The sequence below is a fragment of the Paenibacillus sp. JT22N12 genome, assembly GCF_056269365.1.
Map to the genome: position 1 here is coordinate 1,093,577 of NZ_JBWDNU010000001.1, position 57,671 is coordinate 1,151,247.

At 49.7% G+C, this 57,671-nt stretch carries 43 protein-coding genes and 1 pseudogene (2 of these 44 running past the window's edge); 3 read left to right on the top strand and 41 right to left on the bottom strand.

Annotated features, from left to right (window positions below):
• From AC0YOA_RS04520 to AC0YOA_RS04560, 9 genes are all read right to left on the bottom strand, one after another.
• Positions 1–141 carry the 5' portion of an amidohydrolase family protein gene (locus tag AC0YOA_RS04520; RefSeq protein WP_475785594.1) on the bottom strand. It extends 915 nt beyond the left edge of the window, so 141 of the gene's 1,056 nt are visible here — the first part of the coding sequence; its start codon is at positions 139–141; its stop codon lies beyond the left edge, outside the window.
• A gap of 499 nt (positions 142–640) precedes the next feature.
• Entirely contained in the window at positions 641–2,881 is a 2,241-nt protein-coding gene (locus tag AC0YOA_RS04525) for a helix-turn-helix domain-containing protein (protein ID WP_475785595.1), read from the bottom strand.
• Positions 2,882–3,299: 418 nt separating this feature from the next.
• On the bottom strand, positions 3,300–4,091 hold the full coding sequence (locus AC0YOA_RS04530; protein WP_475785596.1) for an endonuclease/exonuclease/phosphatase family protein: 792 nt from the start codon (positions 4,089–4,091) through the stop codon (positions 3,300–3,302).
• Between the two features lie 133 nt (positions 4,092–4,224).
• Positions 4,225–4,962, bottom strand: coding sequence for a tyrosine-protein phosphatase (locus AC0YOA_RS04535; RefSeq protein ID WP_475785597.1), 738 nt, complete (start codon positions 4,960–4,962; stop codon positions 4,225–4,227).
• 37 nt (positions 4,963–4,999) lie between these two features.
• Positions 5,000–5,878: an MBL fold metallo-hydrolase gene (locus tag AC0YOA_RS04540; protein WP_475785598.1), complete on the bottom strand. Its 879-nt coding sequence runs from the start codon at positions 5,876–5,878 to the stop codon at positions 5,000–5,002.
• Between the two features lie 77 nt (positions 5,879–5,955).
• Complete coding sequence (locus AC0YOA_RS04545) at positions 5,956–7,506, bottom strand: extracellular solute-binding protein (protein ID WP_475785599.1); 1,551 nt, start codon at positions 7,504–7,506, stop codon at positions 5,956–5,958.
• A gap of 49 nt (positions 7,507–7,555) precedes the next feature.
• On the bottom strand, positions 7,556–8,431 hold the full coding sequence (locus AC0YOA_RS04550) for a carbohydrate ABC transporter permease (RefSeq protein ID WP_475785600.1): 876 nt from the start codon (positions 8,429–8,431) through the stop codon (positions 7,556–7,558).
• Between the two features lies 1 nt (position 8,432).
• On the bottom strand, positions 8,433–9,263 hold the full coding sequence (locus tag AC0YOA_RS04555; RefSeq protein ID WP_210039489.1) for an ABC transporter permease: 831 nt from the start codon (positions 9,261–9,263) through the stop codon (positions 8,433–8,435).
• 417 nt (positions 9,264–9,680) lie between these two features.
• Positions 9,681–12,008, bottom strand: coding sequence for a helix-turn-helix domain-containing protein (locus tag AC0YOA_RS04560; RefSeq protein WP_475785601.1), 2,328 nt, complete (start codon positions 12,006–12,008; stop codon positions 9,681–9,683).
• Positions 12,009–12,230: 222 nt separating this feature from the next.
• On the opposite strand from AC0YOA_RS04560, the pseudogene AC0YOA_RS04565 reads away from it, so the two are divergent.
• A pseudogene (locus tag AC0YOA_RS04565) lies at positions 12,231–12,410 on the top strand (arginase family protein); the annotation flags it as partial.
• Positions 12,411–12,524: 114 nt separating this feature from the next.
• On the opposite strand, the gene AC0YOA_RS04570 reads toward AC0YOA_RS04565, so the two are convergent.
• From AC0YOA_RS04570 to AC0YOA_RS04610, 9 genes are all read right to left on the bottom strand, one after another.
• The gene (locus AC0YOA_RS04570; RefSeq protein WP_475785602.1) at positions 12,525–13,397 is read right to left on the bottom strand and encodes a sugar phosphate isomerase/epimerase family protein; all 873 of its coding nucleotides are present in this window, start codon (positions 13,395–13,397) and stop codon (positions 12,525–12,527) included.
• Positions 13,398–13,464: 67 nt separating this feature from the next.
• Positions 13,465–14,508 carry a glycoside hydrolase family 18 protein gene (locus tag AC0YOA_RS04575; RefSeq protein WP_475785804.1) on the bottom strand — a complete coding sequence of 348 codons (1,044 nt, stop codon included), beginning with the start codon at positions 14,506–14,508 and terminating at the stop codon, positions 13,465–13,467.
• 122 nt (positions 14,509–14,630) lie between these two features.
• Complete coding sequence (locus AC0YOA_RS04580) at positions 14,631–16,844, bottom strand: helix-turn-helix domain-containing protein (protein ID WP_475785603.1); 2,214 nt, start codon at positions 16,842–16,844, stop codon at positions 14,631–14,633.
• Positions 16,845–17,014: 170 nt separating this feature from the next.
• A complete protein-coding gene (locus AC0YOA_RS04585) occupies positions 17,015–18,661 on the bottom strand; it encodes a type 2 periplasmic-binding domain-containing protein (RefSeq protein ID WP_475785604.1) in 1,647 nt (548 codons plus the stop codon).
• A gap of 225 nt (positions 18,662–18,886) precedes the next feature.
• Positions 18,887–19,786, bottom strand: a complete 900-nt coding sequence (locus AC0YOA_RS04590) for a carbohydrate ABC transporter permease (protein ID WP_475785605.1) — start codon at positions 19,784–19,786, stop codon at positions 18,887–18,889.
• A gap of 14 nt (positions 19,787–19,800) precedes the next feature.
• Positions 19,801–20,781 carry an ABC transporter permease gene (locus AC0YOA_RS04595; protein ID WP_475785606.1) on the bottom strand — a complete coding sequence of 327 codons (981 nt, stop codon included), beginning with the start codon at positions 20,779–20,781 and terminating at the stop codon, positions 19,801–19,803.
• Positions 20,782–21,120: 339 nt separating this feature from the next.
• Entirely contained in the window at positions 21,121–22,524 is a 1,404-nt protein-coding gene (locus tag AC0YOA_RS04600; RefSeq protein ID WP_475785607.1) for an alpha-L-fucosidase, read from the bottom strand.
• Between the two features lie 208 nt (positions 22,525–22,732).
• On the bottom strand, positions 22,733–23,284 hold the full coding sequence (locus AC0YOA_RS04605; RefSeq protein WP_475785608.1) for a DUF5412 family protein: 552 nt from the start codon (positions 23,282–23,284) through the stop codon (positions 22,733–22,735).
• A 177-nt stretch (positions 23,285–23,461) separates the two neighbouring features.
• Positions 23,462–23,905, bottom strand: coding sequence for an Lrp/AsnC family transcriptional regulator (locus tag AC0YOA_RS04610; RefSeq protein WP_475785609.1), 444 nt, complete (start codon positions 23,903–23,905; stop codon positions 23,462–23,464).
• Between the two features lie 148 nt (positions 23,906–24,053).
• Between AC0YOA_RS04610 and AC0YOA_RS04615 the strand changes: the two genes are divergently transcribed.
• Positions 24,054–24,881, top strand: a complete 828-nt coding sequence (locus AC0YOA_RS04615) for an alpha/beta fold hydrolase (RefSeq protein ID WP_475785610.1) — start codon at positions 24,054–24,056, stop codon at positions 24,879–24,881.
• A 101-nt stretch (positions 24,882–24,982) separates the two neighbouring features.
• On the opposite strand, the gene AC0YOA_RS04620 is transcribed toward AC0YOA_RS04615, so the two are convergent.
• From AC0YOA_RS04620 to AC0YOA_RS04640, 5 genes are all read right to left on the bottom strand, one after another.
• Positions 24,983–25,609 carry a hypothetical protein gene (locus tag AC0YOA_RS04620; protein ID WP_475785611.1) on the bottom strand — a complete coding sequence of 209 codons (627 nt, stop codon included), beginning with the start codon at positions 25,607–25,609 and terminating at the stop codon, positions 24,983–24,985.
• A gap of 245 nt (positions 25,610–25,854) precedes the next feature.
• Positions 25,855–28,161, bottom strand: coding sequence for a helix-turn-helix domain-containing protein (locus AC0YOA_RS04625; protein WP_475785612.1), 2,307 nt, complete (start codon positions 28,159–28,161; stop codon positions 25,855–25,857).
• A 142-nt stretch (positions 28,162–28,303) separates the two neighbouring features.
• Positions 28,304–29,182 carry a carbohydrate ABC transporter permease gene (locus tag AC0YOA_RS04630; protein WP_475785613.1) on the bottom strand — a complete coding sequence of 293 codons (879 nt, stop codon included), beginning with the start codon at positions 29,180–29,182 and terminating at the stop codon, positions 28,304–28,306.
• A gap of 12 nt (positions 29,183–29,194) precedes the next feature.
• A complete protein-coding gene (locus tag AC0YOA_RS04635; RefSeq protein WP_475785805.1) occupies positions 29,195–30,151 on the bottom strand; it encodes an ABC transporter permease in 957 nt (318 codons plus the stop codon).
• Positions 30,152–30,254: 103 nt separating this feature from the next.
• Positions 30,255–31,856, bottom strand: a complete 1,602-nt coding sequence (locus AC0YOA_RS04640) for a type 2 periplasmic-binding domain-containing protein (RefSeq protein WP_475785614.1) — start codon at positions 31,854–31,856, stop codon at positions 30,255–30,257.
• Positions 31,857–32,340: 484 nt separating this feature from the next.
• Here AC0YOA_RS04640 and AC0YOA_RS04645 point away from each other — a divergent pair, with 484 nt between their 5' ends.
• A complete protein-coding gene (locus AC0YOA_RS04645) occupies positions 32,341–33,243 on the top strand; it encodes a manganese catalase family protein (RefSeq protein WP_475785615.1) in 903 nt (300 codons plus the stop codon).
• A gap of 229 nt (positions 33,244–33,472) precedes the next feature.
• Here the strand turns inward: AC0YOA_RS04645 and ppsA are convergent, their stop codons facing one another.
• The 18 genes from ppsA to AC0YOA_RS04735 all read right to left on the bottom strand — a co-directional run.
• Positions 33,473–36,067: a phosphoenolpyruvate synthase gene (gene ppsA / locus AC0YOA_RS04650; protein WP_475785616.1), complete on the bottom strand. Its 2,595-nt coding sequence runs from the start codon at positions 36,065–36,067 to the stop codon at positions 33,473–33,475.
• Between the two features lie 322 nt (positions 36,068–36,389).
• Positions 36,390–36,983, bottom strand: coding sequence for a YdeI/OmpD-associated family protein (locus AC0YOA_RS04655; protein WP_475785617.1), 594 nt, complete (start codon positions 36,981–36,983; stop codon positions 36,390–36,392).
• Between the two features lie 314 nt (positions 36,984–37,297).
• Positions 37,298–37,720: a DoxX family protein gene (locus AC0YOA_RS04660; RefSeq protein WP_475785618.1), complete on the bottom strand. Its 423-nt coding sequence runs from the start codon at positions 37,718–37,720 to the stop codon at positions 37,298–37,300.
• A 275-nt stretch (positions 37,721–37,995) separates the two neighbouring features.
• On the bottom strand, positions 37,996–38,907 hold the full coding sequence (locus AC0YOA_RS04665; protein ID WP_475785619.1) for an aminoglycoside phosphotransferase family protein: 912 nt from the start codon (positions 38,905–38,907) through the stop codon (positions 37,996–37,998).
• Positions 38,908–38,981: 74 nt separating this feature from the next.
• Complete coding sequence (locus tag AC0YOA_RS04670; protein WP_475785620.1) at positions 38,982–40,394, bottom strand: sensor histidine kinase; 1,413 nt, start codon at positions 40,392–40,394, stop codon at positions 38,982–38,984.
• A 3-nt stretch (positions 40,395–40,397) separates the two neighbouring features.
• Positions 40,398–41,105, bottom strand: a complete 708-nt coding sequence (locus AC0YOA_RS04675; protein ID WP_475785621.1) for a response regulator transcription factor — start codon at positions 41,103–41,105, stop codon at positions 40,398–40,400.
• A 126-nt stretch (positions 41,106–41,231) separates the two neighbouring features.
• Positions 41,232–43,415, bottom strand: a complete 2,184-nt coding sequence (locus AC0YOA_RS04680; protein ID WP_475785622.1) for a M1 family metallopeptidase — start codon at positions 43,413–43,415, stop codon at positions 41,232–41,234.
• Positions 43,416–43,446: 31 nt separating this feature from the next.
• Positions 43,447–43,806, bottom strand: a complete 360-nt coding sequence (locus AC0YOA_RS04685; RefSeq protein ID WP_475785623.1) for a YxeA family protein — start codon at positions 43,804–43,806, stop codon at positions 43,447–43,449.
• A gap of 14 nt (positions 43,807–43,820) precedes the next feature.
• On the bottom strand, positions 43,821–45,752 hold the full coding sequence (locus AC0YOA_RS04690; protein WP_475785624.1) for an FtsX-like permease family protein: 1,932 nt from the start codon (positions 45,750–45,752) through the stop codon (positions 43,821–43,823).
• Positions 45,739–46,506: an ABC transporter ATP-binding protein gene (locus AC0YOA_RS04695; protein WP_475785625.1), complete on the bottom strand. Its 768-nt coding sequence runs from the start codon at positions 46,504–46,506 to the stop codon at positions 45,739–45,741. Before AC0YOA_RS04695 ends, AC0YOA_RS04690 begins: the two co-directional genes overlap by 14 nt.
• 302 nt (positions 46,507–46,808) lie before the next feature.
• Positions 46,809–47,909: a protein kinase family protein gene (locus AC0YOA_RS04700; protein ID WP_475785626.1), complete on the bottom strand. Its 1,101-nt coding sequence runs from the start codon at positions 47,907–47,909 to the stop codon at positions 46,809–46,811.
• Positions 47,910–48,040: 131 nt separating this feature from the next.
• Positions 48,041–48,688 (bottom strand): nucleotidyltransferase domain-containing protein, encoded by a 648-nt coding sequence (locus AC0YOA_RS04705; protein ID WP_475785627.1) that lies wholly within the window; start codon positions 48,686–48,688, stop codon positions 48,041–48,043.
• Between the two features lie 373 nt (positions 48,689–49,061).
• Entirely contained in the window at positions 49,062–49,787 is a 726-nt protein-coding gene (locus tag AC0YOA_RS04710) for a Stf0 family sulfotransferase (protein ID WP_475785628.1), read from the bottom strand.
• 184 nt (positions 49,788–49,971) lie between these two features.
• Positions 49,972–52,104, bottom strand: a complete 2,133-nt coding sequence (locus AC0YOA_RS04715; protein WP_475785629.1) for a GMC family oxidoreductase — start codon at positions 52,102–52,104, stop codon at positions 49,972–49,974.
• A gap of 208 nt (positions 52,105–52,312) precedes the next feature.
• On the bottom strand, positions 52,313–53,050 hold the full coding sequence (gene pyrH, locus AC0YOA_RS04720) for a UMP kinase (RefSeq protein ID WP_210039652.1): 738 nt from the start codon (positions 53,048–53,050) through the stop codon (positions 52,313–52,315).
• A 212-nt stretch (positions 53,051–53,262) separates the two neighbouring features.
• The gene (locus AC0YOA_RS04725) at positions 53,263–54,099 is read right to left on the bottom strand and encodes a nucleotidyltransferase domain-containing protein (RefSeq protein ID WP_475785630.1); all 837 of its coding nucleotides are present in this window, start codon (positions 54,097–54,099) and stop codon (positions 53,263–53,265) included.
• 314 nt (positions 54,100–54,413) lie between these two features.
• Positions 54,414–56,207, bottom strand: coding sequence for an ABC transporter ATP-binding protein (locus AC0YOA_RS04730; protein ID WP_475785631.1), 1,794 nt, complete (start codon positions 56,205–56,207; stop codon positions 54,414–54,416).
• Positions 56,204–57,671, bottom strand: the 3' portion of a protein-coding gene (locus tag AC0YOA_RS04735) for an ABC transporter ATP-binding protein (RefSeq protein WP_475785632.1). Its footprint extends 284 nt past the window's final position; the window shows 1,468 of its 1,752 coding nt (coding positions 285–1,752); its start codon lies beyond the right edge, outside the window; its stop codon occupies positions 56,204–56,206. Before AC0YOA_RS04735 ends, AC0YOA_RS04730 begins: the two co-directional genes overlap by 4 nt.

The window sequence follows — 57,671 nt, forward strand, 5'->3', positions numbered from 1 at the left end:
GTTGCCGTACGCGCGACTCAGAGGACGATACCAGTCCTGCCATGGCTGCGGCAAATACTTATTCAATTCCTCTCTTGATTTGGGATACACATGTACATCACAGTCAATAATACCTTTCTTCACTGCAGTCTCTTTTGTCACTTGAATTTCCTCCTTAAATGACTTCATCTGCTACATCGTTAACGTCTCTGAGCTCAGTGTCCCTTTCTGTATTTGTGAATTTTGTGTGAACGCATCTACAATGTAAACATACGAACATTCAAATGCAATAAACATGTTTCCGGCCATGCACCCTTATGCAGCCCGGCAGCACCATGTGCTGATCCACATTTATGCTGAATGCACAGTATTTTATAACGACGCTCACTGCTTGCCCCGCCGGCAGCATCGTTCCTCATGAATAATCCTCAAAAGTGTCCAGCCACACGATACACAATTCATGTGTAATACACCATTACAGCAGTCCATATGCCGTTGGTGCATGATAAGCTGCAGCAGCGAATCCTCCGGAGGCAAACCGCTCGTCAACGAAAAAAAGCCCAATACGTCCTTAATTTCCAGACGAAATTGAGCTTTGACCGGTATAATGTGAAGGCAGCGTCCATCATCGTATGTCAATAGACAAAGGATACGGCTCGCCTTATTTGCGGAAATCACCAGGAGTCACTCCAACCACTTTCTTAAATACCCGAATAAAGGAAAACGGATGCACATAACCAACCTTTACAGCGATATCCTGGACGGGCTCCATCGTACTTTGCAGAAGCTCCTTAGCCCGAGTCAAACGAATTCGAACCAGGTAGTCAACGAATTTTTCCCCATACTCTTTCTTAAACAATTCGCTTAAAGCGCGGGCATTGATATTAAATTCATCGCTCAAGTACGCAAGGGAAAGATCGGGATTCGCATAACACTCTTCAATATATTTTTTAACTTCGTGAATCAGTTGGTAGTTGGCCCTGCTTTCCCTCAGAGAACGCAGCTCCATCTCGAACGCTTTCATGATTTGATGGGTACGGGTTTGAAGCTCATCGAGCATCTCAACTTTCTGCAGCATTAAGGTCAAATCAGACAACGCGGTTTTTGTCCAAATGCTCTGAACCTCCAATGAAACCGCATTCATTTCTTTGTCCAAATAAAAGATGAAGTAATTCATTAAGCTTGTTATATCCTTATTCGAAAGTAAGGCCATCTTCATTTCTTCAAAAAAACGCAAGAATAAAGCGTCCCATTCCTCACCCATACGATAAGCCTTGACGATCTGATGGACAAGCTGTAAATGAGTGAATATGTCCTGTTTGGGTTTGAGAATAATATCCGAACTGTTAATAACCCGTTGATTCCCCAATATCGCTTTGTAATTGAGATTATCCGATGCCTTTTCAAGCAGCCCGGGCAAATCAGCAAGATTGTTAGTGTAGCCTGACATGCCAATCGTAACCGTAAAATCCAAATTATCATTGACCCAGGCAATCGCTGTGCCGCACATTTGCGGGATGGAGCTGCTCAATTGCTCTTCAAATTGTTCATGCTTATTGTTCAAGAAATATAAAATGCCCAACCTTGAAAGGGTAATCCACTCGCACCATATAGAGATGAAATGATTCTGAGCCATTTCATTAACCATGCTCTGAATGACAAATTTAAGCAAATATTGGTCCCGATCCGAATACTGGACTGAAAATTCTGGATATTTATCAATCTCTAATATGCCGAAGGATACCTCATCAAAGTTTTCCTCCTGCCCAAGCCGTCTCATGTTCGTTTTCCATTCTTCAAGTGTAAAAGCGCGATGCCCGCTCATCAGCTCCATAAAGAGATGCCGGCGTATGTGAATAAGATCTTCGGCGTATTGGTTTTGAAAAATATTGGATTGTTCCAGAAGATTATCGATGGCCATAGAGATAAATCTCATCTCGTCCGGTTTGCCTTTTCCAAAAATATCATAGTTTTTATTGAGGAAGAACTCATTGATCCGATTCATAATCGATTCGATAGGCTTGTAGTTTTTTCGGGTCACATAAACAATCCAGAGTACGCCGACCAGCAGCGTTAAAAAGCAGGTAGCGACCCAAAAATAAGCAAAGCCCGAAAAGAAACTAAAGCTTTCCGCGTTTTTAATTCCACTGCTTATTATCCAATTGGTAAAATCGGATTTTACTTTTACGATTTCTTTGCCTTTGGCGGTATCTTCCTTGCCTTGTTCAACCGCCGTGCTGAAAATCAGATTTCCTGCTCTATCGTACAGATTGACAAAATTGATATTGTGGCTGGACATATTCATAACCAGGCTTCGAATCGTACTCACGCTTATATTCACGACAACGATCCCCTGATCTCCGGTCAGAAAGGGAACTTTTCTTACCAGTGACACGACATCGCTGGATTTTCTTGCTTTCTGGTCGTAGTACATTCGTTTCTCCGACCAGGAAGCGGTCAGATTCTGATTTAACTGCAATAAGATGAAATCCTTGTCAGCGAACTGATTTAAATCCGAATACATATTTTCACTCAATACCATATGGTCGGCTTGACGAAAAACATAAACGGAGTCAATATCCGGAAAATCCAATGAAAGACTTCTTAATTTTTGAACAATTTCATAATTTTCATATGTTCCATATTTGTGATCTTTGAAATATTGGATGAAGGTCGTGTCAACCAATATTTCTTTAGTCACCATTCTTTCAATCGGCTGCAAAAAATTCTCCAAAACCTGGCTAACCTGTTCGCTGAATACATAAGTGGATTTAACTGTCGTTTTTTTAATATTTTCACTAATTGCCAGAAAGCTGATCAAGAACAATACGCAAGACAGCAAGAAAAACGCAGGAAGGTACGAAAATAGCATTTTGTAAAACCAAGATCTGGTCTTTTTCATGTTCATCTCCTCCCCATAACTAAATTTATCACTGCAACTACGGTTTCCAATATGTCCCACTCTCATGGTATTCTTCAGCCTGCCTACCGTCAAGTTCATTTTACCGCCGAAAATAAAGTTCAGCGGCGGCCTAAAAACGTTCGTTTCCCTTATTAATCGTACCGGGGGATGCGGCGGCTAACTCAAGCTGACTACGGGGGCCATACCCTGGAAAAGCTCAGCTCCCCCGCATTTGACCATGATCGCCATTTACTGAGCAGGCAGCATTCTATTATGCACGACTACAAGATTTGAGAAAAAAAAAGCCCCTTGGTATGATTTATGGTCCCAGGCGCTGACTAGCTGCCGGTCCAAAAACAAACCAAGGAGACTGCAAGATGCATTCTGCTTAAAAAAATTAATTAACAATAAATACCATTCATGTAATCTGCAGACGCGCCGTTACCGGATAATGATCCGAAGGAAACATGCCGTCGATCCGGCGGCGGTCAATCACGGCGGAGAGCACCTTCACCTCGGGAGTAACGAAAATATAATCGATCACGCCTCCCTCCAGATTACCGGAGAATTGATGGTTGGCCGAAGTGCCGATCGGGCCGTCTATGGCCGCATATACGTCCTTCATCTCTACCATGCCGTCCGCCGCAGGGACTTCTCCGCGCATGATCTGCACGACGAGCTCATCCGGCGTAGAATTGAAATCGCCCATCAGCATCGCTGGAAGCTGCTTCCTGGCGCGGATTTCGCGAATTCGGCTCCAGATCAGCTCGATCCCTTTCACTCTTGCCGTCCGGCCTTTGTGATCCAGGTGCGTATTGAACACGAGGAATTCGGTGCCATCCGCTTTATGACGGACATGTGCCCAGGTACAGATGCGAGGCAGTGAGCTGTCCCAGCCTTTGCTGGATTCCACTTCCGGATTCTCCGACAGCCAGAAGGTATGGTGCTCGATGAGCTCGAGCTCGTCCTTCTTATAGAAGATCGCGCAATGCTCGTCCTCATTGCCCCCGCGGCGTCCCGTTCCGACCCAGCCGTATTCATCAAGCCGCAGCTCCTCGAGCATATGAGCGCGGGCTTCCTGCGTCCCGAGGATGGCCGGAGCGTGATCTCGAATCATTCGGGCTGCCTTGTCACAGCGGTAGACCCAGGCATGGTCGCCGTCGCTCGCCGTACTCGTCCGCAGGTTGAATGTCATCACTGTCATTTCCATCTGATATCACTTCTCCTTTTTTATATAAGCCCTGCGAAAGATCAATTACATGCGGTCGACAGGGGCTTCCACTCGATGTTCCAACTCCCCTGCCGACTTTTCCGCAACTTCTTCACCGGCCTTCTGCAAGTCTTCAGCCTTCAACCAGCCGCTGCTTCAGCGCCTGAATCTGTTCGGGCTTAAGACCGATCGACAGCAAGTAGCCCTCGGCATCCCCGTAGGCCGACTTTATATGGTTCAGCAGCACGATCATATTGTCTGGCGGAGAACCGAGATGAATTTCGTACTGTTCCGGGCTCACTGTCATTGGACGGCCTTTGCGCAGTTCCTCCATCAAGGGAGCGAGACATACAGCCGTGAGGGCATAGTCCTCCGCAATGATCTCGTGCGGCACGCCTGCCAGATCAAGCAGCAGAGCCGCGACTATGCCGGTGCGGTCCTTGCCCGCCTTGCAGTGAAACAAAGTCGCCCCGCTCCCGGTGGAGCTGGCCAGGAGCGAGAATACGCGAAGCATCGGTTCCCCGGAGCCTTCAATAATATCGATATAGAGCTCTCCCAGGCCGCGCAGATAGTCGCCCTGATCGGCATGAATCAGACTGATATTATGATAGGCCGCATCTCCCGAATCAGCGAATACGTCCCGCTGCTCGGCCAGCTCGCTGCTATACCTCAGGTCAATGACCGTAGAGACTCCTCTGTTCACGAGGTTTTCCCGGCTTTTCTCGCTAAGCCCGTGCAGGCCGTCCGCTCTGTACAGCAAGCCCCAGCGGGTCATCCTGCCTTCCTTCGTCTTGTATCCGCCGAGATCCCTCACATTATAGGCGCCTTCTAATTGAAGAATGCGCTGTTGACCTGCCAATTGCATATCCATGAATGATAACCGCCTTTATTGAGATTCATATTGCACATCAAGCGCCCTCTTCGTCGATGGACAGCCCGTCATACGCAACGACGACACGGTGACCGGTGCGGTCGAATTCCTCCTGCATCTCGTCGTGCAGCAATTGATGGGCCGTATTAATATGCGTCGCCCATACAGGCGTCCGCTCGTTCACTAGTCCGATCTCCTTCATGCGCTCAAGCATCAGCACATAATTGGGAATGTCCAGATGGGAGCCCGCATATTTCGGATATCCTTCGCGATTGCCGAACGTGCACTCCATAATGAGCAAATCCACCGACTTTCCCTCAAGAAATCGCCACGTCTCCTCGGTGTACCAGCCGGTATCCGATGCATACAGCAGCTTCCTGCCGTCCGGCAGAGCAATGAGATAATTGATGGCCATTTCGTTCCGGCCCATGGCGTAATGATTGCCGGGCACGGTCGTTACCCTCAGCCTGCCGGCCTCATAGCTTTCGAAATAACGAAGCGGGTGAACGATAAAGCGGCCGCCCCAGTCCGACCTGCCGGGAGCCGCGTCCAGACCGTACACGTCGAGCAATTTCCGGCTCCACTCGGCCGCGGGCTCGCTCAAGTAGATATGCAGCGGCTTATGGTTATGCTCGATCCGGTTCAGCTTGGACATGATCTCCCCAACGTCAAAATGATCCTTATGGGTATGCGTGACGAGCAGATGCTCCAAATCGAACACATCAAGTCCGAGCTTGGTCATCTGATAGAAAATATCCGGGCTAAAATCGATCTGATGCTGCGCATCGATGCGAAACGAGGAACGGCTGCGGATATTGGGGCCGCCCACCTCCCTGATTCTGCTGCACAACTGGCAGCGGCAGAAGTATGACGGCGCGCCTTCGGCCGCGCCCGTCCCCAGAAATGTCATGTTCATTCGCTTGGTCCCCCATGAAGCGGCGTCCGCCGCAAGCCGCCTGCACCATCAAGCGGCAGGCAGCGCGGCAGGCGCCTTTATTTGGCGAAGCGTTCGTTATAAGCCGCATTCATTTCCGTAATAATCTGCTGGTACCTGGCATCCGCCTTCAATTCATTCACATGCTTGTCCCATGCCTCGATCGGCTGCTTGCCCATGATGACCTGGATTTTCAAGTCCTGAATCTTCTTCATAAACTCCGGTCCCACTTGATTAAACGTTTCGCTCTGCAAGCCGACGGCAGGGCTGCCAATGCTGTACTGCTCGCGGTCATCGATCAGTTTCTGCATATCCGCATACTGCTTGCAGGTGACGAACGATCCCGCCGCAGGCACACGGCCGTACTTGTCGTATCCGTTGAAAATTTGTCCGATGTCGCCAAAGTTGTCGGTCTTCTTCTGCGGCAAATCCTCGTATCCGCATTCGGCTTCCTTGATGTGAACGCCAAGCAGCCCCTTCTTCAGCATCAGCCCGTCCGGTGAAGAGCCGTAGTCCAGCATGGCCAGTATCTTCTTCAGCTTCTCCTCGGAAACGGTCTTCTTCGGAATAACCAGTCCGCCGGTCATCCCCGTGCCCCGAATCGACATTTTCGCTTCGTTCGGGCTGATCATATACAGCGGCGACATCAATTGCGCATCAGGCGCTATCTTGACCAGATCGACCCCGATGTTGTTGATATTGTTGAGCGTGTTGTTGAAGCTGCCCGCCTTGTTGGATTTCAATTGATCCTCGTGCTGCGACGTCTTCATAATGGCAAAATCCTTCGGAATCAATCCCTCGGCGAACGCCTTGTTCAGGTACACCAGCATATCGCGGGTGCCCGGCAGCAGATCGGTATCGACGAGCTTGTCGCCGTCCAGCTTCCATTTGCCGTTGGCGTTGTTGAACAGGTTCTGGAAGATGACAAAGTTGCCCATTGAATCCGAGTCCACGCTTCCCGTAAACCCGTACGTATCCTTCTGTCCGTCGCCGTCCGGGTCCTTCTCCGTGAAAGCCTTCATCACGTTATAAAAATCGTCCAGCGTCTGCGGCACCGGCAGCCCGAGCTTGTCCAGCCAATCCTGACGGATGATCGGGAAGCTGTCGCCGTCCAGCGCGCGCACCCGCGGGATCATGTAGTTCTTGCCCTTGACCTTCGTATTGTTCCATACGTCGGGCGGGTAAGCCGCCAGATTCGGGTAGTCCTTGATGTAAGGCGTAAGATCCCAGAAGGCGCCCTGCTCCATCATGGTAAGCACGTTCGGGGTGAAGGGGTCCGTCAGCACCATCAGATCCGGAATGTCTCCGGATGCCAGCGTGACGTTGGCCTTCTCCTCGTAATTGTTGCTGGAAATGAGGGTTACGTCCATCTTCATGTTCGTACGCTTCTCGTATTCCTTCTTGATCACGTTATCGTCGGTAAACGGCTCAGGCTGATAGTACGGCGACATGACAGATATTTCGGTGATCTCTTGCGGAGCATCCGAAGCAGCAGCACCTGAAGCGGTGGTGCTGGAAGCTGCATCATTCGCAGCTTCCTTGCCGCAGCCCGCCGCCGCAAGCACAAGCGCCAGAAGCGGAAGCAGCCATTTCTTTCCCATCAATTTCATGAATATCCTCCTTAGTATTGAATCTCATTTATAATAAAAGGCTTGCGGGCTATTCCTTTACCGAGCCCAGCATGACGCCTTTGGTAAAATGCTTCTGCAGGAACGGATAGACGAACAGGATCGGCACGGTCGCCACAATAACGGCAGCCATCTTCAGCATTTCTGGGGGCATCCGCTTCTGCAGGCTCATCTCGGACGCGTCGCCTCCCATGGCCGTAGACGAGTCGATCAGCATGTTCTGGAGGAGCACCTGCAGCGGGTATTTGCCGGCGTCGTTGATATACAGCACCGCGTTAAAAAACGTGTTCCAGTAGCCCACCGCATAAAACAGGCCGACTGCGGCGATCGACGGAAGCGAGAGCGGCAGTATAATTCTCGCCCATACGCCGATGTCCGAGCTGCCGTCGATTTTCGCCGCCTCTTCGAGACTGGCCGGCACGCTGTCGAAGAACCCTTTCATCAGGAAAATATACCAACCGCTGGTGAGCGAAGGAATGATGAGCGACCACAGGCTGTTCACCAATCCAAGATCGCGGACCAGCAAATATTGCGGAATGATGCCCGGATTGAGCAGCGTGGTCAGCAGTACGAGCAGCAGCAGCGCCTTTCTGCCCGGCATCCGCTTGCGGGACAGCGCATAGGCAAACGATGAGGTCACCACCAGGCTGCACGCCGTCCCCGCAGTCGCGAGAAACGCGCTGACTCCAGCCGCTCTGACAAAAGCGCCGGTCGAAAGCAGATACCGGTAGGAATCGAGCGTCCACCTCTCCGGAAACAGGATAAGGCCGCCGCGGTAATATTGCTCCGGAGTGACGAAGGAAATGACGAACACGTAATAGATCGGGAATATCGTAACCGCCGCAAGGACGGCAAGCACGATCAGATTGCCCGCGTTGAACGCCCTGCTTCCCCATAACTCTCTCATCTTAGTACACCCCCTCTTCCCCGAAACGCTTGGACAAGCTGTTGGCGACGATCACCAAGATGAATCCGATCACGGATTTGAACATGCCGACGGCCGATGTGAAGCTGAACTGGCTCTGCTGGATGCCCAGCCGGTATACATACGTATCGAATACATCCGCCACGTCGGCGACGGCTCCGTTCGCCATCAGGTACACCTGCTCGAAGCCGACGTCCATGATATGGCCTATCCGCAGGATGAACAGGATGACGATGACATTGCGGATAGCCGGCAGCGTAATATGCCACGCCTGCCGCAGCCGGCCTGCGCCGTCGATCTTCGCCGCCTCGTACAGTCCCGGATCGATCCCCGCGATCGCCGCAAGGAAGATAATCGTGCCCCATCCCGCTTCCTTCCATATCGATTGCGCCGTAAGCACGACCCAGAACAGCTTGGGATTGGTCAGAAAGTCGACCGGCTGCATGCCTGAAGCCATGATCAGCCTGTTGATCACGCCCTCCGAACCGAGCAGCAGGAAGCACAGCCCGGCAATAATCACCCATGACAGAAAATGCGGAAGGTACACAATTGACTGCACGATACGTTTGAACACGTTGTTCCGCACTTCATTCAACAGCAGCGACAGGACGATTGGCAGCGGGAAGAAGAAGATCAGACTGAGCAGGTTGATTCCCATCGTGTTCCGAAACAGAACGATAAAATCCGAGTCCGCGAAAAACCGCCGGAAATGCTCCAGTCCCACCCACTCGCTGTGCAGAATTCCCAAATAAGGCGAGTAATCCATAAAGGCGATAATCAAGCCCCACAGCGGCACGTATTTAAACAGAATCATAAATGCCAGCCCCGGAAGAGCGAGTACAATCAGCTGCCGTTCGCGAACGATCCGGCTGAGGACAATTTTCCGGCTCGTCCGACTTTGCTGAGCCTGCCCGGCTGCGTTAGATATTGAATTTGAATCGTTGATCGCACCTCTCCTCCTTTCATCGGGTTTATTGTAAGCAGAGGCGCTGTTTCCGGCAATGAGACATATTTTCCCCGCCGTTCACGCCCGGGAAGCCCTCTGTTATGCGGGTTTTGACCCCCTCTTCGCCTTTACAATTCCAACAGAATATTTGTCCCATTGCCGGAAAAACAGGTATGGAGCGGCAAGCCGCTTCCGACAGCTCCCGGCGCGGCGGGAGAACGGTCAATAAAACAAAAAACCGCAGGCTGCCCACAAGCCAGCCCGCAGTTTTTAGTTGTGATCCGTTTATTGTCCCAACGCGCCGCGGTACTGGCCAGGCGTCTTTCCTTCGTACTTTTTGAAGATGCGCGTAAAATATGACGGCTGGTAGCCTACCTGCTCGGCGATGTCGTGGATCTTGCTGTCGGTCTCCCGCAGCAGCTCCTTCGCCTTGTCCAGGCGAACCTTGGTCAAATAATCGATAAAATTCATGCCCGTAATCTGCTTGAAGCCGAGGCTCAGCTTTTTCATATAGGTGCCCTGCAAATCGGCGCATGACTCAAGCGTAATGTCCGTCATATAATCGCGGTGAATGACCGTGACCACCTTCTCCACCAGCTGCTTCAGCTTGATGCCCTGCGTCTCCTCGACCCACTGCATATACGGCTCGATCAGCCTGGAGCGGCACCATGTCAGAACCTCCCCCAAATTGCGCAGCCCGGCGAGCTCCTCGTACAGATTGACGCCGCCGTAAATCTCGTGAAGATTGCAGCCGGATTGGATCAGCGTATGGTGAATGCTGCCCAGCAGTTGATGCATCCCCTGCAGTACGTAGAATTCCTTGGTGGAATTATGATGAAGCTCCGCAATGAACGCTTCGATCAGGCGCATCGTTTCCTCAATTCCGCCCATCCGCAAGGCCTGCAAAATCTCCTTCTCGGCCGTGACCGGATAAGTAAAACCGTCATAATCGATATCCGACCAGCCATCCAAATCGAGAATCTGATTGACCGCCTCCAGGTCGCGGTATCTGTGCGCCTTCCTCGCCTGCGCGTACAAATCCGGAATCGACTTCAGCTGGTCGGTCAGCTTCCCCGCGCCAATCGTCACATTCACCTTCAGCATCGTGTGCAGATAGTGGATGATGTCTTCGGAAAGCTGCATAAGCTTCGTCTTCGTCCGTTCCTTGTCCCCGTCGCACGCGAAGGATAAAAACACGCCCAGCAGCATGCCCTGGAAGCTGACGACACTCACCTCCACGTCCCGGCTGCGCACCAGCTCCTCCACAATGTTGGCCGCGGCGAAGGCCACCGACTGCTTGTCCCCCTCGGAAAATCCGCTCTCCCGGCCGGCCAGGTCGAACAGCTCGATGGTGGAGAACGAAAAGCTCCTGCCATCGACATCCCAACCGTACGATTCCATCCGCTCCCGGATTTCCTGCTCGGACATGGAATAATAATGCCCATCCACGAACTGAATCAAGAATGCATTGCGGAGCGCCGGCAGGCTGTTCTCGAACCGCGTCTGGAACTCCCGGCTCTCGTACGTCAGATGCCGCCACTGCTTCTCGATAAATGCAAGCTCGTCCCGGCTGTCGTGCGGTCCCGCTCCGATCCGCCTGCCGCGAAACAGTCCGACGATCCTGCTGATCGGCCGGTACAGCTGATTCGTCGCGACCCAGGATAACAGGAATGCGATGACCAGTCCGAAGAAGCTGGCAGCAAGCATCAGCCGGGACGTAATGATGATTGGCCGGCTCAGCAGACTAAGCGGCGTCGCCGTCACGAATGTCAAGCCGACCTTGGACATCTCATACTGCCCTACTGCATATTTTTGACCGTCCCAGTCGAACTTGAACGCTTCGCCTATTTTCCCCTTCGCAATCTCCTCCCGCAATGCGGCGGCAAGGGGACTGATCTCCGTCTCCTTCGACGCGCCGTTTGCGACCCAATTCATGCTGTCGTTCAAGATAAATGCCGCTCCCGAATTCTCGGGATTTAATACGCGCAGAAGGCTGTTCATTTCCTCGGGGTCAAGGTCGATAATGAACGCGCCGTACGGATTCGCGCTGATCACCGGCAGCTTGTGAATGAGCGTCATCGAAGACAGCGGAGCCCCGCGGTCCGAAGTAACGCCGAATTTCCAGAAGAACCCGTCGCCGGACCGCAGCAGCGCGGCATACTTCTCCTGCTCCTGCCGATCCGTAATGGCCATCGCGCCTTGATAGGGCGAGATCAGCGCGTTGTTCCGTTTGACGTACAGCTGAACCCGCTTGATCATCCGGTCGGCGGAGTTGAGGCGCGTAAGCAGCTCGAACATATTTTGCGCCAGACGAAAATTATCGTTATACGAATCCTCGTTCAGCTGATTCTGAAACAAATCCTGCTGCGCATACTGGTTCGCAATGATTTCCACTTGAGAGAATTGCTCATTGAGCTGCTCCGCCGTCTGGATCAGCCTCAGCTGGTGCGTATAATCGACTTCCCGCTCGATTTGTCTCGCGCTGATCAGGTACGTGCTGACGGCAATCAACGCCATCGGCAGGCTGGAGATGAACAGGACGATCGCAAGATTTTTGCGAAAAAGCCGTCCGCGTTCTGTCCGCTTCCCCCCTGCCCGGATAATTCGACTCAAAAACCAAGAGTTGATAGCGCCCTCCTCCTTTAACGATAATTGGCGCCTCAGTGCTTAGTCATAATTTGCTGTCGGTCTGACCGCAATTCAAGGCAGGCTAAATAAACGGACGAGCTTGACGCTTCCCGGACGTATAATACCAATCAATTGTTATCGTAGTGTCACCTGTTTAAGAAGGAATTGCAAATCCCCTTTCATACCTGTCAATAAAGTGCGTACTACCCTGAAACGCCTTACGATCTTTCTCCTCCGGGAACAATGCAAATGCCTCAACTAATGAATCTGATTAAAGAACGGTCTGAAGAAACAGATGTAGTTGGATTAGGTATAACGGAGCATATGCCGTGGGATTCAATTAACCTGAAGAAACTGCTTGGAGAAATTTCTATTTTAAATAAGTAAAGGGCGAGGAGATTGGCGATAAAAGCGGCTGTCTTTGGGGCAGCAAGCCCGGAACCGATTCAGATTCCGGGCTTGCTGGCTGCCTGAGCATGGGGAATTTCTTTTCAAACTCCCCTATGCCTCCTCCCAAAAACGCCGCAGGTTGTCCATGGCGATCTTGGACGCTGCCTTGCATTCCTCCATGCCTTCGAACTCTATTGTAATGCTGCCGTCATATCCGGAATCCTTGACGAGCTTGACAATTTTCCGGATCGGGATGTCGCCGTGCCCGACGATTGCTCCGCGCAGGAAATTGCCATGGGCCGTTCTGAACCATTCCCCGTCGCCCGGATGCTCGTCGTAGGGGCGGAAATAGAAATCTTTGAAATGAACCAGAGACGCATACGGCAGATTCTTCATCACTCCGATAACCGGGTTCTCATCCACGCACATGAAATTGCCGATATCGAGCGTCGTCTTGAAGTTGGGGCGATCCACCGCATGCAGAACCCGTTGGACACGGTCGCTCGCCTGTACACTGAAGCCGTGATTTTCGATCGTGGTCGTAATGCCGAACTGTGCGGCATAATCGGCAATGATCCGGCTCCCCTTGACGATCAGGGGCAGGCTGTCCTCGAACCAGGCTATCGTCATTTTCTCCTGCGGCAGCGTAAATGCCGTTACGTCATGGCGCATATGGGTCATGCCCATCCGGTGCACCACATCTACATGCCGTTTGACCCGGGCCATTTCCGCTTCGAAAGCGTCCTCTGTCTCTTGAACAAAATTCGCGGGCAGAGAGTAGTTGGACAGTTCAATGCCTGCAGACTTTGCCCGCTCGCGAATGGCGTCAGCCAGTTCAGGATTATCCTCCACCGTGTACCCGTAGGGAACCATTTCCATATGCTCGCCGCCATTCCCGGCAATCCAGTCGATGACGTCCAGAACGGTCATTTCGCCGGATTTCAAATCATTTAACAAACTATACGTGCTAAGGCCTACTTTCATTTTCTCAGCTCCCAGATTATATTTTCGTATGAACTACTCACGGCCAGGCGGCAACGGCGCGGGTTGATCATGATTCGTTGCCACGCGTGAATTCCTTGCTTATAGCGTTCAGGAGTGTCAACGTCGTGTCGCATCCGTATTCCCAGAACATGATGCCGGCTAGCCCCTCATTGTTGACATAGCTGCATTTGTGATGAATGGATTCCTCATCCTCATACGTGATAAACGAACTCCCGTCAAACAGGTACGGCGCTTTCGCCTCATCATCCCAATAGCGCGTGTACCCGTTCTTATTCCTATAGTCCGCTGCCAGATTCGTATAATCGGGACCATATCCTCCCGGCCCGCCAGTCATCTGATGCAGACCGCAGTTATGGTTCGGAACGTCCTTCCACATCCGGGAATAGAACGCGGCTCCAATCACCAATTTCCCACGGGGGACGCCCGCCTTCCCGAACATGCGGACGGAGGCATCCGCGCTGATCCGGAATAAATCCCCTGTCGATGCATACAGATTCGTATGATGACCCGTCAAGGTCTGGAAACCGCCGCGCATATCATAGGTCATGAGCTGCACGTAATCCAGATATTGCTGGACTTGATCCATCTGCGTGCCGTCGAGGTAATACTGATCCGCCCCCGCAGCAATCGTCAGCAAGTAATGCCGGCCATCCTCAGCCGCTTTGCGGTCGAGCGCCGCTCTGATTTCCTTCAATAGCAGCGTAAAGTTTACTTTGTCATTCGGGGACGCCGCGATCCCGGCCACGGCATAACACGGATACTCCCAGTCGAGGTCGATTCCGTCAAAAGAACCTCGCTCCAGCACCTCAATTGCCGACCGGGCCATCCGCTCCCTGCCTTCCTGCGTGGAGGCCGCTTCGGAGAAGCCGCCTGCGCTCCAGCCTCCGACAGATAATAGAATCTGCAGCTTTGGATGATCGCCCTTCAACCGGTCCAGACTGTCAAGTTGCTTCAGATGGCCAATGCGAATTTCATCCTGCTCCACATGCCCGAACGCGACATTCAGATGGGTCAGCTTCCCGGCTGCATCTGCCGTGATGTCAGGAAGCGCCCGGTCGCCCGCATATCCCACAATAAACTTCTGACTCATCATCCGTTCCTCCCTTTCTCAAATGGTTCCCTATGACGCCGCTTTCCTACTAATCCCTTGCCTGAGCGGGAATCGAAGCGTTTTTGTAATCCTCTTGCAGACTCTCCCCATGGGTTTGACTTTTATATGGCCTTTCTGTAATCGCTCGGAGCGATGCCGACCACATTCTTAAACGCCCGATTGAAGGAGTTGTAATTCGTGTAGCCTACTTCCTCGCTGATCTCCTGAATCGGCTTATCCGTCTCCATCATCAACTGCTTGGCCTTCTCGATGCGGTGGGTGATCAGCAGGTCCACGAACTTCTCTCCGATCTCGTCCTTGAACAGCTTGCTCAAATATTTCGGATTGATATCAAACAGATTGCTCAAGTAGTTCAGTGAAAGCTCGGGATTATGATAGTTTTCCTCGACATACTTGCGGATTCGCAAAATATGCGTCCGATGTTTCTTGGCATAGCGCAGCGTCTGCATCTGCTGGGCCAGCTCCCGGAACGTTTCCCAGCAAAGCAGCCGGAGGTCATCCGCGGTTTCCCAATCGTCCAGCTGGTTAAGCAGGCGGCCGAGCAGCGCGGTCCATAACTCCAGATATTCGCGGGGCAGCTCCGCGAACTCGCGTTTATATTGCTGGAACAACAATTGAACCGTATTGATCATTTCCTGACGGGACAACACGGATGCCGTGATTTGTTCAAACAACCGGTCAAAATGCTTCTCCCAGATTTCGTCGGATACCCGCATAGCCTGTACCAGGAGAGAGATCGTCTTCAAGAGCTCGTAGACATCATTTTTGGAATCCGGCACATCCGCGAACCGGATGATTTGGCCCACCCCCAGAACCGCTTTATAATCAAGGGCGCGAACCGCTCCCTTCAAGGAGGACCTGAGACCGCGCAGGTCGGTCGCAGCCTGACCCATTCCGATCGTGACGGTAAAATTGAGATACTGCTCTACCTTATCAAGATACCCGGAAAGCACCTTATGTTCAACCTCTTCCGGCTGCATCGTTTCAGGAAGCCACAGGATCGCATACAGCCGGCGGTCTGAAATCCATTCCGCCCATACCTCATTCCCCTCCTGCCGCGTGTTTTCCTGCAGAATGCTGATCAGTACGAACTTGAGCAGAGATTGGTCCTGCTCATGGTACTCTGCTGCAAATTGCGGGTAGCGGTCAATCTCCACCACCGCCACCGTCCACCTGTCCGCAAGCTCCGGGAGGTTGAACTTCCTCATTTCCGACTGCAAATCGCTGTCGGCGAATTCCCGCGCGCCTTCCAGCAGCTCCTGGAAGAAATATTTTTTTTGCAAAAGCAGATTCTCTTCATATTCCTCCTGATATTGCCTCGTTTGATCAATCATACGCTCCAGCGTGTTTTGGATAAAACGAAACTCATTTTCCTTCACAGGACCCAGCTGTGTCTGGGAGGAGACGGTCTGGATCAGCGTCACAATCTGCTCTATCGGCTTGTAGTTTCTGCGGGTCACATAGATTACCCATATCACTCCGATGAACACGACTGCCACCGCAAAAGCAAACCAAATATCATAAAACCTCAGCGCAAATTTAATGATCTTGCCATTATTAAGACCCGTTTCTACTTTCCAGCCGCTGTAGCCTGATGTGAATTCGGAGAACACTTCGCCTGAAGCAAGGCTTGCGTTATCACGGCCCGTCCTATTAATCTCCCATAAACTATCGCCGGACCGGTTGAATACATTGACGAATGTAAATTCCGGATCGTACATCTGCATAATGGATTTGCGCAGCGTCTGCAAGTCGACATTAACCACCATAAGACCCTGTCCGCTCCCCACACTGCGGACCAGCGTAATGACATGCTTGGCCGGCTGCGCTGCCTCATCGAAGGCTTTGAACTCTCTGGACCCCGCCCACTTCTGGCTGTTCGCGGCACGGCTCTCCCCGATGAACGCCGCATCCGGAAACTCCCCGATCGGGACCCCCTTGCCGTTGCTGAATACCGTGTCGTCCTTATAGCGCACCAAATAAATCGAATCAATTAATGGAAAATCTATTTTTAAATCATCAATCACCTGAACAGCCTGAATGCCGGCGTAAACGTCATGGCTGCCGGATACCGCAAAATAGTTCTTCAGGCTGGGATTCGTCAAGATTTCGCGCAGCACTTTAAAATCAATGGAGCGCAATGAATTATCCAAATATTGCATGACCTGCGATGCCAGGAACTCATTCGCCTTCAGCGCTTCTTTCCGGTTCTGCTCATTGAATACCTGGAAAAAGATAATAAACAAAATCGTTGTCACAATAAAAAAGACAGGCAGATAAGATAGCAGCAAACGTCTAAACCAATTGTTGTTCATCTCCGAAGTGCCCCCCCACCACTGTTTGTTCGTAAGACGACAACCCTCTGACCAGGCCGCTAATTTTGATCCATTTTATTATATAGGATGAAGTGGGGTTGTCAAAGGAGAAGACTGCTCCGCGTCATGTCTGACAGGCAGAGCAGCCCTTGTGAACAAACGTTGTGTTACTACTGGGTTTTCTCTATCGCACGCTGATAGATATCAAGATAATTGCCAAGGCCCAAGCCGTCGAAGCCTTTTACATACGCATCCCAATCCTTCTCGATGCTCTTGCTGCCGATAATGAACTGAGCCATGTTGGTTTGCACGTAATCCTTCACTGCCGTGGTCAGCTGCGCTGCCGATTCGGTATCCTCCGGGCGAATAAATACATTCGAAGGGTACGTCTCTTGCGGAGCAAACGGCTTGTAGACATTGGTTGCTTGCGCCAGACGCGTGCCGTAGCCTTCCGCCGATAAAGGATCCTGTCCTTCTGCAAACAAGTTGCGGAACGTATTGGACAAGTCATGCGCTCCGATTTGCGACCAGCTCTCGTTGACTATGACGTTCGGATCGCGTTCCGGAAGATTATAGTACGTGTATTTGGCTGGTTCGCCGTTGATGTTCTTCTCATCCGCACTGGCTAATTTCCAGCCTTTCCCTTCCGTTGGCCCATATTCCGCATACAGGGCGCCTTCTTCGCTGAACATGTAATCGACAATTTTAATTGCGGCTATCTGCTGTTCTTCCGAAGCTTTGTTGGTGATCGCGAATTCGAATTCCCCTACGCTTTGCGTGACGCCGGTCGTTTGTACGCCGTCCGGCCCTTTCAGCGGAGGCACAATGTCCCAGTGCTGATGGCGGGTAAGCTTCTTGTCATACGTATCGACCAAATAGCTGACGAGCGCCGTTGTAATGGAACCGACGATTTCATCGCCTTCCTTCCTGCCCAGCTGCGAGACCGCCTGATCGTTCTGCGTGAACGAAGCTGGATCGACCAGACCTGCCGCATAAAGCTTGTTCATGTATTCCAGACCCTTCTTCCAACCCTCCTGGTTGGCAGCAAACTCCACTTTCCCGTCCTTGACGATCAAATACTTATCGTTGTCATTATAGATGAAGCTATTCATCAAATAAGCATCGATACTCCCGTTCCATACATATTTGTTCGGTGCGCCGGTGAGCGGGATTTCATCCGCCTTGCCGTTGCCGTTCGGATCCTTTTCCTTGAACGCCTTAAGCACCGTGTACAGCTCATCCGTCGTCGTCGGCATTGCAAGGCCCACCTTGTCGAGCCACTCTGTGTTGATCCAGTATTTCTGCGCATACGTACAGTGGTAGCATTCATTGAATATAGGCAGCGCATAGATGTTGCCGTCCGGTGCGGTGATTGCCTCTTTGAAATACGGCTTCTCTTCCATTATCTTCGTAAGGTTCGGTCCATACTTGGCAATCAAATCGTTCAGCGGGAGGAATACTCCCTGTTTCCCGTAAGTCTGGAGATCCGAGGTTGTGAACTTGCCGTGAAGGAACACTTCGGGATAGTCACCGCTCGCGAGCAGCAATTGCCTGCGATCCTGCAGAGCGTCTGTTGGAGCCAGATCCCATTTCAGCTTAACGTCAAACTTCTCTTCGATAAATTTCGTGAAGTCGTTGTCTTCCATAGGGGCCTTGCCCTGCGGAGCAAAGAAGGTCATCGTTACGGGGCCGGCGCTTTCCCCGCTTCCGCTTCCGCTGCTGCTTTCTGTATTTTTCTCCTCTGATGTACTGCAAGCAGAGAGCACCGAAACCGCAGCCATGATTACCAGCAGCATCGAAATCCAAGATTTTCTCAAACCTGACTCCTCCTTTTGTAAAATAGAAGAAAGTATAAATTTCCGCCATACTTTGCCGAAATGAAACGCGCTTCTCCGCCAAAGGACGGCTGAAGCCGTTTCACCTTGTAACGCGGCATACACTCATGTTAATGTACGCTATTAATCCCTAACCCGAAATCCACGGCGCTCCCCGCACCTCCTCTCAAGCCGCTTTTGTGGATCGTGGTGGATACCACGGATGTTCTATCCTTTCAAGGAGCCCACCATAACCCCTTTGACAAAATGTCTTTGAACGAACGGGTACATGATGAGAACAGGGATACTGGCTACAACGATCAATGCATATTTGAGCACCTGCTCGAACCCCTGATCGCGGATTTGCTGGCTCGTATTGGCCAACATCGCCGGATCGGCGGCGTTCAGGATCAGCAGATTGCGCAGCACATATTGCAGCGGGAACAAGTTCTCGGACCGCAGATAAATCAGCGCATCGAAGTAAGCATTCCAGTGGCCGACCGCATACATCAGGGTCATGACGGCCAGGATCGGCTTCGATAACGGAAGAACGACGCTGACCAAAAACCGGGTATCCCGGCAGCCATCCACTTCCGCCGCCTCCCCCAGCTCCTCCGGAATCGAAGACTGGAAGAACGTTCTGGCCACGATGACCTGGAATACAGCCAGTGCTCCAGGCAGCCACATCGCCCATCGCGTATCCAGCAGATGAATATCCTTCATGAGCAGGTAGGTCGGAATGAGACCTCCGTCGAAGAACATCGTGATCATCATAAGGATCATAATAGCGCTCCGGCCATAAAACGTCTTGCGGGCCAAGGGATACGCCAGCATAACGGTCAGCACCACATTAATCAAAGTCCCTACGACGGTGTAGATGATTGTATTATAGAAACCCAACATCAGCTGCGAGCTTTTAAAAATAGAAACATACGCCTTGAAGTTTAAATCGACCGGAAACAGCCAGACCTGCCCCGATGTGACCGCCCGGGAGGAACTGAAGGAAGAGCTGACAATATAGAGCAGCGGGTAAAAGACGACCAACAGCACAATAATCAGAAATACATAGTTGAAACCCATGAAGATGCGGTCGCCAAGCGGATCCTTGATCTGATTTCGTTTAAACATAAATATCCCCTCCTTTACCACAGGCTGTTCTTAGAGACTCTTCTGGAAATGGCATTGACAAGGATAAGCAGAATCAGGTTAATGATGGAGTTAAACAACCCTACAGCCGAGGAAAAGCTGAAGTTCGCCCCGATCAGACCCACTTTGTACACATAAGTCGAAATAACCTCAGAAGCACTCGTATTCAACGGATTTTGCATCAAATAAATTTTCTCGAAGCCGACTCCCATAATGCTGCCAAGGCTCAAAATAAGCATAATGACGGTCACCGGGATGAGGCTCGGAATATCGATATGCCAGATCTTCTTGAGCCGGGAAGCCCCGTCCATCCGGGCGGCTTCATATAGGGCAGGGTCCACCCCGGCCAGTGCCGCGATATAAATAATGGAAGAATAGCCCATCCCCTGCCACACACCCGACCATACATAGATGGATTTGAAATATTCCGGAATGCCCATAAAGTTGGTCATCGAGAATCCAAAAAAGGAGAACAGCCTGTCTACTATCCCTACATGAGGAGACAGCATCAGAATAATAATGGATACCATAACGACCGTTGAGATAAAATGCGGGGCGTACGTTACCATCTGCACCGTCTTTTTGAAATAACCCGTGCGAATTTCGTTCAAAGCTAGAGCGAGCAGGATCGGAACCGGAAAACCAGCCAGCAAGGAATAGAAGCTGATTCCAATTGTGTTTTTGATAAGCAGCCAGAAGTTAGGAGAGTTGAAGAAGGCTTCAAAGTGCTTGAAGCCGACCCACGGGCTCCCCCAAATGCCTTTAACCACACTAAAGTCTTTGAAGGCGATTTGCACGCCGACCATCGGAATGTACTTAAAGATTAATAGATACACTACCGGAGGCAGCACCAATAAATAGAGCTCCCAATGTTTTTTGATGCTTTTAATGAAAGGATGCCTTTTTTTGCGTTTGGGCGGATTGATTCCTTTCTGGAGCTTCATCTGTGCGGGTATGCTTTCTGTAACTTGACTCATTCATGTCACCCCTTATGCGTATTGTGTCATAATACTTTACATAAACCTTCATTATTTATCTCTTATAGTTTCCGAAATTTCCTTGTAAAGATTTATTATGTAAAGATACATGTCAGGAAACGCTTTCTTAAGTGGTATGAATTGATAGTACCTTGAGAGGCGTTCTTTAAGCAATTTGCAATTTTCTCATACCTCTCCATATTCCATAAACCCTTGTCCGACAAGGAAAATCCGTTGTTTTGAGCCTGATAGCCTGCCTGAATCGCTTGCGTTCCGCCCGCAACCCCTTGCACAATAAAAAAACCGGGGGCACTGCTCCCCCGGAATTCCTGAACCTGCTTATTCGGTTGCAATCAATCGAAATACATGGGTAATCGGCGCTTGCTCCGTGACGGCCGCTTGCGGAAGTTCAACCACCAGCCCTTCGTCCGTGCGATTGAACTCCAGACGCCCGCCCGTTCCGACGAACTCAATCCGTTCTACACTTCCTGTGTAAGGAATGACCGTCTGCTGACGCACAGGCTCATTCTCATTCTTGTACAGGCGGAAAGCGTAGGTTGTGTCTGCCTTGCAGGTGAATGCCCATGCTCCCGTGAAATAAGGGCCGCAAATTCTTGTTCCGTAGATTCCTTCACCATACACGTTGAGCCATGCGCCAAGATCCTTGATGCTCCGAACCGCGCCTCCCGGAAGGCGACCGTCCGGCTGCGGCCCGACGTTCAGCGCCAGGTTCCCGCCCTTGGCTACCACCTCCAGGAGGATGTGAGCCAGTTGTCTTGCCGTCTTATAACGGTCATCGAATCCGAAGGCAAAGGAATTCCCGACCGTAATACAGCTCTCCCACGGGATATTCATCGGCCGATCTGGGATCGTCTGCTCCGGGGTTACAATATTCTCGTAGGGACCTCCGACCGTACGGTCCGCGGCCAAGAGCCAGGGCTGTGTCTTCCGGGCCTTCTCAACGACCTCACCCAGCCGGATATCCTGGCCTCTTCGGCCCGCCCGCACCCAGCCCGCATCCAGCCACAAGCATTCTATCCGGCCGTATTTGGTCAACAGCTCCATAATCTGTTCATGCGTGAATTCCACGAACTTCTCCCACATCCAGGGATATTGTTCCGGATCATAGGAAGGGCCGCGCCACATATGCCGCCCGCGCTCCTTACCGGGCGCCCAGTAATAGGGCGTATGCCAGTCCGCCTTCGAGAAATAAGCCGAGATCCCCAATCCTTTGGCGCGGAAAGCGTCAAATAGCTCCCGGCAAATATCCGCATATTGATGGGTATGAAACGGTGTGTCCGGTCCCGTAATGCGATAATCGGTCGTATGCGTATCCCACATGCAGAACCCGTCATGGTGCTTGGTGGTAAACAGAAAATATTTGAAGCCATTGTCGGCGGCAAGCTCTGCCCATTTCTTCGGTTCAAACCGAATCGGGTTGAAGGTTTTGTTCAGATCGAAGTATTGGCGCTTGAACTGCTCCATGTCGTCGATCCAGTCGATGTCATTGCGGGACCAATCCCCGTCATCATCACTTAACGCCCAGGATTCTACCAGTCCAAGCTGCGAATACGGCCCCCAATGCATCATGAGGCCGAGCTTCTGATCCTTGAACCATTCCAGGCGTTCATTCAGCAGCGGATCCTCCGGCTTGACCCATTCTTCCTCTTTGCTGAAATTGTGCACGCCGGATTCAACCACCTGTTCTTCCTGATCCGGCAGTGTGTCCTTCGATTCGCTCATCGCATTCATTCCCTTCCCACTACGCTGATGTTCACAACCAACGTATACCCTTTTCCCCGGAACAGCACAATTCTCAATAATCGTTTGCTATGCTATTTTCCATTTGCTCCTCCTGAAACCGGTGAAAAGACGGGGGTGTTGTGGTGACTTTCACTTTACACGAATCCATATATGGGCCTCTTTGTTTTTCTAGCTGTCGCACTTATTATTACAATCTGTCAAATATAAATAAAGTTCCGCCTTCCTTTAAATCCAATTCATGATTGTTAATCAAAATGATATGGTTATTTGCCCATTCAATATCAGCTTGATCCACTCTTCGTTCAATATAAATCTTTTTCTTAAACCAGAGAGGTCCATTTAATTCACCCATTATTCCGAACGTCCCCATGGCCCCTGCATCGGTATAGTAAAAATCGATCGTATAGTGGTTGTCTGGGGAGTGTGCCGTCTTCAAAAATACTTTTGCTCCTGAAAACATGGTTGTGAATGATAGGGCAATTAATAGAACGAAGGATAATGCTACTGAAAGAAGCACAGTTAACCAACTTCTCATTCTTGCAAACCAACTGGATTTATCTTTAAAACCTATAATAGCTAAGATCAAAGCGAGAATGGACAGTAATAAAATCATATAATTAGGCGGGGCAATTAACCAAATGTCGTGAACATTTGAATATACAGAATATGCTGTTGTCAGGGAACAAAATAAACTTAAAAAGAAGGAAACGAGATTATACTTTGATTGCCGATTTTTCAATTTTATTTTCCTCCTTGTATTTGCTATATTCTTCAGACTGCAAACCCCCTCCCACAACTGCCGATTAACGTCTCAAAGGGCTGCCATACGGCAGCCCCTCTGTTTGTTAGAATAATAGTTCGCCGCTTTCTTTAATCTTTAAGATTACGACTGTCTGACGTCCTTGCCCAGTTTGCTTTAATTAAGTCCATCATGGCTTGCGACAATGCTCTTATCCTCGAATCGCGTGGAGAGAACGACGAGGGTCGACGAAAATCCAAATGTGTTGCACGTTTCAAGGAAGGTTTCCAAGGTTTCGCTTGTTTCGGTTACAACCTTTAATAAATAATTATACTCTCCGCTGGTTCTGTAGAAATCGACTATCTCGGGAGCAGTTTCGCCGAAAGCTTCAAACTCCTTGCATTTATTCGATTTAAACAGTACAAACGCGGTTGTATACTTGCCAAGCTTAGACGGGGAAAGCTCTGCCCGATAGCCCGTGATGATGCCCTGATCCTCCAGCTTCCGAAGCCGTTCCGTTACAGCAGGCTGCGACATGGCGATTATTCGACTCATCTCGGAAATCGTGATTCTGGCATTATCATGAAGTGTTGACAATATTTTATAATCAATGTGATCCATGATCAGAACACCTCATTTTTATAAGTCAGGATCGGAAAACAACGATAGAATTAAGTTTTCAGGCCATAAACTCCTTAATAATCTCATTTAAATTGTAGGGCAATTCCAATAAAATGTCACTAACAACCAGTGAGGGAGAATGAAAACGATGACAATGACATCAAACGAAACCAGAGCGGCTGAAGGGTTAAACTTTTTCACAACCGGTGACGGAGTTCGGATTTCTTATCAAATCAACGGATCAGCCGGTAAACCGGTATTGATGCTTGCAAACTCCATCGCCACCTCGATGAGCATGTGGGATGGCCAGATAGCTGATTTTTCTCGGCATTTCCGCGTACTTCGCTACGACTATCGGGGGCATGGCGAATCGGATACGCCCGCCGGTCCGTATTCATTCGACAGACTGGGACGGGATGTAATCGAACTGCTCGACGCACTTCACATCGACCGTGTGCATTTCCTCGGGCTGTCGCTGGGCGGTGTCATCGGACAATGGCTCGGCATCTATGCTCCCGAGCGGGTCGACCGGCTGATTCTGAGCAATACCTCCTCCTACCTGGGACCGGCCGGGCAATGGGAGAACCTGATCGCCTCTGTGCAGCAACCAGAGAAACGGACCGAATTCGCCGATATGTTCATGAAGAACTGGTTCCCTTCGCATATGCTGGAGCCGCAGAACCCGCTCGTCACGTCGTTTCGCAAGATGGTGATCGCTACTCGTGCGCAGGGAATTGCAGGAAGCTGGGCTGCGATCCGTGACATGGATATGCGCCGGACGGTCGCCCTTATCAGCAGCCCGACACTTGTCATTGCTGGCCAGTATGATACAGTGACGCTTCCCAGCCACAGCGAATTGATCGCTCAGACGATGCCAAATGCAAAACTCGTCATGCTGCCCGCAGTTCACCTGTCGAATGTGGAGTATCAAGCCGAATTCCTCAGCGCCGTGTTCGAATTCCTGCAATCGAAATAAGGAAAAGCTGTTATCAGCTATTACATACTATTGCACGATCCTACCCGTTCAGCTTGACGAAGGGCTGCCCAAGAGGCAGCCCTTTATCCGTTAAATACGGTTCAAAATTCTTCGTTATGATGTATATCTCTGACTATCTCCAGCTCGTCCCAATAAATAGGCGTACCCCAGAAAGGAAAGAGCGTCTCGAAAAGCACCTTCTTCTGTTCCAAATTACCCGAATAAGTGTCCACGCCTTCAAACAGGACCTTGGCACGATAGCCGCGATGATGCAGTTCCTGGAGAGTGCTCAGAACGCAGATTTCGAGCACCAGTCCGATCAAGACAATGTCTTGCCCGGAGCCCGGTGGTCCGATTGTTTCGGACAACCATTTGCTGAAACCATTCGGCGAGGGATACGGGACACCCGGAAGATCATTCGCTTTACCGGCACCTTCACGAATCCACGTCGGCGACGGTTCGGACTTCACCCATGTAGAAGGGTGTTTGATGTCGTCGGGGATGAGAGATTCATACCCCCACATACCCGGGACACATACAGAAGTATCCTTTCCAGGCTCGCTAGCACGATAATCCGAGATAATCTCAACAATCGTGCAACCTCGCTCGCGGACAAACGGGAATACTGTGTCCCTGATGAATTGCACGCACGGGCGCCGGCTGTAATGGGCGCCACCTGCAGTGGCGAAGTCGTTCTGCAGATCAATAGACAGGAAAACGACTGACATATTGCACCTCCGTAGATCATACCTTTTGTGCTGGAAGATACCGTACTGCATAATTTCCCCAATATGCTCAAAACCCATATTAACATAGGTTTCTACTTTCCGCCCGTTAGTGTGGAAAGGTAGTCGAATGACACCTATATTTATTCGTTACTTTAATGGATAAGAGGAGCTGCCGCGTAGCAAGCCCCCCCACTATTAAAGTATCGAGCATCCCCTTGTCGCACCGCAATAATTATGATGAATAATCAGCAGCTGTCGCGGTACTTGCCCGGCGTAATGCCCTCTACCTTCTTGAATACGCGGATCAGGACGAGATCGTTCGCATAGCCAACCTTTTGGGCAATTTGGGCAATCGTTAAGTCTTTTGTGGAAATTAGTCTTTTCGCTTGATGGATACGACATTGTGCAATGTAATCGGTGATGTTCCGGCCGCTCGTTTTCTTGAAAAAAGTCGAGACATACTGTGGTGTCCGGCTGAATTTTTCTGCAATCATATTAAGTCCCATATACGGATCGGAGTAATGATTATCGATAAAAGCAGTCATTTCCTGCAGCAGCTGATCGCTATGGCAGCCCCGGTCGGCTTTGAGAGAAAGGGTCAGCGACAGAAACATTTGCTTCATCTGTACATGCATCTCTTCGGCCGTTGCACAGGCCAAAATGGTTGTGATGGCTTCGAATTGACCGTCAACCTGCTCTCTGAGCCGTGCCCTTGTTACGTTAATGAGCTTCAAATGCGTGCTTGCCAAATCAAAAAACAGGCAACGGGCGAGTCCGGGTGTAATCGGATTAGAAGTGAAATTGACCGCGTACAAATTATTCAACAGCTTGCCGACGCTTTCTGCATCACCGCTGCGGACATAATTCATCAATTGTATTTCTGTCTCCATGGGATAATAGTAGTTCTGATCTTTGCAGTTTATTTCGTGAAAATATATAATCGCGCTCCCTTTGATCATCTTATACTCCATAGCCGCGAGCGCCTCAACATAAGCGCTCCCGATCCGCTGCCATCCTTCGTGAATGTTGCTGACGGCCAGGGTAATGGCGATTTTGAATTGGTGCTCCACCACCTCCTTGAGTGTACTGACGAGCTTCTCCGTATCCTGCATAGCTTCGTTCAGGCGATTTTCCTTGAAATTAAGCAGAATGACGAGACGATCGCGGTCGAGTTCAATACAATATCCGGCATGATGCTCGTGAATCAGATCGGTACAAATGTTTGAAATGACAAAACGGGTCAACGCCCACTGCCGCTCGGAATGCTCTTTGGAAAATTTCCCGGCCTGATCGACCTGGATCAGAATAACTGCAAATGACCCGGACACAAACTGGATGTTCATAAAGTCGAGCGAATGGCTAAAATCTTCCGTGTGATCCACAAGCCCCCTTATGAGCCGGGACAAAAAGTTTGCCCGCATGACGGGCGTCTGCTGTTTCAGCATCCCTTGCAAATTTTTTTGTTCAATGAGTACGCTTTCAAAAGATTCCTGGATGTATTCGTATTCATTGGATATATGCGATTGTGCTGCAGTGCGGCCTTTTACGAAAGCCTTGAGCATTTGCTTTACCGGTCTGTAGTTGTGGTAAGCCATCAAATACGAGGCCACCAGCCCCCCTGCCAAATAAACCGCGAACAGCCAAATAGCGGTTACCTTGACCGAATTGACCTTCTGCATGTACAGGTCCCGCGGCATGACGGAAATGTATTTCCAACCGATTTGTTTGGAGGATGTGTAGGAAACCATCAGATCCAGTCCATTTTTTTTATAGGGGAAAAACCCGGGTTTCTCCTGCATTTGCCCAAAAACCTGCTTGCTGAGTGGAACCTGATCTGTTGTCCCGGTCAGCACCTTTTGATTGGCGTCGATAATGTAGATGTTGCTTCGGTTGGCTGACTCGATTTGCCGTATCATTTCTTTGACCTGCTTTTCATTAATCAGCACGACAAGACTTCCCTTGACGTCTGACGTGCCTTGTATGGGAATGAGAGACTGAACATACGTGATCACTTGAATGGGTTGTCGTTCCAGGCTTGCCGTAAGAGGAAGACCTCCATCCTGGATAAGTGTTTGGGAAGGCAAGTAATCCCTATTGTGACTGCTCTCCAGTACCTCCTTGCGCCAGGACTCATAATTCATGTCCTTATAGCTGTAGTAACTATTGTAGAACGTTCGGGAATCCGTGCGGACTCCCGGTTTAAGAATGGTATCGCTTCCTTTGAAATAAACGTAGTAATCCTCGATAAACTGCCCGCTGAAGCTTCTATAGCGGTTTAAATAATCCGAAATAAATTCAATGTACTTGTACGATGATTCGTCCGCCAGGTCGTTGTTCAGCAGCAGATCCATTTTGGGATTCAATGCGATTTGCTGCGACAATTGATCGACTTCTTTAACGCTGCTGTCCATGGACAGCCTGAGCTGCTCAAGCATGGCAAGGTTGGAACGGTTGGCCTGATCGACCATCGCCTTTTCCACCCGTGAATACAAGACGCCTCCGATTACAACGGGAAACAAAAGAAAGCAAATGTAAGAAATCAGCAAAGTCATGAACACGCTTCTCCGGCTGCGCCTCTTTAACCGGAGAAATTGAATGACAAAAGGAATCATAGGGGTCCCTTTCTTCACTTAGTATGCCTTTCCTCACTAATTCGTGGAAAACCGTCCGATTTCCTTCTGTTCATCCATGTTTTCACTCCTTAATCGCTCCAATCATGACGCCTTTGACAAAATATTTTTGCAAGAACGGATAGAGACACAAAATCGGCAGGGTCGATACAATGATGGTTGCATATTTGATCGTTTCCCCAATCGGCATTTTGTCCCCGACGGAGGCGCCCGTCATCATCGCGTCAGTGCTGTTTGTAATTAATATTTCCCGCAAAATAAGCTGCAGCGGATATAACTCGCGGTCACGCAAGTAGATCAATGCGGAGAAGTATGAATTCCAGTGTCCGACCGCGTACCATAATATCATCACGGCAATGACAGGCATGGACAGCGGGATAACGACCCGGAACAATATGGTCAAGTCGTTCGCTCCGTCGATTTTGGCGGATTCCTCCAGACTGACGGGTATTGCTTGAAAAGCCGTCCGCATGATGATCAGATTAAAAGTGCTGATCGCCCCTGGAATGAGCAGCGCCCAAGGCGTATTCAACATACCGAGATTGCCGATCAGCAGGTAAGAGGGAATTAGGCCTCCGCTGAATACCATCGTAATGACAATCATGAACATGATGTGATTTTTAAAATACAAATTGCGGCGAGAGAGCGCATACGCCCCCAGCGAGGTCATGAACAAGTTGATCGCGGTACCTGCCAGCACGTAAAATAGCGTGTTTTGATAACCTTTGGCAATCATGGGATTATCGAATACCGCTTTGTATGCCGACAAATTAAATCCGCGCGGTGCGAACAAGAGTCCACGGTGCTGAGCGACCTCCGAAGGATCGCTGAAGGAGGCAAAGAGGACATAAAGAAACGGATAAAGCGTTATAAAGCAAAACAGCAGCATGAGAATGACGTTGAACACGTCAAAGCTCTTCTCCCCTAAACTCCTCTTAATCATGAGTTCCCTCCTTTACCAGAGCTTATTTTCGCTCACTCGTTTACTGACGGTATTCGAGATGACAATCAGTGCAAAGCTTATGATTGAGTTAAAGAGACCTACAGCAGCGGTATACCCGTAGTTGGCCTCCAGAATCCCTTTGCGGTAGACAAATGTCGAGATGACGTCCCCGGTTTCGTAGGTCTGGGGGTTGTACATAAGCAGGACCTTCTCGCTGCCGACGCTCATCATGGATCCCACATTCAAGATCAGTAAAATCACGATGGTCGGCATAATGCCGGGGATGGTAATATGCAGACCCTGCTTCAAGCGGCCTGCCCCATCGATTTTGGCGGCTTCATAAAGCGTTGGGTCAATATTGGCAATGGCGGCCAAATAAATGATGGATCCCCAGCCTACACCTTGCCAGACGCCGGATGAAACATATAAGAAACGAAACCATCCGGGCTCCCGGAAAAAAGCGATTGAATCTAGTCCGAGAAACCCCATTATCTGGTTGATAAGTCCGTCACGGGCCAAAAAATCAACCATCATCCCGACCACGACAACGATCGATATGAAATGAGGCAAGTACGAAATCGTTTGTACGGAACGCTTGAATAAGGTGCTGCGAATTTCATTGAGCAGAAGGGCCATCAGGATAGCGGCCGGAAAACCGAACAACAGCTCATAAATGTTAATCAGGATCGTATTACGGACAAGACGCCCGAAATAATAACTGCTGAAAAACTCTTGGAAGTGATTGAATCCGATCCAGGGACTGCCGGCAATCCCTTGTCCAGGACTGAAATCCTTGAAGGCGATTTGCAAGCCGTACATGGGTCCGTAATGAAAGATGACGTAATAAGCGACAACGGGCAGCACCATCAGATAGATCAGTTTATTAACCTTTAGATCCTTTCGTATGGTGCGCCAGGCACTGTCCTTTTTCAATACTGTGGTTTTGTGTACCGCAGGCTCCGTTTGCATGACGGACATGAATATTCACTTCCTCTCGATCGCTTCCGATGATTCCCTAAAACTGCCGGGAGCTAAAACGTATGGCCCATCCTCCGGAGAATCGAAATGCCGGTTATTTACGGTTGTTGTACCTTTCCAGGGCGGCCTGTTGGATTTTCAGAGCCTCATCGAGGCCCATGCTCTGTATGGTTTGGACATAATTATCGAAGCTTTCGATCGGTTCGGCTCCCATGACGAACTTGTTGAACATTTCGTCCTTGTAGGTATTAATGTCCGCCATAATTGACGCGAACCGGCTGCTTTCATCCTTGGTCGGGGTTACGAGCGGCATCTTCTTCTCGTTGCTCGGCCCGGACCATACCGTAACCGCATCTTTCTGCTCTGGCAGCGCTAAATATTGTTCCAAATAACGCTTGTCCTGAATGAACGGACCATCCCAGGACGCCCTGTTATGGCGGGCCATAGCTTGCTGTACCGGCAGCCCGTCAGCGTTTTTCGAGATGTCATCCGTCCATTTGGGATAGCCGTCAACCAGATTGTAGCTTATGCCTTCCGTTCCAAAGTTAAACAGCATATGTCCTTCTTCGGAATAACCATAATCGAGCCATTTGACCGTTTCGATGGGGTTCTTGTTGCTTGTTGTAATCGCCGCTCCTCTTCCGTTAAACGCAAAATCGAGCTGCCCGAGCTCCGGCTTATCGCCCGGATTCAGCACGGGATACGGCACGGCCGCCAGCTTGAAGTTCGGATCTTTATCCTTCATCAGGTTGGAATATTTTCCGATTCCGCCACCAACAAGGAGCACAGCGGATCCGACTTGGTTGCCCGTGATTTTGGCATCGTACAGCTTATCATCCGTCGCTGCATAATCACGGTCCAGCAGGCCTTCTTTATACCATTTGTTCATCGTCATCAGGAATTCCTTGAATTCGGGCTGAACCGGACCGAACTTGACGGTTCCCTGGTCCTGGTAGAAGCCGTTGGTAATGCCGTATGCGCCAATGAACGCATGTGTTCCGAGTTCTGCAACCCTAAGCAGCAGAGGGATTTCATCCGGCTTGCCATTGCCGTTCGGATCCTTTACTTTAAACGCTTTCAAAACGTTGTACCATTCGTCGATCGTCGTTGGCGTTTTCAGCCCGAGCTTATCCATCCAATCCTGCCGGACTGCAGGTCCCTGGAACACCTGCAGCTCTCTGCCATCCCGGATAAACGGGAATGATATGATGCTGCCGTCGTCTGTAGTAATTTGCTTACGCCAATCCGGATGCGAGTCGAGCAGTTGTTTAAGGTTAGGAGCGTATTTATCGATATAATCATTCAATTTAATAATGGTGCCGTCTTTGACAGCCTTCTCCGGACCGCCGGGGAAGCTGGTCGTCCAATGATATTCAATGACATCAGGAAGCTTGCCCGATGTAATCATTAAGTTAAACTGCTCTGCATCCTGTCCTTGAGGCGGATGCTGGAAGTCGACTTTGACTCCGGTCCTTTGTTCCAGTCCTTTATATAGTTCGATTTCGTTATAACTTTTCATAGTTGCGGACGCTTGACCGGCCATGCCAGTCCAATACGTCAGACTGGTCAGCTTTGGAACCTCTGCCGGATCGGTAGTTGCTTCTTGTGCAGGACTGGATGAGTTACATCCAGCCAAAATGGCTGCTCCCAAGCATGTAATGAATAGAAAACTCGAAACCTGTTTCTTTTTCGTCATGAATCTATTACCTCCTTTTTCTTATCACCCGGAATCAAACACTTATCAAAGCTGCAAGGAATAGATACCTGGTGTCACATAAGCGTAATCGCAACGCTTGAATTAGGCTATAAACGATATTTAATGTCGACCTCTATTTTTATAATTTTGAACATGCTTTTTTTCATCCGGGCTGTTAAAACTAAAGGTTTAGAGCAAAAATTGATTCAGGAAACAAGAAAAGCCCACCTCATGGTGAGCTGATTCTTGCTCTGCGAGAGTTGAGTAAATACAAGCTACATGATCGCTATAGTGGCAACAACCAATACGCTAACTTATCTGATTTAGCGAAAAAACCAGTCCCCCTCAGGGGACTGGTTTAGCCTCATGAATCCTAATTTTCAGGATGTCCAATTCTCGATAAGCATAATAAATGCTTATTACTAATGATTCCAGGTTAATAGCCCTTAGCATCTCACAACCATTTTGGGAGGTAGAAAAATTTATGTTCAAGCGTATGGATGAAATAATGATTGAGATACCTTCTGTCGAGAAACCCGATCCCAATGCTGCTGCAGCCATTCAAGAATTGTTAGGCGGGAAGTTCGGCGAAATGTCGACGTTAAACAATTACCTTTACCAATCTTTTAATTTTCGTTCAAAAGAAAAACTAAAACCTTTCTATGATTTAGTTATGAGCATCACGGCGGAAGAGCTTGGCCACGTCGAGCTGGTTTCTCATGCTATTAATAACTGTCTGAGAGGCTCAACCGATTATAAAGAGCCGGACAAGACTCCTCTCGGTCAGGTCAAAGACTCGCGCTTGTCTTACCACTTTTTAGCCGGAGCGCAAGGTGCGATGCCATTTGACTCCATGGGGAATCCCTGGACGGGCGCCCATGTCTTTAACAGCGGAAATTTAGTGGAAGACCTGCTTCATAACTTTTTCCTTGAGTGTGGCGCCAGAACACATAAGATGAAGGTATATGAAATGACGGATCATCCTGCTGCCCGTGCAGTCGTTGGATTTCTCCTTGTAAGAGGGGGCGTTCATGTTGTGGCATATGCCAAAGCACTGGAAATCGCAACAGGGGTCAATGTAACGAAATTGGTGCCGATACCGTCATTGAGCAATAAATCGTTTAATGAAGCCAGAAAGTACGAGGAAAAGGGTGTTCACACGAAACTGTACACGTGGAGCGATAATGATTTTAATGCGATTGATCAGATCTGGAAAGGAACGCACCCCGAAGATGGGCTCCCGCTTGAGGTTATCCAAGGCGTACCAAAAGGGGTACCCATTCCAGAAGCCCCTTCCGCCGAAGAGGAATTTGCACCCGGAATCTCCGAAGATGATTTTAAAGCCATAGCCAAACGACTTAAATTAGCCGGTAATATTAAAGAATAGCCGCAGCCATATGAATATGCTCTTATCATCTCAAATCCCATTATGAAAGCTGTTCAGATTTTCTGGACAGCTTTCGCTTCTCATGGAGGAAGATGTTTATTATGCTGCCACTCGCCTAACTAGGATGGGTAGATAAAAGGACGAACAGGCTAACCGCCCTTTTATCCATGACAGGATGCATTTAATGCCGTCCATTATGATAGAGGCTCTTACTTGACGTATTCAGCCATTACAATATTTCGATATACCCTTCTGTTCCATGCACGCGAATTCGTTGCCCATCCTTTATCAGTCTGGTAGCATTATCCACTCCGACAACGGCCGGCAAGCCATATTCACGCGCGATAACTGCTCCATGGGTCATCAGTCCGCCAACTTCGGTGACCAGGCCTTTTATGGATACAAATAACGGTGTCCAGCCAGGATCAGTAAAGGAGGTGACTAATATATCTCCATCTTCCAGATCGGCATTTTCCATGTCTAAAATGACACGCGCTCTTCCTTCTATCACACCGGAAGAAACAGGCAGACCTATAATCGCATTGGCCGGCAAATTTTCTCGTTTGTACTCACCTGCTATGATTTCACCATCAGACGTCATGACACGCGGGGGAGTTAGCTTTTTAAAAAATTTGTAATCCTCTTTTCGTTTGTTGATGATCTGATCATCAAGTTTGTTTGTGCGTACGACTTCGTGAAGTTCTTCAAAAGTGAGATCGTATATATCTTCTTTGTCATGGATAACGCCAGCTTGAACGAGTTGTTCGGCTTCTTTCAGCAAAGCCTGCTTATAAACGAAGTAGCGGCTTACTATGCCGTATTTTGGATATTCCCGGTAGCCGATGAAATTCCGGATGAGGTCGATCATTCGTTTTGTTTCTTTGGCTTTTTGTTCACCATCCGGTAATTGCTTCAATCGGTCTATTAACTCTTGTTCTTTTTCCATAGCTTCCTGGCGCCCTTGCTCAAATTTTCGATTGCCGGCATTAGGCTCAAAGTTCTTGATGTTACCAAGAATCATAGGGACAAGTGTAATTGGTTTCTCACTCCAACGAGTTCTCGTAATATCGATTTCTCCGGCACATCGCATTCCGTATTTGCTGAGATAATCATAGATAGCGTCTTGGGTTTCCCTTCCTCCATCAAACTTAACCAGTTCATCCAGAAAGTTATCTTCTTTTGCATGCTGCAAATAATCAATCACTTCTGGATAAGGGCGAATCACATCCGCGACATCCAATAGCGCCAGACCCATTTCCGAAGTAATATTATTGGGTACAGATTGAGAAAGAGTATCTGCTGCGTTTTTTTCGCCTAACCACTCGTTCATGTTTTCATTGATCCATGATGTAGCATTTATAGCAGCCATAAACACAGCCGAACTTTGCGGGTCAAATAAGATCTTCTTTAATTGCTGGATATCTTCCAGAATAAAATCAAACAATTCCGATCCCGATTTCGCTTGAATGTTTTGTTTTAACTCTTCTATCGATGTTTGACTGCGCTTAATCAAATCAGAAACGATTGTCGGATCGTTCTCGAATTGTGGCAGCATATCTGTATTACTTCTACCCAGAATCGGAGCTGTTAGATCATTTGGTAACAATTTTATAAAATCTCGCTCTATTATGGTCATGAGTGCGCCTATTATGAGCGGATCGGATCCCAGGGTATTTAATAAAGCTTCCCGGCCGGCAGGTGTAGCCAGCCTGGGTGCAACATCAACAAACAACCTCCCGCCGGCTTTACGCATAGGTGCAGGCGTAATTAACAGGTAAAAAGACAATCCCAATGGCTTTATGGGATCTGTCATCATTTGTTGATGACCAACCGATAGATAGACGTGATTTTCTTGGGTCTTCGCTTCAGGGATCGGGTATAAAGTCGTGATCGGCCGACTCTGGACCATATAAAATGTATCATCTGCCAAACACCATTCGATATCTTGCGGGCAGCCAAAATAAGCTTCGATCTGTCTTCCGATGCGTGCCAGCTGTAAAATTTGTTGCTCAGTGAGTGTTTGAGACATCTGCTGATCAGGATCGATCTGCTTTGTCTCTGTTCCGCCTTCTTTTCGTCCATAGATAGCTATTTTTTTGGTTGCGATCCTCTTCTCAACGATTTCCTCTTCCTGTACTTTATAACAATCGGCAGATACCAAGCCGGAGACCAGCGCTTCTCCAAGTCCAAAACTGGCATCGATGGATAGCAGCTTTCGGCTTCCAGTAATCGGATCAGCGGTAAATAAAATCCCTGAAGCCTGCGGGAAAACCATCCTTTGAACGATAACGGATAAATAAACTTGCCTGTGATCGAATCCATTCTGCATACGGTAGATTACCGCGCGCTCCGTGAACAGGGAAGCCCAGCATTTGCTGATATGCTGCAAGACCGCATCTTTGCCGATGATATTTAAATAGGTGTCTTGTTGACCGGCAAAAGAAGCATGCGGCAAATCTTCAGCAGTCGCGCTAGAACGTACGGCATAAGCATGTTCATCACCAAACCGGGAGAGATAGTGAGCAACTGCATTCACAACATCGGAAGGAATTTCTACTTCCATAATGATGTGTCGCAGCTTCCTGCTGATTTCACCAATTTGATCTCGATCCTCTACTTTTAGCATGGTTAGTCGATCCAACAAAGCATGATACGTTTCGTTTTGTTCGATGGCTTTTTGATATCCCACTGTTGTAACACAAAATCCTTCCGGTACTTGCAATCCTTCAATTTTTGATAATTCCCCTAAATTCAACCCTTTTCCGCCAACGAGCCAAAGCTGCGTTTTTCCCATTTCCTGAAAATCGAGAACCAAAGAACTCATTCAACATCTCTCCTAACCGTTAAATTGAGAAAAAACATTTGACAAGAGTTTACCAGCATGGTACACTAAGAGTGTAAGGTAAAACAATTATGTCCATATGAATTTACGGAGTCGTGATCTGATTATATCATCGTGTCTGTTTATATGCAATATAAAAGAACCTGATAAAACACTCAGGTTCTTTTTTGTTTTTCCGCTATCATAAGTCACATCAAAAACCATGGTTCGAGCCGAACTCCGTCACCGCAGCCTAAGGAAATCCTTGAATTGGGTCGGGCAGAATGAGGGATCTCATGCACCGTGCTTTTGCAACAAAGGTATACTAATCATCTAATCCCTTTCCATCGAGGATATTCACAATATATTTTTCAACCCTTGATTCTCGAGTTTTGGATTGCTTGGGTGTAGAAAAATGCAAAATATATGCTCTTTGCCGTCCCGGCGTCAGTGCTTCAAAAGCCGTTTTTAAGTCGGGGATTTCAACGAATTTATTATCTAATTCTTCAGGTATGATATATTCCGTATTCTTTTTATAGTTCACTTGCAAGCCGGCCTTCTCAACTTCAATGGCTTCATCAATATATGCTTTCAACATAAGCTGCATTTCTTCGATATCTTGAACCTTGGTGAACCGAATCTGGCGCGCTGCCTGAACATTCTCCGTTTGTTGGATTAGGATCCCATGGGGATCTTTTAACAACGCGCCTTTGTGAAACAGAAGCGCGCAGTAATCCTTAAAACCATGGATCAAAACGATGTTTTTATTGTCAACCGTGTAACAAGGATGCATCCACTTAAAATCCTCGGTCAGCCCGCAGTCAAGAACGATTTCTCTCAATAGCTCGAATTCTTCCTTCCACTTCTTAAGCTTGTTAAAATAAGGATCAATCTTAGGATTCCTTTCACCTTTTATCATAATGATACCCCCTTCAGTTTTTTGTTTTAACTTGCTTGATTGCTGTCCGATAAATCAAAAGCCGTGGTTCTCAAGGGCTTCACACGCCCCTTGTCGCCAATACCTTTTCAAGCTTGCCGCACCATTTACTCCAGTGTCCGACGACGGGCTCAAAATCATTTTCTCATTCCATTACCTGACCATTATGGATGTTGACCACCCACTTGGCAAGCTTGCTTGTTGCAGCTGGTTGTTCTCGCTCACAACACCCTCTCCATTCTGTTGTAGAAATCTATTGGTGGTACCAATGGACAGCCGTTAATTTCACCGCCTCCCTAAAGTTTGCGGCTCTTCGGACGCAGCGCCCACGAGGCGATATTTAGTGCAGCGTATGAAAGCGGAAGAAAAATGTTAAACCCGTAATCACCATAATCATCAGCAAACACATGAGATAAAGCCGCACCAGTCATTAAAAAGAAGATACCAGCGTGAGCCCATTCTTTAAGCTGAGGAACACCCGGCACGACGAGAGCGATGACTCCAAGCACTTTCCAAATCCCGAGAATGGTCAAGATGTATAATGGGTAACCAATATTCGTCACTAACTCGACGTTTCCCCCATATCGCATCAGTTGCCCGATACCGCTTAACATAAGAGCTGCTGCGAGCAGTATTGTGACTGACCAATAAGCAAGCATTTTTCCTCGGGGCTGGATTTGTAGTATCGCGGTTGTTTCCTTAACAATGATCGTACTCATTTTGGTTCCTCCTCATAATGGTTGATTCAAGCGAATTATTTTCCTGCTCCAAACTTTTCAAATGACCAGCTTTTAATTGGACACCATATGGTGACGATTTGATTATAGGACACCATTAAGTGTCATGTCAACACATTTTTAAGTTCCGCTGAAAACGTCTGTAAGCAATGTGCGACAACATTTTATGCCATTTGGTTGTTTGACTGCATGTTAAAAAGCCTTGGCGCGATAATGCCAAAGCTTTTGATCACGACTCCATTCTTTTCGGATAGATCTCAATCCAGGCATTTGGCAAAGCGCTCTGTAATTTGGATGCCTTTGTGCCAGTCCGTTCCTCCGTCTTCAATCGTCCAGCATGCCTCAAGCACACCTCGCGCCACACCCCACATCGCAATTCGGCGAGGGTCCAGGCCGAGTCGATCGGCCATTATCGCAATCCGGCCCCGCAGAAGCTGCTCGCAGTTGCCGCCCCGATCCTCATAATTAAGCAGATACTGGATAGTATCAAAATGGATGTCACCCATGATGCCCTTGGGATCAATGACAACCCATTGCTCTTCGCCTTGGCGAAGGATGTTTTCATGATGCAGATCGCCATGCAGCAGAAGATTCTCACTCGTGGTCGTTATGAGATACGCCAGACATTCTTCGGCATTTTCCACCCAGCTCGCAGGCAGTGGCGCGGCAATGTTCACATCATCGAATCGCTCTCTATATCGCTCGATTGCCGCGAAATGCTGCCTCATAGACGGGTACACACTCCCGGTTGGTGCAGGAAGGTGAAGACGGCGAAATACTTCGCAAAAGAGATCCGTCGCCTGCGCATCATCCTGAATTGATGACAACGGTGTGCCAGGGTCGGCACCTTCCAGCAGGGCCACGCCCCACTCCTCGTCTGCATCCAGGACATGAATCGCACCCCGGCCCTCATAGGCTCGAAGCACACTGACTTCCCTAGAAAGCTCATCTTTCATAAAGGATGATTTAAGAACGGCTGGCTTCCCGTTGCTGCGCTTTACTCTAAGCACGAAATTATAGGATAAATTGGCAAATGGAGCTTCTGCGATAAAGTTGAAACGGCTTTCACAGTCGGCAATCAACCCGGGCAGCGCCTCCGACCATGTTACGCCTTGCTCACCGTGGAGTTCGTGCATTCTTTCAATAAAATTATCAGGGATCACAATCATGCCCAATGTCTCCTTTCAGAGAGTTGTCTGCTTCTTCTCTTCTTCGACATGAGGTATTGTAAAATCCTGTTTCGCTACGGCAAGTTCAACCGGATTTCAATGCGGGTTCCCAGGTGAGATGCGCTGCTGACCTGAATTTCTCCTTTATGCGCCACAACGATGTCATTCGTAATGGCCATGCCCAGACCGGAGCCTTTATGAAGCTCGCCTGTGCTGGTGCCACGGTAATATCTGTCAAAGATGCGTTCAATTTCTTCCTCCTTGATTCCTTTTCCGTTGTCCTCGACACGGATGACGGCATCGCTCCCGCTTGTCTCCACGCTTACTTGAATGTGCACGGCTTCGTCGTTATGGACGATCGAATTATAGATCATATTGGCGACCGCCCTCCGGATCAGTATACCGTCCACTTCCGCGACGATAACATCGTCGCTGCAGTGAAAATCGATATTGCGGCTCGCGTACATGGCATCGTTCAGGATGTCAATGACGATATTCCGGACAAGACTGACGATATTTACATTTTTCAGTTTGACCGCAAGCTCTTTATTCTTCAAACGGGTGGACAGGTTCAGGTCCTCGATGACCTCCTTCAAATACAGCGATTTCCGTTCAATGATTTCTGCATATTCCCTTATTTCCTCGATGGAGAATTGATAGTCCCTGTCCTTGATCATCTCCGCGTATCCTTGAATGGAAGCCAAGGGCGTTTTGATGTCATGCGAAATATTGCCGATCCATTCTTCCTTCATCCGATCCAGCTTTTTTCTTTCGATTTCGTTGGCCTGAAGCTCACTGGAAAGCAAATTGACGTTCAGAAAAACGTCCTTGTATACACCCTCGGGCCTATACTGGACCTTATAATTTTTATTCGCCATACGCTTGATGGCCTCGATCAGCACATACAGCGGCTGCGTCAGACGTTTGCTGAACAGATAGCCGATGAACAGCGCAATCAACCCATCGAGGATAATCAGAACGAGGCTGCCGTTTTTCAAAATTTGACCGCTGTTGCGGATATCGAGCGCTACTACCACCCGCCGCAGATTTGGATCTTTAAACCCGATCAAGTAGCTGTAGCGAAGATTCTGAACCTTTTTTTCCCCCACAAAAACCGTTGAAAGGTAGTTAACTTCCAAGTATTTGTAAATATCTATAATATCCAGCGGCGTATATTTGGTCTTTGCCCCCTCCGGAGCGCGGTAGCTGTACAGCTGCCTGCCGTCTTCATCCAAAACCTGAATCCATGCCTGATGGCGGACGAGAAGCTCCTTTCCCCCGTCCGAGACCGAGATTCCGGACGGCGAAACCGCAATATATTGCCCGAAGGAACGGGTCATCGATTCGGCGGAGTTCCCTTCTGTCTGAGCCAGAAAGCCGCTGTTCATCACCAGCAGCGTGATAACCGCCGTGATGTTCATGACGATCACAATGACGACAATGAGTACGATGGATACGAGGTATCTGCCGGTCAACTGCCATTTCATCGGTTAATCACCCTCTACGGCCAGTTTATATCCCAATCCCTTAACCGTAACCAGATACCGCGGATTGGAGGGATCGTCTTCGATTTTTTCCCGAAGCCTTCGGACGTGAACCATCACCGTATTGTCGAATCCGAATAACTCCTCGCCCCACACATGGTCATACAGGCTTTCCTTGCTTATAATCCGGTTTGGATGCTTGAGCAGATAGGTAAAGAGGCCAAGCTCCTTCGGCTTCAATTCAAGGAGCATTCCGTTCTTTTTTAATTCGACTTTTTGCTCATCCCATTCAAACGGTCCTGCCTTGATCAAATGCCCCGTATTCTCCCCTTCCAAAGAGAAATCCTCTCTCCTGAAGCGGGCCTTGATCCGGTAGGCTACTTCTTTCGGACTGAACGGCTTGGTAATATAGTCATCGCCGCCGATCGCGAAGCCCAGAATTTTATCGATCTCTTCGGTTTTTGCCGATAAGAAGAAAATGGGTACATTGGAGACGCTGCGAATTTTTTTGCATACGTCGTACCCTTCTCCGTCCGGAAGCATGATGTCCAGAACGACAATATCCGGCTGCCTTCTCTGAAATTCCAGCCAAGCCTCTTCCGCCGTAGCCGCCGTGTATACGTGTCCGATCCGTTCCTTGATCAGTACCGTTTGCAGCAACCTTACAATGTCCGCCTCGTCGTCCACAATGAGCACCTTATGATTGAGCGTCAAACCGTTCACAGCCTCCTTGCCTGGGGTCGGATTCGCTGCCGCGGCAGACAAACCCGACACATACCCTCATATTACCCTCCCAACAGGTTACTATACAAATGTCCGGCCGCAAGTGGTATGCCTTTGCTACTCTGCGAAAAATTTCGAAATGGGGTTGACAAGCTTCTTTTCCGAGATGATTTTTCCCGTCTTTCCCATTTCATAATATTGATAAAAATCGGACGTAAAGTTGAAGACCTTCGACATCTGCGCCGCAATCGGCCCCGCGGCTTCCCCGCTTAATTTATCCTGGTTCCAATAAAAATGGAGCAGCAGGCGATCATGATTATAGGGGTGCTTGATAATATAGGCCCCCGCCGTTTCCGGCTTGCTCATCCTGTCTTTCCAGGCATACCCGATGTCCCCGGAATTTTGGATGATTCCTGGCTTAAGCGCTTGAATAAGCCCGTTCGACTCGGCATTGCCGATGGCGATAATATTGCTGGCCGCCAGTTCTTTTCCCATTTCGCTTTTCAACTGCCGGCGGCCCGTGATGACCTCGGGCTGAATTCCGAAGATGGCCAGCATGCTTTTCAGATCGGTGACGAACTTTTCCTGCCCGTTATTATCGCCCGCATCGTCGCTTAAGACGATGGCCAGCGGTTCCCCCTGCAGCGCCTTGCTTATGATCCGGCTCATTGTTTCAAAGGGAAGATCCGGCACTTCCAGGGAAGATTCGTATGCCTGCTGGAAAACATTATGGGTGTATGCGGCTTTCTCTGCGTCCGAGAGCCGGTATTCCTGCTTCAGAACAAAGTTCGGTTCATGCACAGACTTGTCCATCTCATCGGCCGCCGCGCTCCCCAATGTATCCTTAACCGTCTGCAAAAGCCCGTCAATCGATGCGTTTTTATATTCGTACCTATTGAAATATTCCTTCATGAACGCATCGAACTTCTCTTCGCCCACCATGCGGTACAGCTGGTAAATCGCCTGCCGGCCTTTCACATAAAAGACCGGATTCGCCAAATCGCCAACTTCGCTATTGGATGAGGTGATGGGCGCATCGAAGGACGATTCATCGAATCGGACAGCTTGAAAGCCGCTTAAGGCATCTCCCTGTTTCTCAAAAAAATAAGCGCTGGAAAAATCGGCAAAGCCTTCATCCAGAAACGATTCCTTCTCCGAGTTGTTGCCGATTAGTGAGTGGAACCACTGATGCGCGATTTCATGGACGAATACCGTATCTTTCGCCGGCTCAGCATTGCTCTGCAGCATGCCCATCTGAATAATCCGGGAAAATTCGACCGCGGCTCCTTCAACGTACGACTCGGCGATCCGGAATTCGGGATACGGGTATTTGCCGTACTTTTCGTTAAAAAACCCGATTGCTTGAAAGACTTGATCGATATACCGGTCTACAAGCTTTTTCTTATCCGGCTGATTGTCGAAATAATAATATTCGATGTTCAACCCGTCCCTCGTCACGCTCTCCACCTTATAGTCAGGACTTGCAAAAAAGACGAACTCCCGGGTGTTTGCAGCAGCGGCGGTTACGGTTTTTCGCCCTGCTTCTTCCCGGTCCTCCTCGGTGTTAATCGTTCCCGGCATCAATACTTGATACGATTCCGGCACATTGAGATGTACCTGGAAGTCGGAGGAAATGTAATAGTCGGATTCGAATGTTGTGCTGTATGGCGCCCGATCCCATTGATGCGTGCCATCATTATAGATGGACATAACGGGAAACCAGTGCGCTCCATTGATGATGTCCTTATAATGCGACAAGCGCTCCTGGCCATACGGAATTGTGACATCGAAGCTGACCTGCACGCTCGCCGCCTCGCCCGGCTTAAGCTCCTGCTCCAACTGAACAGTGAACGCCTGATTGGCATTTTTGTATGTCAAAGGCTGACCATCGGCAGCCACCTCCTTTATGTCGATGCCGCCGAGAAAGTCGTCGGGCTTCAATGCCGGATTATTCTTCAGAATCTCTTCGTTGCTGTTTGCAAAAGTCGCCGACTGGGTGGATGCCGAGCGATTGGCGTCGGCATACGTGTGAAAGGCCAATTCCCGCAATGTATCCTTCGACGTATTCCGGTACGTGACTGTTTCACTTCCCAGGATATGCATATTCTTCTCATCCAGCCGGGCATCGATCCGGTATTGAACAGGCGCGGGCACCTCGGCGATATTAACGGCTTGCCGGGCAGCCGCTGCCGGCTCAGCCGAAGCGGTCCCTGCAGCGGCGGCGGGGAAAGCCGCAAGTGTGAATACAATGGAATAAGTCACGGCTTTTCGGGTTGCGGACGCAAAAACTGTTTTTTTCATTTTCAGCTCTCCTTATGATCAAAATTCCGTATTAATGTCCTTCCAGCTCCCGCTTGGCCGGCTCCGGCAGCTCTTGCGCCTGAACCTCCTGATAGGAGCTCGCCTTGCCGCCTTTCAGATATACGCGCAAGTAAGCATCCTTGCGCAATTCTTTGTTTGCGGTAAATATAACGTTCTTCTCTTTGCCGTCCTTGTCGAAGCCGTCCACCGTATATTGGTAATACACATAGGTCATGCCGTCGTCCGCTTTATCTTCCATTTTCATGCCTTTGCCGACTTGGACGTAATATTGGTCGGTGCCCAGCCTGTTCAGATTCACGTTTTGAAGCAGCAGGACGGATCCGAACAGCAGGACAAGTACGGCTATAATCGTGATTAGGAAAGCTTTCATCACCAATCGCTCCTTTAGTTGAAGTTCATTACGATTCTGCAGTAGGCTTTCACCGTAAACAAATAGTAGATGAGATAAATACACGTATAGACCCCCATGCAGATGGCAACCGGGATGACCAAGCCCGACTGCATCAGATGGGACACTGCAGATAAGGCCGCCGCACAGTGAGTAATTCCGGCAACCAGCGGCAGGGCAAAAATAAACCTGACCTGTTTGGCGACCGCGCGGCGGATCTCTTTTTTATTGAAGCCGATCTGATATAAAATCCGGTACCGCGCTTTATCCGAATTCGCTTCGGTCAATTGCTTGAAGTAAATGATGCTGCCTGTCGCCGCCAAGAAGACAAGGCCCAGGAATCCGCCCATAAACATGATCAGGCCGGTCGATTGCATTCCCAGGGAGTAATCGCTGTAAAAGCTTGTGAAATTGGCTTTCTCCGTCAGAATGCCCTCCAGCTCCTGCGTCAGCGGCTTGGCATTGTCCTGGCGGGTGATGCCGTAAGCCTCGACGGTCGTTGCCGGGGACTTGGTCTTCAGCTTCGCATACATTTCATCGCTGACGACGATAGTGAAGTACACCGTTCGCTGGTTCAGAACATTGTATTTCTTCAGTTCCTTGAAGGTCAGCTTATCGCTCCCCCCGCTTTCATTCAGTGTAATGGCTGAACCTGTGTATGCCGGTGAGATGCCGTCGATATACACCGGGTCCAGCGCGGCGGCTTCGTCCGCCTGCAGGCTTAACGAATCGTTCCGCCCCTGGAGCTTGGCGAGCCGGTTGAACTCCCGATTGGACAGCACGGTGAAGGTTTGCTCGTCAGAACCGCCGGTCTTGTACAGTTCCGAAGTATCGGCATCCTCCTGAAGCAGCGGAATGGACTCATGGTAGCGTACGTGATGATCCGGAGAATGCCGGATCGCGTTATCCGCCTGACCGGTGACGCCGATGTCCGTATCCACAAACATGATGCTGTTTGGGTTGGCCTGTGAGACAGAGCTCCGGTTGTTGTAATACAAGCTGTACGCAGTGCCGACTGCCGTGAGCGTGGTTGCGCTCAGTACCGCAATGACGGTCAGCATCCGGGCGTTGCCCTTCATCCGGTACAGCAGCTGGGACGTCCCGATCAGGTTGACGCCCTTCCAATAATGCCGCTTGTTGCGTCTGGACAGCTTCAGCCAGGTAACAGTCACCGTATTGAACAGCAGATACGTTCCGATAATCACCGCTACCAATATCGAGAGCAGGGTGATCATGAATCCCAGCGCCATCCACGCATCCGATTGAAGCGGATTTTGCAAAGCCAGCCAATAGCCGCCTCCGATCAGGATGAGAGAAAGCACTGCGATCGCCACAGAAGCCTTTGGTTCATCCTCGCGCTGCCGGTCCGCATAAAACAATTCCACTAACTTGAACCGGTAAATCAGCCGATAACCTTGAATTGAAGTAAACAGTATAATGATCATAAACACGATGAACGTGTTGATGACGGCGTCGGAAGAAATGGAAAAGCCGGCTGCGGCGTCATAGCCCATCGCTTTCATCAGAATCATGACGAAAAACCGGCTGAGCGCGGAGCCGAGTACAATCCCCGCTGCAAGCGCGAATAGGCTCATCACAATATTTTCGTAAAACAGCATGAGCCCGATTTGCTTTTTGCGCATGCCGAGCAGGGCGTACAGCCCAGCCTCCCTTTTGCGCTTCCGCGTGAAATACGAATTCGAATACCAGATAAATATGGCGACGAATACGACCAGCACGACTGCCGCGCCGCTGAAAGCGGACCTGATCTGGATCGGTCCGTCCGATACCGACTGAATCGTGCTGTCGTATTTTAAGGACACAAAGGTAAAGTAAATGACAATGCTGAAAATCATGGAAGCAAAATAGAGAAAATAATGGGCGAAATTTTTCCGGATATTTTTTCCGGCGATTTTAAACAACGTCATGATACCCACCTCCGAGCGACGCCAGCACTTCCAGTATGTGCTGGAAAAAATCTTTGCGCGTCCCCTGACCCTTATGAAGCTCCCTAACGAGCCGGCCATCGTTTATAAAGAGGACCCGCTGGCAATAGCTGGCGGCGTAGGCGTCATGAGTCACCATCATAATGGTTGAATGCTCGGACAGATTGAGCTCCTGCAAACTTTCCAGCAGGCCGGTCGCCGATTTCGAATCGAGTGCGCCGGTAGGCTCGTCCGCCAAAATGAGGCGAGGCTGCGCAACCATTGCCCTCGCCGCCGCCGCCCGCTGCTTCTGCCCTCCCGAAATCTGATACGGATACTGGCCGAGAATATGAACGATACCGAACGTATCCGCGATTTTGCCCACCCGCGCCTTGATCTCCGCCGGCGGGACTTTGGACAAGGCGAGCGGAAGCAATATATTTTCCTGTACCGTCAATGTATCAAGCAAATTATAATCCTGGAAGATAAAGCCCAGCTTATTCCTCCTGAAATCGGACAGCTCCGCCTCGCTCATGGACACGATATTTTGGCCGTCGATCGTGATTTTGCCGGAGGTCGGCGTATCGATGGTCGAGAGAATGTTCAGCAAGGTCGATTTCCCCGACCCGGAAGGGCCCATCACCCCGACGAATTCCCCTTCCTTTATATCGAGGTCGATGCCCTGCAAGGCCGGATATTCATTTTCTTTGGTTCCGAACGTCTTTTGCAAATCAACAGCCTTCAGAATGGTTTTCATTTGACTATCTCCTTAAAGAAATGAATTATGTCGCTAAACTCATCGTAACAGCCCCACCTTACAGGATTTTAATCCGAACCTTACATAAACCTTAAATATGTACCGCATACTAATCACTTGAAGCGCATCGTCAATCATGAGAAAGAGAATAGCCGCATCAGAACAAAAAAAAGCCGCGGATTTCGCGGCCTTTCTGGGGTTATTATGAATGTTCTGCGGTCATTAAAGCTGCCACAGTCTGCCTGGTTGCTAAGCAAAAGGTCTGCACGCGGCAGACCTTTTTATTAAATTATCATGCCCGGTTAGCTCAATCCCGGCTCGAACCCGATTGTTGCACAGATACGTTGAATCTCCTTGACTGGAAATGGCGTAGTTCTGCTCACCGAAACGAGCTTCGTGTAGAAATCATTCATCACTAAGGCTATTGGAGCATACCGCTTGATAATCCCGGCTGCTGAATCCATCACCGCTGGCGACTCGTTACCCTCAACAAATTGGCGTATGAAGTTTATACGTTCTATTTGATTCACAGTACCGCCTAAGGCCGTTACAAGCCAGTTCACAAGCTCTGTTACCACATAACATCCATCATGAGCCTTATTCAATTCGAGAAACTCCAATTCGCAATCGGACAACTCAAACAAAGAAGAAGTTGCAAGACCGAAGTCCGAAATATAAACACGGTGTCCGTCGGTTAAAACGTTTCTAAAGTGAACATCGAAATGTAGTAACCCATTCACATTCATGAACGAGACAGCAGACCGCAGGTTGGAATCCACCAATCTAAATGCTGAGGTGGCTGCATCCTCACCAATAGCGACTTGTTCTGTAAGCCAGTCGTGCAGGTTATGGGGGATGTACTCGCAGAACAGTACAACACTGTCCACGGATTGCTCAATTGCCTCGATACGATCCCGCACTGCCTGGGAACCCCAAAACTCAACCATACGGGAAACATCTCTCAGTTCCTCCGGGAGTGGCATACGTCGTTTCGGATTGTGCAACACCCGCCAGTGATACATTAACGGAAAGCTCTCACACTGTTTCGCCAGCACCCAGTTGGTGGTCATGGTGTGGGCGGCGACCTCTCGCCAAACTCCACCACCTGGTGAACCTAAGCCATAGTGGCAAAACGGAGGGAGTTCAAACGCGTTTCCAGTAGACATGACATTCCGGGTGCGTCTTTCTAATTCCGTAAGCGGTACTATTTTCACGAAGATGGACATGTTTTCAAGTTGCAACAACGCCGTTGTGCCACCGATGCCTGTACTAAGAACCGCAGCATCTTCCACTCGCTCTCGAAGCCGTTCATCGCTGAGCAACGATAAGGCAGTGGACACATCGGCATAACGGACAAGTCGAGTTTCGTGAGACACATAAAGCTCTGTCATGGATGATTTCATAGGGATATCTATCCTTCCGCTCGAATGTCGTGATTTGACGTTTGACCTATTAATTCTAAAAAATGGAGCAGCTGCTTCACACTATCGTACCCGTTTGATAATAGCAGCAACAAGCAGTTAGGTTATACAATTTATAGAAATTTGACCCAGGCATGACCTTCTGGAAATTGCCGGTTTAAAGAAGATTTCAGCCATGCTTTTTCTTGTGGTAGAAGTGACGGAAGCATGGTTTGGAAATCATTATAATCCTTTTCGCGTACTTGCGAACCACCCGCTTTATGGAGAAGCTGGATTTCAGGTCTCAAATAAGGTATGCCTTCAACAGTTCTCAAAAAAATTTCATCAAGTGGTCTTCTAACTGATTTATCCCTCTTATAAATCCAAGAATTTTCTTCGGCATCAATTATCATTATTTGAAAAGCCCAAGGCGTCTCGCTGCTCTTACTAATCCATATGTCATTTGTCGAGTTCAAATATTCTCCATCTTCCCAAAGATCAAGCTTACCATCCTCCGCCTTGTATAACTTCCAATCACGTTTTAAATACTGATAGGCGGTTAATTGCTCATCTCGAATGATAATAACATCAATATCGCTATGTTCCCTTGTTTGCTTGCATAGATGCAAATCTAAAGCCCAACCTCCAGCGATACACCAATAAAGAGGCATGTCAGAAAATATTTTATTTATTTCCGTCACAGTTATTGGCATCCAATTACTTATATCCGTCCTCAAATCCATTCCTCCCTTTTTACTTTTACAGCTTTTAGGTTTCTCCATCCTGCGCTATCCCGCCTGTTACTTCAACAAACGAAAAGGAAAACGAAAAGGAGCTGCCGTACGGCAAGCTCCTCACTAACGTGCCCAGTCAGCTCAATCACGACAAATTAATGTTTTGCCATTTTTGATTGCAACAAACCTTCCTCACCTTGTTAATTTAGATAATACCTCGCCAATATTACTCCACTCATATATAAGGAGATTCAATTCATTACCGGCAATTGTTATCATCTCTGATTTAAATAAATTGGCACCATAATATTCGTAGAAATAACGGGTTTTATTATCTTCTAATACCTCAACAAAGACTCTATTGTAGCCGAGTTCTTCAAATTGAAGAAAAAGTTCTTTAAAAGTTGCTTGCTCAATGAAATCACCAGGCTATGTTGTCCCAGCCCACTTGCCGCTCCTTGCGAAAACGTTGTACCCAGATTTCAGCGATATCATCGGCGATTGGGTCGTAGAAGGGAGAAGCGACCTGAACAGAATCCGTCGATATGTTCAGGAAGCTCAAAACTTTCATAACCGTATCATTGTAGTTCCGGATAAAGTCTTCGTATACAATCGTCATGGGTACAATATGCTCTTCTGCGAAAAAAGCTTCCATGGCAGCTTCACGCAACGTGCACTCCACAAGCAAATGATTGATTGCATCAAAAGAGTACTTATCCACTATTTCCTCTTGATGCGGCTGAAAGCCATGTACCCGATGCCATTCACCGGTTACGATCGCTCTCCACCACGACACCGCGAGCCTCACTTTATTACGACGGGTCATGAAGATGTGTTTACAAGCCGGGAAAGCTTCTTCCCAAATCTTTGGCCCGGACAGCCCATCAGGCAGAAGTAACTCTTTTTGGAATGTACGCAACCATTCATCCAACTTGACTGACGAGATCTTGAGCCCGAATACGCCATTTGGAGTCATACCATTCTGCCACATTTGCCGTATGTCCTGGTAGCCGAATGTAGCGGGATCTGGTTTCGTCAGCCACTCCCCTGGAATTCCTGCTACCCCGGTCGATTCGAGTGCTTTATACAGCAAGGTACTTCCGGTCCGCTGTGAAAACCAGATTGTATAACTGAGTACAGGCTTCATTGAACATTCTCCTTAAGGGTTATTTCGTAGGAATACCAAAGCAAGACAATTCCTTGTCTGTTAGTATTCATACAAAAGCAGCGATGATGATTTGGTTCAAAACGGAGTACACGAACGAGGACACAGCAAACTGTCTCTGCCTTATTAGGTAAAGTGCCTTGGTCACGCATATCCCATCATCTCGCTACCCTTGTTTCACCAGATTTTCTGCCGTTCGGAAAGCCAAGGCAAGAATCGTCAACACCGGGTTAACGCCGCCATTGGTCACGTGCACAGAGCCGTCGCTCACCCAGAGATTGTCGTATCCATGTATGCGGCCAATGGGATCAGTGACGGATGTCGAAGGGTCATTTCCCATGCGCAGTGTACCCGCCTGATGCTGACCGGCACTAAGCCCACCACCTGGCCGAGTTCGCCATACCTCGCTTGCGCCGGCGGCCCAGAGCCACTTCTCCGCTTGCTCAGCCAGCATGGCTGAAGCTCGAAGAGACTCGGGATGGACACTTCCGGAGAGTTGGGCTGCAGGTATGCCAAAGCGGTCCTTGACCGTCTTCGATAGCCGCACTCTGGACTCGGCGCTCGGGATCTCTTGAATGGGTCCCTGAATTTGGCTGGTGCGCAGGTAACTCTCGCGCATCGTGTCCTTGCCTGCGCTCCCCCATCGTGCAGCATCCGGCGCAAGCGCCCGATACCAGTGAATAAGCGGCAGCCGAGTAAACTCGTTAGCAAGCAATCCGCCCCCGATAATACCGCCTTCGTTGCGATGGTCAAAACGGAAGGTGGCAATACTCACCCCCGGACCAAGACCATCTTGAACCGGTTCATCAAAGAGGCCGTAAGCGCCGGAATAGACATGGCCTTGAAGGTTTCTTCCTACTTGTCCGTTCCGATTGCCGATTCCATGCGGTTCCGAAACGCTTGCCGAGTTGAGAAGAAGGCGTGCGCTTTCGATGGCTCCGGCAGCAACCACAACATGCCCGGCCCGCACTTGCCGCCGCTGGATAGCGCCGTCCAATTGCTGCACAAGATGAACCCCGGTGGCATGTCTTCCTCCCTCGGTATCGATGCGCTCTACTGTGGTATCGCAGATCAGATCGCAGTTGCCGGTAGCAACAGCCCTTACCAACATCGTATTGTGACCGCCATTCTTACTGTTGGTCGGGCAGGCAAATCCGACACACTGGCCGCACCGGCCGCAAGCCGGCCGACCGTCCCGGTCGATGGAGTTGATGAGGAGAGGCACCGGCCCCGCTTCCCATCCCAGCTTTTCTGCCGCCCGGGCCAGGCGTTCTGCTTCCAGCGTACGCGGCAGCGCCGGCATTGGATAAGAGCGTTGCCGCATCCCGCGTCCAGGGTGGGCATTCCCATCACCGGAGACGCCGACTTCCCACTCGGCACGCATGTAATAAGGTTCGAGCTCCTCATAGCGAATCGGCCAATCGCTTAGCGAACTCCCGTCTGGTATCCCATAGCGACTTGCCATACGGAAGTCATCCGGATGAAATCGCCATGCCTGCGCCCCGTAGATCCGTGTTCCTCCACCCAGCGTCATTGCGTTATTGTGATAATCGCCTTCAAAGGGCGCCGTGATCCGCTCGTCTCCGCCCGCCAATAGAATTGTGCGGGGGTTGCCTTCCAATCCTGGCCCCGTGTTATGGCCATACTTGCTGAAACGATGGTTACGCAAGTGATCGCTGCCTACCTGACTGTATTTAAGCCAGCTTCCGCGCTCAACGACAAGAACGTGAAGTCCGGATTCAGCCAATACAGCCGCCGCTACCGATCCGCCGGCCCCAGCTCCGACAATGATAACATCATACCGGTCAAGAAGTTGATCGAGGTTTTTTTGCGGCAGATCGGTTTCCGTGGCCGGCACATGGCTTTCGGATATGGGGCCTGGGCGAAATCCGATCATGTCCCAAGACTTCCCTTCATTATTCCCGCCCGCCTCAGGACTGCCATAATAGCCTTCAATGACCAGACACAATAAAGTGTCAAAGAAGCGTTTAGACGAAACAGGCCAGTCCCGGAAGGAATCATGCTCGGCGTCGTGGAGCAATCTATCTTTCTCATGAGACGGCAGTTCCGAAAATGGTTGGTTATGGAGAGCTGATGCTTCTGCATCCAGTGCGCGAAGTCCGGGTTCTATCACATCCGTCCAGGCAGCAGCATCCTGTGCGGCACTACGTTTCAGGTATGTCAGGACTCCACCGCCGGTCGCCGATGGCCATGCATCTTCCGGAATCATCCGGTCGGCAACCGCTTTCAAAATCAGAGAGGCCTCGCTCGTAAAATACTTCTGATCGCCATTCTTCATCTAACTTCCACCACCCCATGATATTCAGCAGCATCATATTGACTCACCCTCATGAACACTCCCTCTTTTTCTATGTCTATGAAATACAGCTTACTATCCATATTATACTTTTCATAGAGTTGTTCAAGTACTTTCCATTCCTTGTCCAAAAACATAAACGGGCGTCTTCGTCGTACTTGAGAAGAAACCCGTGGCAACAATATTCTATTCATTCCAATTCCAGAACTGATTCACCGCTAATGATCGTTCCGATGTTTTCCCCTTCACAAATTTCTTTCATTGAGCCAGGCTTGTCAAAGTTGAACACATACATTGGCAGATTATAGTCTCTTGCCAATATGAATGCCGACTGATCCATCACCTTCAAGTTATGTTGTAAAACATCGTTGTAATGAAGGGATTTGAACTTTCTGGCATTTTTATCGTACTTTGGGTCTGCATTGAGAACGCCGTCTACGCCTTGTTTTGCAACTAAAAGCGCTTCACAATTAACTTCAATCGCTCTTTGTACCGAAGGATAGTCAGTTGTTACGTAAGGCTGGCCGTTTCCTCCCGCAAAAATGACAATGTACCCCTTTTCCAGATGGTGAACGGCCCTTAGTCTGATATACGGCTCGGCAACTGATGTAATCGGTATTGCTGTCATTACTCGAACTTCTTTATTTGTTTTGGCCTTCAGTACTCCACGGAGCATTAAACTATTGACAACAGTTGCAAGGGTACCGATGTTGTCAGCTTCTGCTCTTTCGATTCCCCAACTTTCCGCCATATTTCCCCGAAATATATTTCCGCCGCCTATAACCAAGGATACCTCTACACCCAGGTTCACAACTGACATAATTTCATTAGCGATGTAATCCAATCTTTCCGGCGCAAAACCGAATTCAGTATTTCCTGCGACTGCTCCGCCACTTAATTTAATAAGCACTCTTTTGTATTTCGTCATCATTACACCTCCATAAAAATAAAAAACACTAAAGCGATGAACGCTTTAGTGATCTAATGAAATGAGAATATGAAAATGTAAAATGGATTGGCTTCTGTTTTACTCTCATATCCCCACTCCTTCCGGAAATTTTTCGTCATTTCATTTTATACATAATGACTGTAAAAATCAATGAATTTTAATTGAGTTGTTCGGCGGTATTAAAGAACGATTCAAGAAATCTTCGTTTTGTAGACATTGTTACTCTCCGTGTGAATCAGGCGAAGCAGTTCGACTAGGTCATGCATCCGTTTCAATTGCGAAACATATTCTCTTGAATGCTCTCCACGCTTGATCGCGATGGCCTCGCGGATAAGTCCATGCCAACGTTCGGGTAATCGTGTAAGGCCATACTCGCCGGCACCAATTTTACTGGTCACGTCATGCTCTCGAATCGTATAAAATTGCCGCAGCATGCCGAGGGTGCACCATTCAACTGCAAAGTCATTCCGTTCCATTGAGACTGCCTGCTCAGTCATACCCGGCGAATTAAGTTTTTTCTCCAATTGGTCAATCCATCCGGCCCAATATGAATTCATATTTTCAATAACGTATTGGGTGAGCTCATCAGATGACAGCTCATAATTGAAGGACATAGGCTGGCCATACACACAGATGCCATGTCTTTGAAGAATCCACCATGTGACCGGATTTAAATCCCCGTCCCCGTCAGATTGCATTTTTTTATCGAAATATGTGGGGACGGGAGAGATCGCTCCGACGGACTTACCCGCATCCTCCCGCTGGATATAAGCGCCCATAATATCCATTCCAGAGAGCGCTGGTTCAACATCCTCGTGCGCTTCCATAATCAATCGGATGTCAGACGGCGTTAACGGTCGGTTAACAAATACGAGAAAGTCTATATCGCTTGAGCCTTCAATAAAAGCATTGAGAGCGGTCGAGCCATATACATAAACGGACTCTACAGTATCCGGTATCCGGGTTTCCAGCGATTCGCATAACTTCCGCATTGATCGATTAACAGCTTCCGGTAATATTTCAGTCATTTCGATATCACTCCCTGTTAAAAAATATCTATTAAATATTTGCGAAAATGATGACTTTATTGTAACAGGGAATATCTATCACATTCGTCTGTATTGCGTACCTGGCGGCACACGGATTTTAATTCGGCTGCCTGCGGCAACAATTGCGAACACAAGAATTTGGCCCGATTCCCGATTCCCCTCTTTCTCTTTTTACTTTGTTCGTTGAAGAAAGGCAGCCGATCCATCTGACCGGCTGCCTCATATAATGAGCTATTATGTCCCGTAAGATACGCCTGGGCTTAAGCGCTTGTAGGCATCCAGCCATTCGCACCTCACGCCGGCTGTTCGGCTTCTTCTTCCTCGGCATCCGCTCTCGACTCCTCGCCCTGCCACAGCAGCTGCATCTCCGCGCTGGTCGCCAACAGTTCGGACAGCGAGCCCTCGGCTTCGATCCGTCCGTCCTTCATCACGAGGATATGGTCGGCACGCGCCAGCGCTGCTCTGCGATGAGACACCGCGATACAGGTCACATCCCGTTCCTGGAACAGCCGCTCCCACAGAACCTTCTCCGTCTCGACGTCTAGCGCGCTAGACAGATCGTCAAAGAGGAATACGTCCGACTGCGTCATGAGCATCCGAGCCGTGGCGGCACGCTGAATCTGTCCGCCGGAGAGCATGACACCGCGGGGGCCGACGAACGTCTCGAGCCCGTTCTCCAACGTTCGAAGGTCCTGCTCCATTACGGCCATACGGATGACGCGGTCCAGCGCGTCCGGCGGGACGGGACTGCCTTGCGTGATGTTCTCGACCAGAGTGTCGCTGAACAGCCGCGGCACTTGAGGCGTATAGGACGTCCTCGGCGGCTTCAAGTAGGCAGCCGGGTCTTCTATCAACCGCCCATTCCATAGGATGGTGCCGTCTGACTTCGGCAGGAGGCCGAGGAGCGTGCGGACGAGCGTTGATTTGCCCGAGCCGATCCGGCCGGTGACGACCAGGAACTTGCCGCGCTCCAGGCGGAAGCCGACGTCCCGGATTCCGTTCTTCGAGTTCGGATACGTATAGGACAGGCCCCGAACCTCCAGGCTTTGCAATCGATCGTCCTCGCTCGCGACCGTGGCTTCGATCTCCGGGGGATCGCCATACAGATGGATCTCGCTATGATCCGCGATGCGGTCCTCCTCTCCCGGACGGAACAGAATCCGCATCCGGTCGAGCGCAACGCGCAGGCGCTTGTGTTGGAAGACCATGTAGCCGAATAGTGAAACGCTGAACGCGAACGTGCTCAGATAGGAGGTGAAGAGAGCGATATCACCTACGGTGAAGCGGCCCTCCTTCATCTCCGCGGCGCACATCAGAAGGATGACGCCAGTGCAGATGCTGAGCACATGCTGGTTCAGCGATATCATCCACTGCTTGAACAGATTGTCCCGCAAGGCCGCCTTCCGCCGGCTCTCGTTCAGCTGGAGGAACCGGTTCAGCACGTGATCCTCTGCCCGTCCGAGCTTCACAGCCTGCACTGCGCCGAACGTCTCCGCGATGAAGCCGGTGATCCGGCCGGTCGCTTCCCGGTTCAGCTGGGAATACCGTCTCGCCCGGTTGCCAGACAAGTTGTTGAACAACGTGACGATGACGAGCGGGAGGATGGCCACCATCGTAATCTGCCAATTGATGCGGGCCATGATCACGATGCAGGTGACTGCGTAGATCACGCGCCCCCAAAAGTCGACCCAGGACTCCACGTATTCAACGACTTCGTCCACGTCTTCCCGGAAGCGGGTCATCGCTTCCCCGGGAGAGGCCGGCAGATTGCGTCCGGGCCAGCGCATGATCCCGGCCAGCATATTGCGGCGCAGAACGGCTTGGAGGTGATAGATGTACGTCACCCATTTGAAAAAGGCGATAAAAAACATGCCGACTCTGGAGAATCGGATCAGCGCGACGACGATCAGCGGAAGCGCGAGCCATAGGTAATCGTGGGACTGGGTCGTCGCTCGGTCGAAGTACCATTTCATCCCAAGCCCGATGCCGACGGGCATCGCGTGGAAGAGCCCCCATAGCAGGCCATTTACAAGATATAGAACGGGGTTGTAACGAAACAATCTCCCCATGAATTGCGTGACGGTCATGCCAATTCCTCCTGTCGGTTGGCTCGCAGCAGCTGGGCATATTCCGATGACGGATCTTGCGCCAAGGCAGCTCTCGCGCCGAACTCGATGATGCGGCCTTGGCGCAGCACCATGATCTTGTCGACTTGGTCCAGCGTGGCCAGCCGATGGGCGATCACGATCCCCGTGCACCGCTCCAGCAGTTGATCCACAGCCGTCTGCAGGATCGCCTCCGTCGCGGCGTCAAGCCGCGAGGACGGTTCGTCGAGAATGACCAGACTCGGTTGGGTCAGGAACACCCGCGTCAGCGCGAACAGCTGCGCTTCCCCCGCTGAGAGCGATGCTCCTCCGGCGGAGAGGCGTGAATCCAGCCCTTGGGGCATCGCCTCAATCCAGGGCTGCAACCCGATCCGTTCGGTCGTCTTGAGGATCTCTTCGTCCGAGAGGTGCGGATTGAACAGCGTCAGGTTGTCGCGGAGGGTGCCGTCAAACAGCTGCACATCCTGGGTGACCATGCCGACCCTGCGGTACAGCGACTCCAGGCGCAGGGAACGGATATCCACCCCGCCTATCCGAATGACGCCGCTGTCCAAATTATACAGACGGAGCAGCAGCCGGCTGATGCTTGACTTGCCGCTGCCGGTCCGTCCGATGAGGCCCAGCCGCTCCCCCGGCTTCAGCTTGAAGCTGATGTCGTGCAGGATACGCTGATCCTCGTTGTAGCTGAAGTTCACCTGCTCGAACGACACGGAGAGCGGGCCTTGCGGCAGCTCGTCGTCATCGCCATCCACGATCTCGTTTCGCAACGAGAGCAGCTCCTGGGCGCGGCGCATGCCGGACTTCGCTTTCTGGAACTCCTGCAGCTGATCGCCGAGCTGTTCGATCGGGTCGTTCAGCATTTGGGTGTATTGAAAAAAGAGGAATAGCATGCCGAGCGTGATCTGCCCCTGCAGGAACAAGCGGACGCTAATCATTAGCACGATGGTGACGGTGACCGTGAACATCACAACCGTGACGTTCCAAGGCATGATTCGGAGCATCCAAGCCCTGCGGCCGGAGAGGAAGACCGACCGCATTGCCCGGTGATAGCGATTCATGAGATGCGGTACTCCACCGTTCGCTTGTACGTCTTCAATGCCTGCGATCCGCTCCTCGATAAGGCCGAAGAGGGCGGCATTCGCTTGGCGTTCCGATTGGGAGGCTTTCACGCCCATGTCACGGATTGCGATCATGACGCCGATGGATAGGCAGGTGAAAGCCGTCATCGTCGCGGCGATCGGCCAGTTATAGACGAACATATATCCGAGAATACCCGCGAGCAGGACGAAGCTGCCCACGATCTTGGCGATGAACATCGCGAAGAAGTTCGACATGTGGGTCACGTCTCCGTCGATTCGTTCAATCATCTCGCCAGGCGTCTTTACGTTGTGGAACCGCATATCAAGCCGTAAAGTGTGCTTGAGCAGGTTGGCCCGAATCTGGTTC

Excerpts from the sequence above, each read along its gene's own strand:
- AC0YOA_RS04525 (WP_475785595.1), bottom strand. The coding sequence starts at position 2,881 with ATGAAAAAGACCAGATCTTGGTTTTACAAAATGCTATTTTCGTACCTT.
- AC0YOA_RS04530 (WP_475785596.1), bottom strand. The coding sequence starts at position 4,091 with ATGGAAATGACAGTGATGACATTCAACCTGCGGACGAGTACGGCGAGC.
- AC0YOA_RS04535 (WP_475785597.1), bottom strand. The coding sequence starts at position 4,962 with ATGGATATGCAATTGGCAGGTCAACAGCGCATTCTTCAATTAGAAGGC.
- AC0YOA_RS04540 (WP_475785598.1), bottom strand. The coding sequence starts at position 5,878 with ATGAACATGACATTTCTGGGGACGGGCGCGGCCGAAGGCGCGCCGTCA.
- AC0YOA_RS04545 (WP_475785599.1), bottom strand. The coding sequence starts at position 7,506 with ATGAAATTGATGGGAAAGAAATGGCTGCTTCCGCTTCTGGCGCTTGTG.
- AC0YOA_RS04550 (WP_475785600.1), bottom strand. The coding sequence starts at position 8,431 with ATGAGAGAGTTATGGGGAAGCAGGGCGTTCAACGCGGGCAATCTGATC.
- AC0YOA_RS04555 (WP_210039489.1), bottom strand. The coding sequence starts at position 9,263 with ATGATTCTGTTTAAATACGTGCCGCTGTGGGGCTTGATTATCGCCTTT.
- AC0YOA_RS04570 (WP_475785602.1), bottom strand. The coding sequence starts at position 13,397 with ATGAAAGTAGGCCTTAGCACGTATAGTTTGTTAAATGATTTGAAATCC.
- AC0YOA_RS04575 (WP_475785804.1), bottom strand. The coding sequence starts at position 14,508 with ATGAGTCAGAAGTTTATTGTGGGATATGCGGGCGACCGGGCGCTTCCT.
- AC0YOA_RS04580 (WP_475785603.1), bottom strand. The coding sequence starts at position 16,844 with ATGAACAACAATTGGTTTAGACGTTTGCTGCTATCTTATCTGCCTGTC.
- AC0YOA_RS04590 (WP_475785605.1), bottom strand. The coding sequence starts at position 19,786 with ATGTTTAAACGAAATCAGATCAAGGATCCGCTTGGCGACCGCATCTTC.
- AC0YOA_RS04595 (WP_475785606.1), bottom strand. The coding sequence starts at position 20,781 with ATGAGTCAAGTTACAGAAAGCATACCCGCACAGATGAAGCTCCAGAAA.
- AC0YOA_RS04600 (WP_475785607.1), bottom strand. The coding sequence starts at position 22,524 with ATGAGCGAATCGAAGGACACACTGCCGGATCAGGAAGAACAGGTGGTT.
- AC0YOA_RS04610 (WP_475785609.1), bottom strand. The coding sequence starts at position 23,905 with ATGGATCACATTGATTATAAAATATTGTCAACACTTCATGATAATGCC.
- AC0YOA_RS04615 (WP_475785610.1), top strand. The coding sequence starts at position 24,054 with ATGACAATGACATCAAACGAAACCAGAGCGGCTGAAGGGTTAAACTTT.
- AC0YOA_RS04620 (WP_475785611.1), bottom strand. The coding sequence starts at position 25,609 with ATGTCAGTCGTTTTCCTGTCTATTGATCTGCAGAACGACTTCGCCACT.
- AC0YOA_RS04625 (WP_475785612.1), bottom strand. The coding sequence starts at position 28,161 with ATGACTTTGCTGATTTCTTACATTTGCTTTCTTTTGTTTCCCGTTGTA.
- AC0YOA_RS04630 (WP_475785613.1), bottom strand. The coding sequence starts at position 29,182 with ATGATTAAGAGGAGTTTAGGGGAGAAGAGCTTTGACGTGTTCAACGTC.
- AC0YOA_RS04635 (WP_475785805.1), bottom strand. The coding sequence starts at position 30,151 with ATGCAAACGGAGCCTGCGGTACACAAAACCACAGTATTGAAAAAGGAC.
- AC0YOA_RS04640 (WP_475785614.1), bottom strand. The coding sequence starts at position 31,856 with ATGACGAAAAAGAAACAGGTTTCGAGTTTTCTATTCATTACATGCTTG.
- AC0YOA_RS04645 (WP_475785615.1), top strand. The coding sequence starts at position 32,341 with ATGTTCAAGCGTATGGATGAAATAATGATTGAGATACCTTCTGTCGAG.
- ppsA (WP_475785616.1), bottom strand. The coding sequence starts at position 36,067 with ATGAGTTCTTTGGTTCTCGATTTTCAGGAAATGGGAAAAACGCAGCTT.
- AC0YOA_RS04655 (WP_475785617.1), bottom strand. The coding sequence starts at position 36,983 with ATGATAAAAGGTGAAAGGAATCCTAAGATTGATCCTTATTTTAACAAG.
- AC0YOA_RS04660 (WP_475785618.1), bottom strand. The coding sequence starts at position 37,720 with ATGAGTACGATCATTGTTAAGGAAACAACCGCGATACTACAAATCCAG.
- AC0YOA_RS04665 (WP_475785619.1), bottom strand. The coding sequence starts at position 38,907 with ATGATTGTGATCCCTGATAATTTTATTGAAAGAATGCACGAACTCCAC.
- AC0YOA_RS04670 (WP_475785620.1), bottom strand. The coding sequence starts at position 40,394 with ATGAAATGGCAGTTGACCGGCAGATACCTCGTATCCATCGTACTCATT.
- AC0YOA_RS04680 (WP_475785622.1), bottom strand. The coding sequence starts at position 43,415 with ATGAAAAAAACAGTTTTTGCGTCCGCAACCCGAAAAGCCGTGACTTAT.
- AC0YOA_RS04685 (WP_475785623.1), bottom strand. The coding sequence starts at position 43,806 with ATGAAAGCTTTCCTAATCACGATTATAGCCGTACTTGTCCTGCTGTTC.
- AC0YOA_RS04690 (WP_475785624.1), bottom strand. The coding sequence starts at position 45,752 with ATGACGTTGTTTAAAATCGCCGGAAAAAATATCCGGAAAAATTTCGCC.
- AC0YOA_RS04695 (WP_475785625.1), bottom strand. The coding sequence starts at position 46,506 with ATGAAAACCATTCTGAAGGCTGTTGATTTGCAAAAGACGTTCGGAACC.
- AC0YOA_RS04700 (WP_475785626.1), bottom strand. The coding sequence starts at position 47,909 with ATGAAATCATCCATGACAGAGCTTTATGTGTCTCACGAAACTCGACTT.
- AC0YOA_RS04705 (WP_475785627.1), bottom strand. The coding sequence starts at position 48,688 with ATGGAGAAACCTAAAAGCTGTAAAAGTAAAAAGGGAGGAATGGATTTG.
- AC0YOA_RS04710 (WP_475785628.1), bottom strand. The coding sequence starts at position 49,787 with ATGAAGCCTGTACTCAGTTATACAATCTGGTTTTCACAGCGGACCGGA.
- AC0YOA_RS04715 (WP_475785629.1), bottom strand. The coding sequence starts at position 52,104 with ATGAAGAATGGCGATCAGAAGTATTTTACGAGCGAGGCCTCTCTGATT.
- pyrH (WP_210039652.1), bottom strand. The coding sequence starts at position 53,050 with ATGACGAAATACAAAAGAGTGCTTATTAAATTAAGTGGCGGAGCAGTC.
- AC0YOA_RS04725 (WP_475785630.1), bottom strand. The coding sequence starts at position 54,099 with ATGACTGAAATATTACCGGAAGCTGTTAATCGATCAATGCGGAAGTTA.
- AC0YOA_RS04730 (WP_475785631.1), bottom strand. The coding sequence starts at position 56,207 with ATGACCGTCACGCAATTCATGGGGAGATTGTTTCGTTACAACCCCGTT.